The following is a 56,113-nucleotide window of genomic DNA, read 5'->3' on the forward strand; positions in this document are numbered from 1 at the left end:
GCCCAGGCGCGGGAGGGGTGAGGCGCAGGGGCGGTGAGGGGGGCTCCGGTGAGGGGGTGGGCTCCGGTGAGGGGGTGTCGGGGCGAGAGAGAAGGGTGGGCTCTGAGGTGTGCGGGGTAGTGGGGGTGCGCTGGCGTAGTAGGGGTGCTGGGGGTTCCAGGACACAAGTGCGCCCGTCCTCGCCGGTTCGGGGCGTAGGACGGGCGGGGGTGGCGGAACGCGTCAGGGTTGGCGGCTGCGAGGACCGTGTCAGGGGGTGGTGGCTACGAGGAGGTCGACGTCGTAGGTCTCTTCGATGATTCCGTCGGGGAAGGCATTGAGGAGGAGCTGCCTTTCTTCTGCGAGGAAGGCTGTGCTCGCCTCGGTGCCGTGGACGAGGAAGATCGAGTGGCTGCCGATGTTGGCCAGATGGGTGTCGACGGGAACCCGGCGGCTCCAGCGGACCTTGCGGCGGATGAAGTCGAGCTTGCCGGTCGGGTCGCCCAGGATGGCTCGGGCGCCGCTGCCGTTCTGTTCGACGGCGGGGTGGAGGCCGAAGCGGCGTTCGATGCGCTGCGCCTGCGCGGCGTGCCAGGCGATGTCGAGCGGGGTGGTGTTCCACCACAGGGCCAGCGCACCGCCGGGGCGCAGTACCCGCAGGGCCTCCGGCACCGAATGGGCCGGGTCGGTCCAGTGCCAGGCCTGGGCGTAGGTGAGGAAGTCGGCGGAGGCAGTGGCCAGGGGGAGGTTGTTGCCGTTGCCGCGGACGATCGGTATGTCCGGGTGGGCGCGGCGGAACTGGGTGGCCATGCCGTCGCCGGGTTCCACGGCCAGTACTTCGGCGCCGCGTCGGCGGAGGAGAGTGGTGGCGATGCCGGTGCCCGCACCGATGTCGATGACGCGCGCGCCGGTGAGGGGGCGGCCGGAGAGTTCCTCGATCGCGTCGAAGAGGGTGGGCGGGTAGGAGGGGCGGTTCGCGGCGTACTGGGCTGCGGCGGCGTTGAAGGACCCGGCGCGGTCGGCGTGGGAAGGGGCGGTCATAAGGCCATGGTGGCCCCGGTTGGTGTGAGGTGCACCGAGTTTTGTGGGCACGGTTCGGGGGCCGTCCGGTGGGCGCGGTTCGGGGGCGCCGTCCCGTGGGCGCCAATGAGTGGGCGCCGATCGGTGGGCGCCGATCGGTGGGCGCCGATCGGTGGGCGCCGATCGGTGGGCGCCGATCGCTGAGGGGGATTCGGTGAAGGGTGTTCGGAGGCATCGGCGCCGACCGCGAGTCTGGGCGGTGCGGCCCTACGTCTGTGTGTGCGGTCCGCCCCTACGTCACGTCATTCTGCGCCGCACGTCCGTCCAGCCCTCCACGGAGCGCGCCTCGCGGAGGGGCCGACCGTCGGCCATGGCATCACCACCGGCCGCACCCCACGCACCCCACACACCGCCCGCGCACCACACCCCACACATCCCGCCCGCGCACCGCACCCCCGCACCCACCCTGCGCACCGCGCCCCACCTCCCCCATGCCCAGGGGCGGCGCCTAGTTGCGGCGGCGCTTTTTCGATGGGTTGCCCGTGCGGCGGGTGGTGCGGGATTCGTGTTGTTTGCGGGCCGTCTCGTATTCCTCGCGGTGGAGTTTTTCGCCGGGGGCCTCGATGAGGGAGCGGAAGAAGTAGGCGAGGAGGGAGCCGACGAAGCCGATGGTGAGCAGGCCGCGCAGGGAGGCGTGCCGGTCGGGGTCGGGGCGCTTGGTGAATGCTTCCCAGGTGTGGCGGAAGGCGAGCGCGCTGCAGATCGCGAACATCGCGACGACCAGGACGGTCACGAAGCTGCCGGGGCCGGCGATCGCGATGCCCTCGTAGGCGAAGCGCAGCACCAGGCAGGAGACGGCCGCGGCGAGGAGGGACCCGGCGCTGACCCCGATACGGCGGGCGGTGTAGCCGTGGTCGTGGTCGACCCAGGTCGTGCCGAAGAAGCGCAGCGGCTCGGGACGTGGGCCCGAGGAGCCCGCGGGGGTGGCCGGGGTGCCGTTCTTCTCGCTCTTCTCGCTCACGAGTCGATTATGGCTCCGGCCGGCCGCGGGCTCCGTGTGGGTCCCGGCGAACCGGGATCGGCTGGGCTCAGGAGCAGCGCGGGCGGACGTAGCCGTCGCTGCCCGTCTGGACGTAGGTGTCCGAGACGAACAGGCCGTCGTCGATGTTGTCCCAGATGTTCGACGTGCCGTAGGGACCGGTCACGGTCATGCCGGGCGTCTGGCAGAAGATCGGTACCTTCGCGCCCTCGGGCAGCACCTGGCGGACGGGATACTGGGTGCCCGGGCCAGTGCGGACGTTGATCCGGTAGCCGGGGGCGGTGTCGTAATAGCGCAGGGCGGCGGCATCCGCGGTGGCGGCCGAACCGACCACCATGAGGAGCGCTCCTGCGGCCGCGGCGAACAGTACGGATCCGCGTCTTCGGGATGTCATGCGTTCTCCAGAGATTCGATCAAGAAGAGCAGCGCGGGCGGATGTAGCCGTCACTGCCTGTCTTCACGTAGGCGTCCGAGACGTACTCGCCACTGGCGATGCTGTCCCAGATGTTCGATGTGCCATAGGGACCCGTCACCCATGTGCCAGGCGTCTGGCAGTAGATCGCCACCCGCGATCCCTCGGGCAGAACCTTGACGATGGGATAGGTCGTGCCGGGGCCGCTACGAACGTTGAGGCGCACACCGGGTGCGACCGGGTAGTAGGGCACGGACGCTGTCGCGGCCGCCATGGTGACGGCCTCGTCTTCTTCGACTCTGTCGGCACGGTCAACAGACATGCGGAACTCCCCCCGTTGAACCCCACGACTGTCGTGGGGCCCCAGTGATTCCCCCAGAACACGCCATCAAACAGGCGTACTCGATTCGAACACGGAGACTAGCAAGCCGCCTCTGTCTCGTACGAGTCATCGACTAGGCTCCGTGCGTCGCGCGCGCGGACGAACAGCACGGGGGTGGTCCCATGGCGCCACAGCAGAACGCCGGAGCGGGCGCGGAAGCGGAACTTCCCGAATACGCCGGTCACTACCGTCTGGAGTCTCACCTGGGGTCCGGCGGCATGGGCGTCGTGCATCTTGCCCGGAGCACCTCGGGCATGCAGCTCGCGGTGAAGGTCGTGCATGCCGAGTTCGCCAGGGATCCCGAGTTCAGGGGACGGTTCCGCCAGGAGGTGGGCGCGGCCCGCAGGGTCAGCGGAGCCTTCACCGCGCCCGTTGTGGACGCAGATCCGGAGGCCGAAAGACCATGGATGGCCACCCTGTTCATCCCTGGACCGACACTCTCCGACCATGTGAAGCGGAACGGACCCATGGAGCCGGCGCAGCTGCGGCGGCTGATGGCGGGGCTGGCCGAGGCGCTGCGCGACATACACCGGGTCGGCGTGGTGCACCGGGACCTGAAGCCGAGCAACGTGCTGCTCGCCGAGGACGGGCCGAAGGTCATCGACTTCGGCATTTCTCGGCCAAAGGACAGTGAACTGCGGACCGAGACAGGGAAGTTGATCGGAACCCCGCCCTTCATGGCGCCGGAACAGTTCCGGCGGCCTCGTGAGGTCGGCCCGGCTGCCGACATCTTCGCGCTGGGTTCCGTGATGGTGCACGCGGCGACCGGCCGCGGACCGTTCGACTCCGACAGCCCGTACGTAGTGGCCTACCAGGTCGTCCACGACGAGCCGGATTTGAAGGACGTACCGGAGAATCTGGCGCCGCTCGTGCTGCGGTGCCTCGCCAAGGAGCCCGAGGACCGGCCCACTCCCGACGAGTTGATGCGGGAGTTGCGGTCGGTGGCGGCGTCGTACGACACACAGGCGTTCATACCGGCGCAGCGCGCGACCGAACCACGAGATCCGGAGCGGCCCCACGCGGAGCCACAGCCGAAGCCTGCGCCGATGCCGAAGAAGGCACGCCTTCTCAAACGCGGCGCGCTGGCGGCTGCGACCTTGGCCCTGGTCGCCGGAGGAGGTGCCGGCGTGTGGCTGATGAAGGACGGCGCCGAAGCACAGCCCAGACCGAGCGATGGAGCATCCACCGCGGCGGCCGGGTTCAGCCCCTGGGCAGTCAAGCCGACGCCGAAGGTCACCGGTTTGCCCAGGTGTTCGTACGAAAGGCAACGGCTGCTGTGTACACAAGCGGGGCTGGTCAGTGCCCTGGATCCGGCGGACGGCCGCGTGCTGTGGCGATATGCGCTCGCCAAGGGCGACGTCCCGGGGCAGGCGCCGGCCCTCTCGGGTGGGCTGGCGCACGTGCTGACGAACGCGGGCAGGCGCCTGGAGGCACTCGATCCGGCATCCGGTGAGGCCCGGTGGAAGCTGGACGTCTCGTCCTACCGCGGGTTCCGGTACGCGGGCGGCATGCTGGTGCTGATCAGTGCGGACGGCAGGGCGACCGGCATCGACAGCGCGTCGGGGAAGACGACATGGGAGCGGCGGATCCCGGGCCTGAGCGAGGCGTACGTCGTCTCGTTCCCCGGCAGCCCATGGGTGCTCGTGGCGAGCACGGCAGCTGACGGGACCCGGACACGCGTCATGGCACTGGATCCGAATACAGGGGTGGTGCGCTGGGACGCAAGGCTCGACGGCGCTCTGACACCCGTCGGTGCCTCCCAGAGCGAGGTGTTCTTGCTCTCGGCAGGCGGAGACTACGGCGAAGCCAAGGCGGTGGTGCGCTACACGCCGGGATCGGGAGCCACACGGCGCGTGCCCTTGCCTGTCCCGGTCGCGCAGGCGCAGGCCTCCGTGCACCAGGGAGTGGTCTACCTCCTGGGGACCGGCGGTTCCCTCGTGGCGGTCGACACGCGCGCGGGCAGGCAGCTGTGGTCCCTGGAAACGGCAGTGAGCCAGGGCTCGGCCCCGGTCTGTGACGGTCGGCGCGTCTACTTCAGCGCCGCCGATGGACGGCTGCTCGCCGTCGACGCGGCCAAGGGACGGATGCTCGGCCAGACACGACCACGGCTCAGCGAGAATTCCACGCAAGCCACGACCGCTCTGCCGACGCCCGGCACGCTCGACGGCCGTGTCTTCGCCACCGCCCCCGACGGCACCGTGTTCTCCGTTGCCGGCCGCGCTCCATCGACTTGGTGACCGGGCCGCCGCCCTGCTGACTCGCGCCCGCCCTGCGGTACGACACAGGGGCCGCTCCCGAGGAAGCGGCCCCTGAAAAACGGGCGTCAGCCCAGCTTCGTCACGTCCCGCACGGCGCCCTTGTCCGCGCTGGTCGCCATCGCGGCGTACGCCCGCAGGGCCGCCGAGACCTTGCGCTCGCGGTTCTTCGGGGCGTACGCCCCGTTCAACGCCTGCTCACGGCGGGAGAGTTCCGCGTCCTCGACCAGCAACTCGATCGAGCGGTTCGGGATGTCGATGCGGATGCGGTCGCCGTCCTCGACGAGGGCGATGGTGCCGCCGGACGCGGCCTCCGGGGAGGCGTGGCCGATGGACAGGCCGGAGGTGCCGCCGGAGAAGCGGCCATCGGTGATCAGGGCGCAGGTCTTGCCGAGGCCGCGGCCCTTGAGGAAGGACGTCGGGTAGAGCATCTCCTGCATGCCGGGGCCGCCCTTGGGGCCCTCGTACCGGATGACGACGACGTCGCCGTCCGTCACCTGCTTGTTGAGGATCTTCTCGACGGCCTCTTCCTGCGACTCGCAGACGACCGCGGGGCCCTCGAAGGTCCAGATGGACTCATCCACGCCCGCGGTCTTCACCACGCAGCCATCCACCGCGAGGTTGCCCTTGAGGACCGCGAGGCCGCCGTCCTTGGAGTAGGCGTGCTCGGCACTGCGGATGCAGCCGCCCTCGGCGTCCTCGTCGAGCGCCGCCCAGCGCTCGGACTGGGAGAAGGCCTCGGCGGAGCGGACACAGCCGGGGGCGGCGTGCCACAGCTCGACGGCCTTCGGCGAGGGGGATCCGCCGCGCACGTCCCAGGTCTTCAGCCAGTCCGCCAGGGACGGGCTGTGGACGGCGTGCACGTCCTCGTTGAGCTGTCCGGCCCGGTGCAGCTCGCCCAGCAGGGCGGGGATGCCGCCGGCGCGGTGCACGTCCTCCATGTAGTAGGTGCGGTCCTTGGCCACGTTGGGCGCGACCTTCGCCAGGCAGGGGACCCTGCGGCTGACGGCGTCGATCTGCTCCAGGCCGAACGGGACGCCGGCCTCCTGGGCGGCGGCCAGCAGGTGCAGGATCGTGTTGGTGGAGCCGCCCATGGCGATGTCGAGCGCCATGGCGTTCTCGAACGCCGCGAAGGTGGCGACGTTGCGCGGCAGGACCGTGTCGTCGTCCTGCTCGTAGTAGCGGCGGGTGATGTCCATGACCGTGCGGGCCGCGTCCTCGTACAGGGCCTTGCGGGCCGTGTGCGTGGCGAGGACCGAGCCGTTGCCGGGCAGGGACAGGCCGATGGCCTCGGTCAGGCAGTTCATCGAGTTGGCGGTGAACATGCCGGAACAGGAGCCGCAGGTCGGACAGGCGTTCTCCTCGATACGGAGGATGTCCTCGTCCGAGATCTTGTCGTTCACGGCGTCGGAGATCGCGTCGACCAGGTCGAGGGTGCGGACCGTGCCGTCGACCAGGGTGGCGCGGCCGGACTCCATCGGGCCGCCGGAGACGAAGACCGTGGGGATGTTGAGCCGCAGGGCGGCGTTCAGCATGCCCGGGGTGATCTTGTCGCAGTTGGAGATGCAGATCAGGGCGTCGGCGCAGTGCGCCTCGACCATGTACTCCACGCTGTCCGCGATGAGGTCGCGGGACGGCAGGGAGTACAGCATGCCGCCGTGCCCCATCGCGATGCCGTCGTCGACCGCGATGGTGTTGAACTCGCGCGGGATGCCACCGGCCTCGACGATCGCCTCGCTGACGATCCGGCCCACGGGCTGCAGATGCGTGTGTCCGGGCACGAACTCGGTGAAGGAGTTCGCCACCGCGATGATCGGCTTCCGGCCGATGTCCGCACCGGGTACACCGGAGGCGCGCATAAGGGCGCGGGCGCCCGCCATGTTGCGGCCGTGGGTGACTGTGCGGGACCTCAGCTCGGGCATCGTCGCTCGCTCCTTCAGGACTGCTGGGACAGCGATCAGAGACTTCTGACTGCTAACGAGCGTACGCCGGTCATCCAGAGGGCGGGACAAGGTGTCCGGAATACGGGACGTATGTCTCGCGGAATCGGTGCCGTACAGCTGGACGCAACTCGCCGACCGGGCGTCACGGGCCGGTCAGGTGCCCCTGCACGACGGGCGCCACGCGCGCGATGATCTGCTCCGGGTCCGCGGAGGCGATCGGCTCAATCTTGATGACGTAGCGCATCATCGCGACCCCGACCAGCTGCGCGGCCGCCAGCTCGGCGCGCAGTTCCGCGTCCGGGGCGTCGATCTCACCGGCGACGCGGCGCAGCAGCTGGGCCGAGACCAGGCGCCGGAAGACGGTGGCGGCCGCTTCGTTGTTGACCGCCGAGCGGACGATCGCGAGCAGCGGCTTGCGGGTCACGGGGTTCTCCCAGAGCCCGAAGAGGAAGCGGGTCAGGCGCTCGCCGACGTCGTCGAGGGGCGCTTCGAGCACCTTGTCCCGCACCGCGAGGGCGGGCACCAGGGCGACCTCCACGGCCGCCTCGAAGACCTGCTCCTTGGTGCCGAAGTAGTGGTGCACGAGCGCGGAGTCCACGCCGGCCGCCTTGGCGATGCCCCGTACCGAGGTCTTCTCGTAGCCGCGCTCGGCGAACTCCTCACGGGCGGCGTCCAGGATGCGGTCGCGGGTGTCGGCGGACTCGGCGCGCGGAGGCCGGCCCCGGCGTCGCGAGCCCACCCCGCCCCGCCCGTCGGCCGTGTCGGTCATGGCCGAGGCACCTTCACCGCGGAGGCCAGGTGCAGCCGTGTGAAGGCGAGGGCCTCGGCGAGATCGGCCTCGCGCTCGGCGCCGGACATCGCACGGCGGGTGTTGACCTCGATGACGACGTGACCGTCGAAGCCGGTCAGGGCGAGACGTTCCAGCACCTCGGCGCAGGGCTGGTTGCCGCGGCCGGGAACGAGGTGCTCGTCCTTGGCGGACCCGCGCCCGTCCGCGAGGTGCACATGCCCCAGCCGGTCGCCCATCCGGTCGATCATCTGCAACGCGTCCGTCCGGGCGGTCGCCGCATGGCTGAGATCGATCGTGAAGTGACGGTAGTCGTCCTTCGTGACGTCCCAGTCGGGCGCGTAGGCGAGCATCTCGCGGTCGCGGTAGCGCCAGGGGTACATGTTCTCGACGGCGAACCGTACGTCCGTCTCGTTCGCCATACGCCAGATGCCGGCGACGAAGTCCCGGGCGTACTGGCGCTGCCAGCGGAACGGCGGGTGCACCACGACCGTGCCCGCCCCGAGCTTCTCGGCGGCGGCCTGGGCGCGCTGGAGCTTGGTCCACGGATCCGTAGACCAGACGCGCTGGGTGATCAGTAGACAGGGCGCGTGGACGGCGAGGATCGGGATCCGGTGGTAGTCGCTGAGCCGGCGCAGCGCCTCGATGTCCTGGCTGACGGGGTCGGTCCACACCATGACCTCGACACCGTCGTACCCGAGGCGCGCGGCGATCTCGAAGGCCGTCGCCGTCGACTCCGGATAGACGGAGGCCGTCGACAGAGCGACCTTCGCATCCGGGATGCGCACCACAGGTTCTGCCACGAGGGACAGAGTACGGGGCGGCATGGACGCCGGGGGAACCGTCGACCGTACGGCTGCCCGAAGGGCTCGGTATCGGCCAGATCTGCGAGCTGGGGATGTGGCGGGGTTCACGCAGGGCCCGCTCACGCACCTGCGGCCGCGTACGGCGCAAGAAAGGCACCAGGGGGAGGCGCAGCACCCGCGCACAGCGGCAACGGGACGCACCGGGGGTAGGCACAGCACCCGCGCACAGCGGCAAGGGGACGCACCGGGGGTAGGCACAGCACCCGCGCACAGCGGCAAGGGGCCGTGCCGGGGGGTGTCCGCCCGCAGCGGCGGGCGTCAAGAAACGTCACCTCGCTGCCCGACGGCAACCGCCCGACCGAGGACGGACACCCCCCGGCACGGCCCCGACCCACCAAACCACCGCAGGCGCTACACGCACCCCCACCCAGACAGGCGGGCCGCCGCAGGCATCGCCCCGCTACCCCACGGCCAGCTGATCCAGCTTCCGCAGAATCACACCCTCGCGCAGCGCCCACGGGCAGATCTCCAGCGTCTCCACGCCGAACAGATCCATCGCCCCCTCGGCCACCAGCGCCCCGGCGAGCAACTGCCCCGCGCGCCCCTCGGAGACACCCGGCAGTTCCGCGCGCTGGGCCACGGTCATCCCGGCCAGCCGCGGCACCCACGCCTCCAGGGACTCCCGCTTCAGCTCGCGCTGGGTGTACAGGCCCTCCGCGGAGCGTGCGGCACCGGCGATACGGGCCAGCTGCTTGAAGGTCTTGGACGTCGCGACCACGTGGTCGGGCGCACCGAAGCGGCTGAATTCGCCCACCGTGCGAGCGATCTGTGCGCGTGCGTGCCGCCGCAGGGCCCGTATGTCCTCGGGGTCCGGCGGATCCCCCGGCAGCCAGCCGGCGGTCAGCCGCCCCGCGCCCAGCGGCAGCGACACCGCCGCGTCCGGCTCCTCGTCGATGCCGTACGCGATCTCCAGGGACCCGCCCCCGATGTCCAGCACGAGCAGCTTTCCGGCCGACCAGCCGAACCAGCGCCGGGCGGCGAGGAAGGTCAGCCGGGCCTCCTCCGCGCCGGTGAGGACCTGGAGCCGGACTCCGGTCTCGTCCATCACCCGGGCGAGTACGTCATCGGCGTTGCTCGCCTCGCGCACCGCGGACGTGGCGAACGGCAGGACTTCCTCGACACCCTTGTCCTCGGCGGCCTGGAGCGCCTCGTGGACGACGCCGATCAGCCGGTCGACCCCGTCGGGGCCGATGGCACCGCTGCCGTCGAGGAGTTGGGCCAGGCGCAGATCCGCCTTGTGCGAGTGCGCGGGCAGCGGGCGCGCGCCCGGGTGCGCATCCACCACCAGCAGATGCACCGTGTTAGATCCCACGTCGAGGACACCGAGTCTCATGTACGGAACGCTACTGCCACCCGGTCGATCCTCCGTCCCCTCCGTCCTCGAAGTCGCAGGTGCGGACGCCGTACCCTGGTCCCGTGCCAAAGACGAAAAAGGCGAAGGGCGACAAGCCGTCCAAATCCGACAAGGGTTCTTCGCAGGCGAAGGCGGCCACGAAGTCGAAGAAGCCGGGGAAGGGCTCCCAGGAGCCGGACGAGAAGGGCCTCGACTTCGCACGCGCATGGGTGGAATTCCCTGATCCGGCGGACGACGAACAGGTCTTCCGCTGCGATCTGACATGGCTGACCTCCCGTTGGAACTGCATCTTCGGCAGCGGCTGCCAGGGCATCCAGGCGGGCCGCGCGGACGACGGCTGCTGCACGCTGGGGGCCCATTTCTCGGACGAGGACGACGAGAAACGCGTCGCGGAGCATGTGGCGAGGCTCACGCCGGAGATCTGGCAGCACCATGACGAGGGCATGGAGCACGGCTGGATCTCGGAGGACGAGGACGGCGACCGCCAGACCCGCCCCTTCAACGGCTCGTGCATCTTCCAGAACCGCCCCGGCTTCCCGGGCGGCGCGGGCTGCTCGCTGCACATCCTCGCCCTGAAGGAGGGCCGCGAGCCGCTGGAGACCAAGCCGGACGTGTGCTGGCAGCTGCCGGTGAGGCGGACGTACGAGTGGATCGACCGGCCCGACGACACCCGGGTGCTCCAGGTGTCGATCGGCGAGTACGACCGCCGCGGCTGGGGTCCGGGCGGCCATGACCTGCACTGGTGGTGCACCTCGGCGACCTCGGCGCACGGCGCGGGCGACCCGGTGTACGTGTCCTACCGGCCGGAGCTGATCGAGCTGATGGGCAAGGCGGGCTACGACCGTCTGGTCGAGCTGTGCGAGGAGCGGCTGGCCTCGCAGCTGCCGCTGCTGGCCCCGCACCCGGCGGACCCGACCGGCTGACCGACGCCCCCCGCCACACACCCGGACCCAACGACACCCCCCCGCCACACACCCGGATCCGACGACGACCCCCCGCCACACACCCGGACCCGACGTCCTGTGACCTACGGCCCCGACGGGCCGGGCTCCCCGCTGCCGCCGGGCGGCGGTGTCGAGCTCGTCGGGTCCGACGGGCTGGAGGGGTCGGACGGGTCGGACGGTGTCGGGTCGGACGACGAGGGCGGCGGCTCGCTGGAGGGCGGGTCGCTCGGCGTCGGGTCGGACGGCGTCGGGTCCGGCGGGTCCGGGGTCGTCGGTGTCGGGTCGGGCTCGGAGGACGAGGGCGGCGGCTCGCTGGGCGTCCCGGGATCGGTCGGGTCGCTCGGGAAGGGGTCGGGTCCGGGGCCCTGTCCCGGGTCGGAGGGGCTCGGAGCGGGTCCGTAGCCCTCGATGGCGACGACGGCCCCGGCGGGTGAGATCGCCACCCGCGCGCTCCAGAACCCGGACGGCTCGCGCAGTTGGTCGACGTACACCTTGATCGTCAACGACTCGCCCGGCGCCAGCGTTCCCGACGACCGGCTCAGATACAGCCAGTGCGCTCCGGTGCTCGCCGACCAGCGCACCGGCGTGCGCCCCGTCGCCGTGAGGGTGACGAGCGTGGTGTCGCCGCTGTTGTCGGCGCTCACGTCCAGATCCCCGGCGCTCGCGCCGCTGACGCCGACGACCTCGACGAGGACGTCCGGGCCGGGGTGCTCGCCGAAGCGGCCGCCGGGGGTGGTGCCGGCGTTGCCGGCGTTCTCGAAGCCGCCGCCCGCGCTCTCTCCGTCGAGGGCGCCGGGGCCGTGCGCCTCGCTCGCGCTGGCCGTGCCGCCGTCGACGGCGTCCACGGTCGGGGTGCCGCGGTAGGCGGCCCACAGGGCGAGGACCGGGGCGGCGATCACGGTGGCGACGACGGTTGTGGTGACGGCACGCGCGCGTAGCCGGTCCCTGCGGGCGGCGTGGTCCTTCGGGTCCATCGGAAAGCCGCGCCGGTCGAAGCGCGGCACGGCGCCGCCCCGCGCGCGCGGGTGGTGTGCGAGGGCCATGTGCAGGGCCGCGCGGGGCGCCTGGAGGACGGGCAGCTCGGCGGGGGTGACGGCCGCGCCGGGCCACCGGCCGGGGATCGCGCGCTCGGCGGTGCGGCGGCAGCGCGGGCAGTCGTCGACGTGCCGGACGAGTTCGCGGCGCAGGGCCGTGCCGAGCACGACCTGGTTGTCGCCGGTCAGCCGGGCGACGCTCGGACAGGCGCCTCTCTCGACGACGGCGAGGGCCGCGCGGGTGCGCTCCACCTCGCAGGCGGCGGAGGCGAGCAGCTCGCGCGCGGCGGCCAGGTCCAGGCCGAGGACGGCGGCGACCTCGCCCGCGGCGAGGTGGTGGCGCACGGCGAGTTCGAGGGCCTCGCGCTGCTCGGGGGTGGTGCCGGCGGCCTCCGGCCAAGCGAGCAGGGCGAGTTCGCGGCGCCGCTGCTCCTGGACCTCCTCGGCGACGGGCGGCCCGGCGGGCTGCGCTCCGGTCGGCCGATGCGCGCCGTGCCGGGCCGCCGCATGGCTGCCCTGACGTTTCTGCTTGGCCTCGGCCAGCTTGCGCAGACACGCCCAGCGGGCCAGCGCGTACAGCCAGGGGCGCCGGTCGGCGGCGGTCTCGGGCCCGCGCTGACCGCGGCGCTCGGCGAGCGCGAGGACGTCGCCAAGGGCGGCGGTCGCGGTGTCGTGGTCGCACAGGACGGACAGGCAGTAGGTGAACAGCCCGTCCAGATAAGGCTCGTAGCGCGCGGGCGGCCGCTGCGCCAACGTGCGCGCCGCCGCACGATCACGCGCTTCCCGGTGCGCCCGATGCGCGCCGGTGGTGCGGGTCGAGGTTTCCGGAGTGCTGCTCATCATTGATGGACCGTAGGCGGCTCGAGGTGGCGCCTTCTGCCCGCTTGAGCGCTTTTAATCCATACGGGTGAAACGATCCCTCAAAGGGGTACAGGAACCCAGGATTCCATGGCCTGTGCATGACGAGTGGGCCTCCGGCGGCACCCCGAAGAGGCGCCGCGCACACGGCCGTACGGCGTTGTCAGTGGGCTCGGCTACGGTTCATCGCATGGCTGCCCGTACCAAGTCCACCAAGGACCGACCGTCCTACCGCTGCACCGAATGCGGCTGGCAGACGGCCAAGTGGCTCGGCCGCTGCCCCGAGTGCCAGGCATGGGGGACGGTCGAGGAGTACGGCGCGCCCGCGGTCCGTACGACGGCGCCGGGCCGGGTGACGTCGTCCGCGCTGCCGATCGGGCAGATCGACGGGCGGCAGGCGACCGCGCGCACCACCGGCGTGCCCGAGCTGGACCGCGTCCTCGGCGGCGGGCTGGTGCCCGGGGCCGTCGTCCTGCTCGCGGGCGAGCCCGGTGTGGGCAAGTCCACGCTGCTGCTGGACGTGGCGGCCAAGTCGGCGAGCGACGAGCACCGCACGCTGTACGTCACGGGTGAGGAATCGGCGAGCCAGGTGCGGCTGCGCGCCGACCGCATCGGCGCCCTCGACGACCATCTGTATCTCGCGGCCGAGACCGACCTGTCCGCCGTGCTGGGCCACTTGGACGCGGTGAAGCCGTCGCTGCTCATCCTCGACTCGGTGCAGACCGTGGCCTCCCCCGAGATCGACGGCGCGCCCGGCGGCATGGCCCAGGTCCGGGAGGTGGCCGGTGCGCTGATCCGCGCCTCCAAGGAGCGCGGGATGTCCACCCTCCTCGTGGGGCACGTCACCAAGGACGGCGCCATCGCCGGCCCCCGTCTCCTGGAGCACCTCGTGGACGTGGTGCTCCATTTCGAGGGCGACCGGCACGCGCGCCTGCGGCTCGTGCGCGGCGTCAAGAACCGCTACGGCGCGACGGACGAGGTCGGCTGCTTCGAACTGCACGATGAGGGCATCACAGGCCTTGCGGACCCGAGCGGACTTTTCCTGACCCGTCGTGACGAACCGGTCCCGGGCACCTGCCTGACGGTCACCCTGGAGGGCCGCCGCCCTCTGGTCGCCGAGGTGCAGGCGCTCACCGTCGACTCCCAGATCCCCTCGCCGCGCCGTACGACGTCCGGTCTGGAGACCTCGCGCGTGTCGATGATGCTGGCCGTGCTGGAGCAGCGCGGCCGGATCAGCGCGCTCGGCAAGCGGGACATCTACTCGGCGACGGTCGGCGGGGTGAAGCTCTCCGAGCCCGCCGCGGACCTCGCCGTCGCCCTCGCGCTGGCCTCCGCCGCCAGTGACACACCTCTCCCCAAGAACCTGGTCGCGATCGGTGAGGTCGGCCTCGCGGGCGAGGTCAGACGGGTCACGGGCGTGCAGCGCAGGCTCGCCGAGGCGCACCGTCTGGGCTTCACGCACGCCCTCGTTCCGGGCGACCCGGGCAAGATCCCCACGGGCATGAAGGTGCTGGAAGTGGCCGACATAGGGGACGCGCTCCGGGTCCTTCCGCGCTCGCGTCGGCGAGAGGCCCCACGGGAGGCGGAGGACCGCCGGTAGACTTTGCCCTGGTCTCGCCCGTCCGTACGAACCGAATGTGCGAAACGGGAGCGCCAGTAACCTGCGACCGGAGGAGTGCAGTGGCAGCCAACGACCGGGCAGCAGCTCCCGGAAAGTCCGGCGGGAGTTCCGGTGCCGATGGCCTGATGCGCGCCTCACTGAGCGCGGTGGCTCCCGGCACCGCCTTGCGCGACGGGCTCGAACGCGTCCTGAGGGGCAACACCGGCGGGCTCATCGTGCTCGGCTTCGACAAGACCGTCGAGACGATGTGCACGGGTGGATTCGTCCTGGATGTCGAGTTCGCGGCGACGCGGCTGCGGGAGCTGTGCAAGCTCGACGGCGGCATCGTGCTGTCGTCCGACCTGTCGAAGATCCTTCGCGCGGGTGTCCAGTTCGTGCCGGACGCGACGATCCCCACGGAGGAGACCGGCACCCGGCACCGCACGGCGGACCGGGTCAGCAAACAGGTCGGCTTCCCCGTCGTCTCGGTCTCCCAGTCGATGCGGCTGATCGCGCTCTACGTCGACGGCCAGCGTCGTGTCCTGGAGGACTCGGCGGCGATCCTCTCCCGCGCCAACCAGGCCCTGGCGACCCTGGAGCGCTACAAGCTCCGCCTGGACGAGGTCGCGGGAACGTTGTCAGCGCTGGAGATCGAGGACCTGGTGACGGTTCGCGACGTCTCGGCGGTGGCCCAGCGTCTGGAGATGGTCCGGCGCATCGCGACCGAGATCGCCGAGTACGTGGTGGAGCTGGGCACCGACGGCCGTCTTCTCGCCCTCCAGCTGGACGAGTTGATCGCGGGCGTGGAGCCCGAGCGGGAGCTCGTGGTGCGCGACTACGTCCCCGAGCCGACGGCCAAGCGCTCCCGCACGGTCGACGAGGCGCTGTACGAACTGGACGCCCTCACCCACGCCGAGCTCCTGGAACTGTCCACGGTGGCACGGGCGTTGGGCTACACCGGCTCCCCGGAGGCCCTGGACTCGGCGGTCTCGCCGCGCGGCTTCCGGCTGCTGGCCAAGGTGCCCAGACTTCCCGGCGCCATCATCGACCGTCTGGTGGAGCACTTCGGCGGCCTCCAGAAGCTGCTCGCCGCCAGCGTGGACGACCTGCAGACGGTGGACGGCGTCGGCGAGGCCCGGGCACGCAGCGTGCGCGAGGGCCTGTCACGGCTGGCGGAGAGCTCAATTCTCGAACGGTACGTCTGACCCGCGCCCCAAAGGGGCGCGGGGAACTGCGCGACCAGCCACGACGGTGCCGCAGACAACCGACGACCCATCACGGCCCCACCCTCGGAGCGCTCAGTCGTTCTCCAGCACGAACGACGTCTGAGCCGTCCCAAATCCCGGCGTCGTCGCCTCCACCAAGTACGTGCCGGCCTCGGCCGCCCCCGCGGCGGGCGTCGCGCACTGCGGGGCGCTCGCCCTGCGGTCCCACTTCACGGTGTAGGTGATGCTCGAACCGGCGGGCACCCGGAACCGCAGGCTGCCGGCGACCTTGGGGCAGTCGGCGGAGGACCAGAAGCCGGCCTCGGACCCCGCCTGAGTGACCGTCACCACCGCGTTCTTCGGGCCGAGATCGACCTTGCAGTCGTAGGTGGAGGAGTTCGTCGCGGTCAGCAGCAGGGCCGGGGTCTCGCCGGGCTCGTAGGCGTTGTGCAGGCTGCGCACCGTCAGCTTCATCTGGCCCGAGACACAGTTGGGCAGCGAGGAGCCCTCGGCCACCGTGTCGTCCTCCCCGACACCGCCGCCCGAGCCGCCGCCCGCGACACCGCTGCCGGAGCCTCCCGCCCCGTCGGAGTCCCCGCCGGTCGTACCGTCCCCGGAGCCGCTTCCGTCGTCGGAGCCCGAACCGCCGGAGTCCCCGCCGGCCGTCGACTCGTCGCGTCCGCCCGGCGCCTGACTGATCGCCGGCCCGGAGCCGGAAGGGCCCGGGGTGATCGTCGAGGGGGCCGGATTCTTGCCGTCGGATCCGCCCGCGTCGTTCTTGCCGCCTCCGCCGCCCGAGGTGAGCACCCAGGTGATCAGTAGCGCCAACAGGGCGCACACCGACAGCAGTACGGCCCTCCGTCGCCAGTAGATGGTGGAGGGAAGCGGCCCGACCGGATTGCGCAGAGATCCCACGGCGCAAACTGTACGAGAGATCGGCGCGTTAGCTTGCCCCACATGCCGCCCCGGGCGGCATCTTTTCCGGATCATCATCCCGGAAACCACTCCGGACGGCCGTACCTCCCACCTGTCCGTCGCAGAGCGTGACAGCTCCCCTTCAGCCGGTCCGGCGTTGACGACGAGGCCTGTTCAGGGCCGAAGCGGCGGGCCGGGGGCCGCAGGCCCACGGAAAACGCAGCCCCCGGGTCCGAGACCGCCAACGCACCGGCACCCGCCGCCTACCCACCCCGCCGCCCCCGACATGGCAGGATCGGAAAGCCATGACTGCGCCCACGAAGCCCCCGCACACCCACACCGACGCCGACCCCGACGGCCCGGCTGGTCAGCCGCTGCACAGCAGTGTCATCGGCTGGTTCGACGAGAACGCCCGTGACCTGCCCTGGCGGCGCCCCGAGGCCGGCCCCTGGGGTGTGATGGTCAGTGAGTTCATGCTCCAGCAGACGCCGGTGAACCGCGTCCTGCCCGTCTACGAGCAGTGGCTGTCCCGCTGGCCCCGCCCCGCCGACCTGGCCAAGGAGGCGCCCGGCGAGGCCGTCCGCGCCTGGGGCCGGCTCGGCTATCCGCGCCGCGCGCTGCGGCTGCACGGCGCCGCGGTCGCCATAGCGGAACGGCACGGCGGGGACGTGCCCACCGACCACGCCCAGCTCCTCGCGCTGCCCGGCATCGGCGAGTACACGGCCGCCGCCGTGGCGTCCTTCGCGTACGGCCAGCGGCACCCCGTCCTGGACACCAACGTCCGCCGGGTCTTCGCCCGGGCCGTCACCGGTGTGCAGTACCCGCCGAACGCCACCACGGCCGCCGAACGCAAGCTCGCCCGCGCCCTGCTCCCCGACGACGAGCGCACGGCGTCCCGCTGGGCCGCCGCCTCCATGGAGCTCGGCGCGCTGGTGTGCACCGCGAAGAACGAGTCGTGCCAGCGCTGCCCGATCGCCGCGCAGTGCGCCTGGCGGCTCGCGGGCAAGCCGGAGCACGACGGCCCGCCGCGCCGCGGTCAGACGTACGCCGGGACGGACCGTCAGGTGCGCGGCAAGCTGCTCGCCGTGCTGCGCGACGCCCGCACTCCCGTTCCGCAGGTGGCGCTGGACCGTGTGTGGCACGAACCGGTGCAGCGCGCGCGTGCCCTGGACGGCCTCGTCTCCGACGGACTGGTGGAGCCGTTGCCGGGCGGGATGTACCGGCTGCCGATGAGCTGACGCACAGTCAGATCACAGACGTACGGGCTCTGCGACACACGATGCACAGCCTCCGCACGGCCGTTGCGCCGTTGACACGCCTACAAATCACCCCATAGCCACCCCAACCACCCGACCGTTATGTCCGTTTCCTGATTCCGTTACACAACCGACGCACAGCCGAGCGCTGGCCGCAGGCTGCTTCGGACAGCGCCGTGACAACGCCTCCGTAGCTTCATTTCCGTACCCGGCAGACCGGGACGACAACGAAGCAGAAGCAGTGGACCGACGGCCGGCAGGCCGGCCGGGAACGGGGAATCGGGAGGCGGTCAACATGGCGCAGGGCGAGGTGCTCGAGTTCGAGGAGTACGTCCGCACTCGGCAGGACGCGCTGCTGCGCAGCGCCCGCCGGCTGGTTCCGGACCCGGTCGACGCGCAGGACCTGCTGCAGACCGCACTGGTGCGGACGTACCACCGCTGGGACGGCATCGCGGACAAGCGGCTCGCCGACGCCTACCTGCGCCGCGTGATGATCAACACGCGGACCGAGTGGTGGCGTGCGCGCAAGCTGGAGGAGGTCCCCACCGAGCAGCTCCCGGACGCCTCGGTCGACGACTCCACCGAGCAGCACGCGGACCGCGCCCTGCTGATGGACATCATGAAGGTTCTGGCTCCCAAGCAACGCAGCGTCGTGGTCCTGCGACACTGGGAGCAGATGTCCACGGAGGAGACGGCCGCCGCCCTCGGTATGTCGGCCGGAACGGTCAAGAGCACGCTGCACCGGGCGCTCGCCCGGCTCCGCGAGGAGCTGGAGAGCCGCGATCTGGACGCACGCGCGCTGGAGCGTGAGGAGCGGGAGCGTTGCGCGGCCTAGGCACGACCACGGGCGGCACCGGGCACACGGAATCGGGTGACAGTCCCGGATCCGGGCCCGTGCGGGGGACCATGCAGGCGGCGTTCACGGCGATGGCCGTGGTCGTCGCCCTCGCCCTTTTCGCCTCCGCCTGCGCCACCGGCGGCACCGGCGCCCGTGACGAGGGGCCAGCGCACGCCGACGTGGCGGCCGGCTCGGCCGTCTCACCGTCGGCCGTGGCCTCGGCCTCCGCGGTCCCGGACCGCACGCAGGCCGTCCGGCTGGTCAAGGCGGACCCCGTGGTCTCGACGGAGGTCAAGCGCGAACTGACACCGTGCGTCTCCGACGACTACCCCATCGACGTGTCGTACGGCGACCTGACCGGCGGCCCCACGGACGACATCGTGGTCAACGTCCTGTCCTGCTCGGACGGCGTCGGCGTGGCCTCGTACGTGTATCGCGAGCAGAGCGGCGCGTACCGCAATGTGTTCAAGTCGGAGGAGCCTCCGGTCTACGCCGAGATCGACCGCGGCTACCTTGTGGTGACCCAGCAGGTGTATGCCAAGGACGACGCGCTGTCGAACCCGTCCAGCGAGGACGTGATCTCGTACCGGTGGAAGTCCGACCGCTTCGTCCGCAAGTTCAGCACCCGCACCGACTACGGCTCGCTCGGCGGCGACGAATCGCCGGCGCCGGACGGCTGAGACCCGTCCGACGCACCACCGGAAACACACGAGGACTGAGAGCACCGGGATGGCAGACCAGACCCATGTCCTGTTCGTCGAGGACGACGACGTCATCCGCGAGGCCACCCAGCTCGCCCTGGAGCGGGACGGCTTCGCGGTGACCGCCATGCCCGACGGGCTGTCGGGTCTGGAGGCGTTCCGGACGGACCGGCCCGACATCGCGTTGCTGGACGTGATGGTCCCGGGTCTGGACGGGGTCAGTCTGTGCCGCCGTATCCGCGACGAGTCCACCGTGCCGGTGATCATGCTGTCGGCGCGTGCCGACTCGATCGACGTGGTGCTGGGCCTGGAGGCGGGCGCCGACGACTACGTCACCAAGCCGTTCGACGGTGCCGTGCTGGTCGCCCGGATCCGGGCGGTGCTGCGCCGGTTCGGGCACGCGGGCGGTGCGGACCGGGTGGACGGGAGCGACCCGGCGGCCACCGGCGGTCTGCTGACCTTCGGCGATCTGGAGGTCGACACCGAGGGCATGGAGGTGCGCCGGGACGGGCAGCCCGTCGCGCTCACGCCGACCGAGATGCGGCTGCTGCTGGAGTTCTCCTCGGCGCCGGGCACGGTGCTGTCGCGGGACAAGCTGCTGGAGCGGGTGTGGGACTACGGCTGGGGCGGCGACACGCGGGTGGTCGACGTCCATGTGCAGCGGCTGCGGCAGAAGATCGGCCAGGACCGTATCGAGACGGTCCGTGGCTTCGGCTACAAGCTGAAGGCCTGAGCGGGGCGGCATGCGGGGGATGTTCAGACGGCCGGCCGCGTCCGGCGCGGCGAGTGTCGGCCTCACCGATCCGGCGGAGATCGCGGGACAGGGGGTGGAGGTCCGTGCAAGCGGTCGTACGGGATCACCGGCGGGTGGTCGCGGGCGCATGCGCGTGAGAGGGATGGGCGGCGGCCGGATCGCCATACGTACGGGGCTGCGGTGGAAGCTGAGCGCGGCGATCGCGCTGGTCGGCGCCCTGGTGGCGGTCGTCCTGAGCCTGGTCGTGCACAACCAGGCCCGGGTTTCGATGCTGGACAGCGCGCGCGACCTCGCGGACGAGCGCATCCAGATCGCCCAGCGCGGCTACGAGCAGTCCAAGCGGCTGAACTTCCCCAACCTCACGATCGACGACCCGGAGCTGCCCGCGGCGCTGCGGGAGAAGGTCGAGGAGGGCCGGCGGGCGACCTATGTCACCGACACGCCGAGCGGCTCGCCCGACATCTGGGCGGCCGTGCCGCTGACCAACGGGCACGTGCTGTCGCTGCGCACCGGGTTCACCGATCGCAGCGACCGGATCCTCAACCGCCTCGACCAGGCCATGATCATCGGCTCGATCGCGGTGGTGCTGGGCGGCAGCGCGCTCGGTGTGCTCATCGGCGGGCAGCTGTCGCGGCGGCTGCGCAAGGCGGCGGCCGCGGCGAACCAGGTCGCGAGCGGTGAGCCGGACGTCAGGGTGCGGGACGCCATCGGGGGTGTCGTACGGGACGAGACCGACGACCTCGCGAGCGCGGTGGACGCCATGGCGGACGCGCTCCAGCAGCGGCTGGAGGCGGAGCGCCGGGTCACCGCGGACATCGCGCACGAGCTGCGCACGCCGGTGACCGGACTGCTGACGGCGGCCGAGCTGCTGCCGCCCGGCCGGCCCACCGAGCTGGTCCTGGACCGGGCGAAGGCCATGCGCACGCTGGTCGAGGACGTCCTGGAGGTGGCCCGGCTGGACAGTGCCTCGGAGCGGGCCGAGTTGCAGGACATCCTGCTGGGCGAGTTCGTCAGTCGGCGGGTCGCGGCCAAGGATCCCGCCATCGAGGTGCGGGTCGTCCATGAGTCGGAGGTCACCACCGACCCGCGGCGCCTGGAGCGGGTGCTGTTCAATCTGCTGGCCAACGCGGCACGGCACGGCAGGCCGCCGATCCAGGTCACGGTCGAGGGCCGGGTCATCCGGGTCCGCGACCACGGCCCCGGGTTCCCCGAGCATCTGCTCGCCGACGGCCCCAGCCGCTTCCGCACCGGCAGCAGCGACCGCGCGGGCCATGGCCATGGCCTCGGCCTGACGATCGCCGCGGGTCAGGCGCGGGTGCTCGGTGCCCGGCTGACCTTCCGCAACATTCGTCCGCCGGGCGCCCCGGACCCTGTCCCGGCGGAGGGCGCGGTGGCCGTGCTCTGGCTTCCGGAGCACGCGCCGACGAACACGGGCAGCCACCCGATGCTGCCGTAGCGCTCCGCTGGGTGCCGCGATGGGTGGTTTCTGCGGCTGCGGCTGCGTCGTGGCTGGTCGCGCAGTTCCCCGCGCCCCTTGAGGCGCTGCCGAACCGCGGCCTGTTCAGAACTGCTTGCTGAAGTCCAGCTCCTCGCTGCGCTCGGTCAGCGAGTACCAGTTGCCGTTGTCGTCGCGGAAGATCGCCTCGATGCCGTACGGCCGCTCCTGCGGCTCCTGGAGGAACTCGACCCCGCGTGCCTTGAAGGTCTCGTAGTCCCCCCGGCAGTCGTCGGTGTGGAAGGCCCCGGCGCCGATGACCCCCTTGCCGACGAGCGTCTTCAGCGCGGCGGAGGACTCCGGGTCGAGGCCGGGCCCGTCCAGGCTCATCAGCGCGAGCTCGACGTCCGGCTGGTCCTTGGCGCCCACGGTGACCCACCTCATGTCGCCCATGGACAGGTCGTTGCGCACCTCGAAGCCGATCTTCTCGGTGAAGAACGCCTTGGTGCGCTGCTGGTCGAACGTCCATACGGTGGTGATGCCCAGGCCCTTGATCATGAGACTGCTCTCCCGTGCTGCGGTGTGTGCCGACTGCCGTCACGTTAGGCAGCGGCGGCGTCACCGCGCTTCTTCAGAATTGCCGTCCTCGCGCTGCCGGAAGCCGCCGGCCCACAGCATCGCGTAGCACCCCGGTATCAGCGCGGTCCCGCGTCCGACGTGCTTCTTGCGGTACTCGCTCGGTGACAGGCCGGTCCGGGTCCGGAACTTCGCCGAGAACGTGCCGAGGCTGCTGAATCCGACCAGATGGCAGATCTCCGTGACGGTCAGATTGGCCACCCGCAGATACTCCTCGGCCCGCTCGATCCGCCGGTGGGTCAGATACTGGCCGGGTGTCTCGCCGTACACCGCCTTGAACGCCCGCACGAAGTGATACCGCGAGTACCCGGCGTGTGCGGCGACCGCGTCCAGGTCGAGCCCCGGATCGGCCCAGTCCCGGTCCATGGCGTCCTTGGCCAGCCGCAGCTGCCGCACCTTGTCCATGCCGTCGATGGTGGCACGCCCCACTGACGAGGAGCGTGGCTCGGGGCCGGCCTAGACGCCGTCCGCCGCGACCTCCGCCTTCGGCCCGTCCCCCTTGAGCGGGACCTCCTTGACGAACAGGGCCGCGACCAGGGACAGCACGGCGATCACCGCTCCCAGCAGGAACGCCGAGTGGGTGCCGGCCGACACCGCGTGCTGGTACGCCTCGCGCACCGCGTCCGGCAGCTTGGCCAGGCTCGCCGCGTCCAGCTGCGCCGACTGCTCGGTCACCTTGGAGCCCAGCGACCCGGCCCGCTCGGCCATGACGTCCTGCACCCGGTTGTTGAACAGGGCGCCCATGATCGCGACGCCGAACGAGGAGCCGAGCGTACGGAAGAGCGTGGTGGAGGAGGACGCGACGCCCATGTCCTTCATTTCGACGCTGTTCTGCGCGACCAGCATGGTGATCTGCATCAGACAGCCCATGCCGAGTCCGACCACGGCCATGAACACCCCGGACATGAAGCGCGAGGTGCCCGTGTCCATGGTCGACAGCAGGTACAGCCCGCCGACCATCGCGACGCTGCCGACGATCGGGAAGACCTTGTAGCGCCCGGTGTTCGTGGTCACCCGGCCGGCGACCATCGAGGTGACCAGCATCGCCCCGAGCATCGGCAGCAGCAGGAGGCCGGAGTTGGTGGCGGAGGCGCCCTGCACCGACTGCTGGTACAGCGGCAGGAACAGCGTCGCGCCGAACATCACGAACCCGGTGATGAAGCCGATCAGGGACATCAGCGTGAAGTTCCGGCTGCGGAAGATGTGCAGCGGGACGATCGGCTCGGCCGCCCTGGTCTGCCAGAACACGAACCCGACCAGCGCGGCGACGCCGATGCCGATGAGCTCCATGATCCGGGTGGACGTCCAGGCGTACTCCGTGCCGCCCCACGTGGTGACCAGCACGATCGAGGTGATGCCCACGGTCAGCAGACCGGCGCCCAGGTAGTCGATGCGCGCCTGCGACCGCTTCTTCGGCAGGTGGAGCACGGCACTGATCGCGGCGAGCGCCACGACGCCGAGCGGCAGGTTGATGTAGAAGGCCCAGCGCCAGCCCCAGTGGTCGGTGATGGTGCCGCCGACCAGCGGTCCGCCGATCATCGCCAGCGCCATGACGCCGGCCATCATGCCCTGGTACTTGCCCCGCTCCCGCGGCGGGATCAGGTCGCCGATGATCGCCATGACGCCGACCATCAGACCGCCGGCGCCGAGTCCCTGCACGGCCCGGAACCCGATGAGCTGGCCCATGTCCTGGGCCATGCCGCTGAGCGCCGATCCGATGAGGAAGAGCACGATCGACGACATGAAGACGCCCTTGCGGCCGTACATGTCGCCGAGCTTGCCCCACAGCGGGGTGGAGGCCGCGGTCGCCAGGGTGTACGCCGTCACGACCCACGACAGATGTTCCAGGCCGCCCAGCTCACCCACGATCGTCGGCATCGCGGTGCCGATGATCATGTTGTCGAGCATCGCCAGCATCATCGTGATCATCAGCGCGAGCAGGACGACCCGTACGCTCCTCGGCTGCTTGTCGGCCTGATCGGCTTGTGCCGCCCGATCCGCCGGCCCTGTGTCCACTGCCACCGTGTCCGCCATGGTTCCCTCTCCCCCAGCTACTTACTTGCCGCCCGGCTAGTTGCCTACACTGCAGGAAGGTAGGCGCGTAACTAGCCGGGCGTCAAGTAAGTTTTCTGGAAAGCCGAGGAGTACGAGGATGGGTGGCACCATGGACGGCACCAAGCAGCGGCGCCGCGGGGACACCCGCCAGCGCATCCAGGACGTGGCACTCGAACTCTTCGCCGAGCAGGGCTACGAGAAGACCTCACTGCGTGAGATCGCCGAGCGCCTGGGGGTCACGAAAGCGGCCCTCTACTACCACTTCAAGACCAAGGAAGAGATCATCGTCAGTCTCTTCGAGGACCTGACGAAACCGATCGAGGAACTGATCGAGTGGGGCAGGCGGCAGCCGCACACCCTGGAGACCAAGCAGGAGATCGTCCGCCGTTACAGCGAGGCGCTGGCCGGCGCGTCCCCCCTGTTCCGCTTCATGCAGGAGAACCAGGCGACCGTCCGTGAGCTGAGCATCGGCGAGACGTTCAAGGACCGCATGCTCGGCATGCGGGACATCGTCATCGACCCGGACGCCGACCTGGTGGACCAGGTGCGCTGCATCAGCGCCCTGTTCACGATGCACGCCGGGATGTTCGTGCTGAAAGACCTCGAAGGCGACCCCGAGGAGAAGCGCAAGGCCATCCTCGAGGTCGCCACGGATCTGATCACTCAGGCGCACAAGGGCGCCTGAACGGTCAGGTACCTCAGAGCGAGAGACCCTTGGCCCGAAGGAAGGCCACGGGGTCGACCGCGGAGCCGTAGCTGGCGGTCTTGCGGATCTCGAAGTGCAGGTGCGGACCGCTGGAGTTACCGGTGTTGCCGGACTTGGCTATGTTCTGGCCGGTCTTGACGACCTGGCCGATCTTCACGTCGATGCGCGACAGGTGGGCGTACTGGGAGAAGGTCCCGTTGCCGTGCTTGATGACGATGGCGTTGCCGTACGCCGGACCGTCGCCGGCGCCGTTGCCGCCGGCCTTGACGACGGTGCCGCCGTGCGCGGCCACGACCTGGGTGCCGCTCGGCACAGCGAAGTCCTGACCGCTGTGGGTGGACTGCCACATGCCGCCGGCCTGCGCGAAGCTGGCGGACTTCGTGTACTTCTTGACCGGCTTGACCCAGGAGACGGCGGCCTTCTTGGCCGGGGCCTTCTTCGCGGCCGCCTTCTTCACGGCAACGGTCTGGGCCTGGACGGCGGCGGGAGCACCGGTGGCGGAGGTCATCTCAGCGGCGACCGCGCCTCCGGCGCCCAGCACGACCGATGCTCCCAGTCCGGCGGCCAGCACAGCAGCACGGGTGCGGAACGCGGACGTACGGGGCGAACGGAACGAGAAGCGCTGGGACATTCGAAACCTCACGGGTACGACGACAGGGAAAACCACCCGACACATCAGGTCGCCGGATGGCCATCCCTTGGTAACCCCGCCGGAGCCGAACCCCAAAACCCCTCAACTACGACGAGAGCTAGTACTCCCCAGCAAAATTCCCTGCATCTTGACAGAACACCTAATACGGACGAACCAGCGTCAACGCCAGAACCGTCCGTCGGTTTTCGCAATGAACGTCCCTTTTGCCCGCTGACCCGCTTTCCACTATTCCCGCTAGTAACGGACAAATCGCCTGTGCGGCATGTCACCGCCCAGCGCAATCGGAAGACCCCGGAATGTGACGGGCACTACCCTCGACCCATGGTCGACGCCGCTTTACTCGGGGCCCGTGTCGCGTCCGGCGCGGTCACACCGCTCATCCGGAAGCTCTTCGTGAAGCACGAACCGGGAGCCGGCCTGGTGGACAGGCCGGTGCGGATCTCGGCGCTGGTGTCGTTCGGACGCCAGAAGCAGAGCGTCACACCGAAGGACGTCGACAGGATCGCGGGCGAGCTGGTGAGCCGGGCGCTGAAGGCGGCGGGACCGCAGGAGCGGCCGGTGGATACCTCGGAGGCGCCGGCCGTAAAGGAGGCGCTGGCCCGCACCCTCGCGCTGCTGGGCGAGATCACCATCGAGGACTACGAGGCCGTGGGGCTCGGCCCCGACGGATTCGCCCGTCTGCTGCGCACGCGCGTCACGCTGTCCCGGTACGGCCTCAGCGAGGCCGGAGAGCTCCTCTACGAGCGGCTGCTGTACACCGCCTCACTGCACATCCTGAACTTCTTCACCCAGCGCTCCACCTATGTCGCCCGGCAGCAGACCCTCCAGACCCAGCAGCTGGCCCGGCTGGTCCAGGCCGTGGACGTGCTGCTGGAGCGGCTGCCGGCCCAGCATCCGTCGGACGCCGGATTCGAGGCCCGGTACGCCGACCACATCGCCGCCCGGTACGGCACGCTGACCATCTACGGACTCGACGCCGGAACCCGCGAATGGCCCCTGGACGCGGCGTATCTCAGTCTGGAGGCGACGCGGCAGCCCACCCGGCGGGACGGCCACCCCCCACAGGACCCTCTGCACGTGCCCGCCGAACAGGTCCTCGCCCGGCACGACCAGGTCCTGCTGCGCGGCGTCGCCGGGTCCGGCAAGACGACCCTGGTGCAGTGGCTCGCGGTGACGACGGCGAGCCGCACCTACGACCACGGGCTGTCCCACCTCCTCGGGCGAGTGCCGTTCGTGCTGCCGATGCGCCGGATCGTGCGACCAGAGGCAGAATTTCCCTTTCCCGGCGACTTCCTCAGGGCCGTCGGCTGCCCCGTCGCCGGTGAGCAGCCGACCGGCTGGGTGGAGCGCGTGCTGCGGGCCCGCCGCGCGGTGCTGCTCGTCGACGGCATCGACGAGATCGCCGGGGACCGCCGCGAGGCCGCCCGGCGGTGGCTGCGCGACCTGGTGCGGGCCTACCCCGGGAACCTGTGGCTGGTCACCTCCCGACCCTCGGCCGTCCCGGAGGACTGGCTGGGCGCGGAGGGCTTCGACGAGGTTGGCCTCGCCGCCATGACCCGCGACGACGTCGCCACCTTCGTACGGCGCTGGCACCGCGCGGCCGGAGCGGACGGGGCCGTCGGGGAATCGCTCCTGCGGTCGGTGCGGACCACGTCCGAGCTGAACCGGCTGGCCACCAACCCCCTGATGTGCGGGATGCTGTGCGCCCTGCACCGCGACCGGCGCGGCTTCCTGCCCCAGGACCGCAAATCCCTGTACGAGGCCGCGCTGACGATGCTTCTGGAGCGCCGGGACCGGGAACGGGAGCTGCGCGACCCCGACGGGGTCCGCATCGGGTACGCCACCCAGGTCCAGCTGCTCCAGAAGCTGGCGTGGTGGCTGATCCGCAACAGCCGGGCGGAGATGGACCGTTCCGACGCGGTGCACATCATCGGACGGGCGTTACCCGCGCTGAGCCTCGGGGACACCGGGGCGGAGGACGTCTACCGGTCACTGCTGCTGCGGTCCGGGTTGCTGCGGGAGCCCGCGGACGGGCGGGTGGACTTTCTGCACCGGACCTTTCAGGACTACCTGGGCGCGCGGCTCGCCGTACAGGAGCTCGACTTCGATCTGCTCGTGAACAACGCCGAGTTGGACGAGTGGGAGGACGTGATCCTGCTGGCGCTGGCGCATGCCCGGCCGAGGGAGGCGGAGGCGATGCTGCGGCGGCTGGCGGAGCGGGGGACGGCGCGCGAGGCGTTGCTGGCGGCGGCGGGACTGCGGTACGTGGCCGAGGTCGACCCGGAGGTACGGGAGCTGGTGGAGGAAAGGCTGCGGACCCTCGTCCCGCCGCCCCATCCCGCGGCGGCCAAGGCGGTCGCACAAGCCGGCGGCGAGCTGGTGCTGGGGCTGCTGCCGGGACCGGAGGAACTCGACACCGAGAGGGCACTGCGGGTGATCGACGTCGCCGCCGAGCTGGGCAGCGAGGCCGCGCTGCACTTCCTGGCCCGCTTCCGGGATCATCCCGATGACAACGTCCAGTTCGGCCTGGCCGGCTACTGGCAGAACTTCGACCGCGAGCTGTACGCACGCGAGATCCTGGCGTACCTGCCCCGCAGGTGCAGCGTCGGGGCGCGCACCGCTGAGGACCTGCGCGTACTGCGCTCCTTGGGAGGCTGGCAGCGCATGGCGATCTCCGGCGCCTACCGGGTCGACGACCTGACAGAGCTCATCGATGCCGAGCCCCTCACCCATCTGGCGTTGGAGGCGCCTCATCCCGTCGAGGGACTGTCCTGGCTCGCGGCCTTCCCGAATCTCACACACGTGCTCCTGGCCACGGAGGTGGACGAGACCGTGGCGCGGCAGGTGCCGGCGGGTGTCCGGCTCGCAAGCCTCGATTCGCACGCCCACCGGGGGTAACAACCTTCCATGGAGCCCGCCGTCCGCACGCCCTCCGCCCAAGCCACCCTCCTCGTCCAACGCCTCTTCCGGACCCCGCCGCAACCCCCCACCGCCCCCGCGCCCCTCCCCACCCTCACCACCTGGCACGGCCCCGGCGCCCCCGCCGCCCCGGACGACGTCCACCGCATCGCCGCCGAGTTCGTGCAGCTCGCCGCCGAGCGGTACGCCACCCCGACCGCCGAACTGCCCGCCGTGGTCGATGTGCTGGCCCGCACCCTGCTCGCGATCGCCGAGGCCGGCCTGACCGACGCCGAGGCCGTGCAGCTCGGCCCGCGGGACTACGCGCGCTGGCTGCGCGGGGCGGTGCAGGGCGCGGACCGCGGGCTGACCCCGGAAGCCGCCTGGTTCCACGACGCGTTGCTCGTCTCCGCCTGTCTGCACGTCCTGCACCACCTCGTGCGGCGCTCCCCGTACATCCAGCGCCGGTTACCCGAACGCGCCAGCCACATCGCCCAGTTGGTCGATCTCGAGGACACCGAGGCGGCCGCGAGGCAGCCCGAACGGTCGCGGGAGGACGCGGAGTTCGAGGCCCGGTACGCGCAATGGGTGGTGGACCGGCACGGCTGGCTGACGATCGTCGGCGTGGACTTCCCCAATGCCCCGGACCGGTGGCCGCTGGAGGAGACCTACCTCAGTCTGGAGGCCGAGGAGCGCAGCGGCGGCGGGGTGCGCGGCGACGCGGACGGACAGCGCACCGTACTGCTCGCGGACCGGGCGCTGGAGGATCACGAGCGGGTGCTGCTGCGCGGGGTCGCCGGCTCGGGGAAGACGACCCTGGTCCAGTGGCTGGCCGTGGCCACCGCCCGTTCGGGCTCCCGCGTCCCCTTCGTGCTTCCCGTACGACGGTTCGCCCGCGAGGGCTTCCCGGCGCCGGACGATCTGCTGCACGCGATCCGGCATCCGCTCGCCGACCGGGCACCGGAGGGATGGGTGGTGCGGACCCTGCTCGCGGGCCGTGCCCTGCTGCTGGTCGACGGGATCGACGAGGCCCCGGAGAAGGCGCGCGGCGAACTGCGCGACCGGCTCCGCCGTTTGCTGCGCATCTTCTCCGGCAACGGCTGTCTGGTCACCTCCCGGCCGTCCGCGGTGGAGGACGGCTGGCTCGCCGAGGAGGGGCTGGCCGACGAGGGGTTCGTGGAGCTGTCGCTCGCCCCGATGTCGCGGGACCGGGTGACGCGGTTCATCCGGGACTGGCACTCGGCGGCGAGCCGCGACGAGCTGAGCCAGGGGCAGCGGGACAAGCGGGAGGAGCTGGAGCAGTACGAGCAGCGCCTGCTGCATTCCGTACGGATCTACCGCGAGCTGCGCCAGCTCGCCACCAACCCCCTGATGTGCGGCCTGATCTGCGCGCTCAACCGCGACCGGGCCGGATCCCTCCCGCACGGCCGCAAGGAGCTCTACGACGCCGCCCTGGAGATGCTGCTGCAACGGCGCGATCCGGAACGGGACGTGCTGTACGCCGACGATGTGCGGCTTCAGCAGGGCACCCGGGAGCGGCTGTTGCAGAAACTCGCCCACGCCATGCTGGAGGAGAGCGCCTCGGAGCTGCCGCGCCGACGGGCGGTCGGCATCCTGGACGCGACGCTGCCCGCCATGCCGGCCGCCCGCGCCCAGGGGGACGGCGAGGAGATCTTCCGCCATCTGCTGCACCGCACGGGGCTGTTGCGCGAGCGTTCGGGCGACTCGGTGGACTTCATTCACCGCACCTTCCAGGACTATCTCGCCGCCAAGGAGATCGTGGCGCGCGGCCGGCTGCACACCCTGGTCGACCATGCCCACCGGGCCGAGTGGGAGGAGGTGGTCCGGATGGCCGTCGCCCATGCCCGCCCGGAGGAGTGCGCCCGCTTCCTGGAGGAGCTGCTGGCGCCCGCGCCCGCCCTGCGCCGCCCCCAGGTCAACCACCGTCGCCTGATGGCCGCGGCCTGTCTGGAGCATGTCGCCGAACTCGACCCGGCCGTCCAGCGGTTGGTCCACGACCGCACGAAGAACCTGGTGCGGCCGACGACCGAGCTCGCCGCCCGTGGCCTGGGCTGGGTCGGGCCCATCGTCCTGGAGCTGCTGCCCGAGCCGGAGCAGGTCCCCGACGACCGGCAGGCGCTGCTGCTCGCCGTCACCGCGACGGGTGTCCAGGACGACGCCGCCATCGACTACCTTGTCCGGCTGCGCACCCGCTCGGCGCTTCCGATCCGCGCGGAACTCGCCCGGGGCTGGCGGCACTTCGACACGGAACGGTACGCACAGGAGATCATCGCCCACCTGGACCCGGAGGGTCTGTACTTCCCCGTCTCCGACACCGCCGAACTGGCGGCCCTACGGGACCTCGGCGGGCGCCCGCGCGTCCAGGTGGCCGGGGTGATGCGCACCGAGGAGCTGCTGGCGGGCCTGGATCCGGGGCAGTTGACGCATCTGTGGCTCAACGCCGAGCTCACCGACACGGACGTCTCCTGGCTGTCCCGCTTCCCCGGGCTGCGCGTCCTGCGGGTCAACCCCCGTCTGCCGCGCGTGCGGAACGTGCCGGAAGGGGTCGAGATCACGGCACGAGAGGCACTGTGACGCTCGTCACGAAGCCGCACCAAGCTATGTGAGCCGCGTCTCAACGTGAGCTACCGTCCGGTAACCCGCTGGTTCCTTGCAAGCCATCCCCACCCACGAGCATGCCCACGACCAAGGCAGCGCACGGATGCGAGAGGACCCCCACATGAGCAGAGGCACCTGGACGCGCCGCATAGGCATGACCGCCGCCGCGACGATCGCCGTCACGGCGATGGCGGTCCCCGTCGGCGCCCAGGCCGCGACGGCCACCGGCACCTCGACCGTCGCCACCGCGACGACAGCCGCAGCCGCCGAGGACGTCGACTACGACACCTGGCAGAAGGACTGCCGTGCCGTCATGAACCAGGCGCTGCCCTATCTGAAGCAGCGGATCGCCAACACCGAGCCGGGTGAGAAGCAGGCGATCGTCTTCGACATCGACAACACCACCCTGGAGACGGACTTCGGCTTCAGCTACCCGCAGCCGGCCAACAAGCCGGCCCTGGAGGTGGCCAAGTACGCCCAGGAGCACGGCGTCTCGGTGTTCTTCGTGACCGCCCGCCCCGGCATCATCTACTCGGTGACCGACTACAACCTCAAGCACGTCGGCTACAAGGTCTCCGGCCTGTACGTGCGCGGCTTCTTCGACCTGTTCAAGAATGTCGCCGACTACAAGACGGCCCAGCGCGTCGACATCGAGAACAAGGGCTACACGATCATCGCGAACATCGGTAACAGCGCCACCGACCTGTCGGGCGGCCACGCCGAGAAGACGTACAAGCTGCCGGACTACAACGGGCAGCTTTCCTGATACGAGGCACACGAAGGGGCTGCCCCGGGACCAGGTCCCGGGGCAGCCCCTTCGTTCAAGCCCAGCGCGGCGGCTAGGCCTCCTTGCTCAGGTTCGGCCCGGCTCCGCCGGCCGCCTGCTCGATCGGCGGGACGTCCGGCAGCGCCGACTTCTCCTCACCGCGGAAGGTGAAGGTGGCGGAGTCGCCCTCGCCCTCGGTGTCCACGACCACGATGTGACCGGGACGCAGCTCGCCGAAGAGGATCTTCTCCGACAGCGAGTCCTCGATCTCGCGCTGGATCGTGCGACGCAGCGGACGCGCGCCCAGCACCGGGTCGTAACCCTTCTTGGACAGCAGCTCCTTGGCGGACTGGGAGAGCTCGATGCCCATGTCCCGGTCCTTCAGTCGCTCGTCCACCTTGCCGATCATCAGGTCGACGATCGCGAGGATGTCGCTCTGGGTCAGCTGCGGGAAGACGACCACGTCGTCGACGCGGTTGAGGAACTCGGGCCGGAAGTGCTGCTTGAGCTCGTCCTGGACCTTGTTCTTCATGCGCTCGTAGTTGGTCTTCGTGTCACCCGAGGCCGCGAAGCCCAGGTTGAAGCCCTTGGAGATGTCCCGGGTGCCGAGGTTGGTCGTCATGATGATGACCGTGTTCTTGAAGTCCACGACCCGGCCCTGGGAGTCGGTCAGACGACCGTCCTCCAGGATCTGCAGCAGCGAGTTGAAGATGTCCGGGTGGGCCTTCTCGACCTCGTCGAAGAGAACCACCGAGAACGGCTTGCGCCGCACCTTCTCCGTCAGCTGGCCGCCCTCTTCGTAGCCCACGTAGCCGGGGGGCGAACCGAAGAGCCGCGAGACCGTGTGCTTCTCGCTGAACTCCGACATGTCGAGGGAGATCAGCGCGTCCTCGTCACCGAAGAGGAACTCGGCGAGCGCCTTGGACAGCTCGGTCTTACCGACACCGGACGGACCGGCGAAGATGAACGAGCCACCGGGACGCTTCGGGTCCTTCAGACCGGCACGCGTACGGCGGATCGCCTTGGACAGCGCCTTGACGGCGTCGACCTGGCCGATGACCCGCTTGTGGAGCTCGTCCTCCATGCGCAGCAGACGCGAGGACTCCTCCTCGGTCAGCTTGAAGACCGGGATGCCGGTGGCGGTCGCGAGGACCTCGGCGATCAGCTCGCCGTCGACCTCGGCGACGACGTCCATGTCGCCGGCCTTCCACTCCTTCTCGCGCTTGGCCTTGGCGGCGAGGAGCTGCTTCTCCTTGTCGCGCAGGGACGCGGCCTTCTCGAAGTCCTGCGAGTCGATCGCGGACTCCTTGTCGCGGCGCACGCCCGCGATCTTCTCGTCGAACTCACGCAGGTCCGGCGGCGCGGTCATCCGGCGGATACGCATCCGGGAACCGGCCTCGTCGATCAGGTCGATCGCCTTGTCCGGCAGGAAGCGGTCCGAGATGTACCGGTCGGCCAGGGTGGCGGCCTGGACCAGCGCCTCGTCGGTGATGGAGACCCGGTGGTGGGCCTCGTACCGGTCGCGCAGACCCTTGAGGATCTCGATCGTGTGCGGCAGGGACGGCTCGGCGACCTGGATGGGCTGGAAGCGGCGCTCCAGGGCCGCGTCCTTCTCCAGGTGCTTGCGGTACTCGTCCAGCGTGGTGGCACCGATGGTCTGCAGCTCACCGCGGGCCAGCATCGGCTTCAGGATCGAAGCGGCGTCGATGGCGCCCTCGGCGGCACCCGCACCGACCAGCGTGTGCAGCTCGTCGATGAACAGGATGATGTCGCCGCGGGTGCGGATCTCCTTGAGGACCTTCTTCAGGCGCTCCTCGAAGTCACCGCGGTAGCGGGAGCCGGCGACCAGCGCGCCGAGGTCCAGGGTGTAGAGGTGCTTGTCCTTGAGGGTCTCGGGCACCTCGCCCTTGACGATGGCCTGGGCGAGACCCTCGACGACGGCGGTCTTGCCGACGCCGGGCTCACCGATCAGGACCGGGTTGTTCTTGGTACGGCGGGACAGCACCTGCATGACCCGCTCGATCTCCTTCTCGCGCCCGATGACCGGGTCGAGCTTGGACTCACGAGCGGCCTGGGTGAGGTTCCGGCCGAACTGGTCGAGGACCAGGGACGTCGAGGGGGTGCCCTCGGCAGGCCCGCCTGCGGTGGCGGTCTCCTTGCCCTGGTAGCCGGAGAGCAGCTGGATGACCTGCTGCCGCACCCGGTTGAGATCGGCGCCCAGCTTGACCAGGACCTGGGCGGCGACGCCCTCACCCTCACGGATCAGGCCGAGCAGGATGTGCTCCGTGCCGATGTAGTTGTGGCCGAGCTGAAGGGCCTCGCGGAGCGACAGCTCCAGGACCTTCTTGGCACGGGGGGTGAAGGGGATGTGCCCGGACGGGGCCTGCTGGCCCTGGCCGATGATCTCCTCCACCTGCTGGCGGACCGCCTCGAGCGAAATCCCGAGGCTCTCAAGGGCCTTGGCGGCGACACCCTCACCCTCGTGGATCAGGCCCAGGAGGATGTGCTCGGTGCCGATGTAGTTGTGGTTGAGCATCCGGGCTTCTTCCTGAGCCAGGACGACAACCCGCCGCGCGCGGTCGGTGAACCTCTCGAACATCGTTAATCGCTCCTCAGAGCGGTCAGGCAGTGGGGGGAACTTCCCCTCCCTGTCCTTCCGCAGCTTAGTCCCGCAAGCGGGGACCGCTCATTCCAACTGCCGACACCGTCGATGGCCTCCTGACCCCGAACGCCGACATCTGCTCCAACCCGATGGTGCGAGACGATGTTCCCGCAGGCCAGGCAGTTACCCTCTCCATCAGTACGCCGATGGCGAACGTGAGACTCACTGTCCTGCGTGTCGCCCCCTCCCACTAGGGATGTCTTACCCGCTGGGACTGACACTCCATGCCGCGCCCCCCGGTTCCCTCCGCTACGGGCGAACAACCTTGCGCCACCCCACACCCCCGCACGCCCCCCATTTCGACACGCTGCGCATCTGTCAGCACACCCAGCGTAACCCGCACGTCCATTCGGCGGTTGCTCTTGGCATGGTCGGCACCCGTCCCTCGATCACCACGGACATCGCTGCGATCCCCTTCCCCCGTCGGCCGCTCGATCCGAGCGATCAGGTCCGGCGGTGGTACGAGAACGAACTGGGCTGGCCGGTGGTGCCCACGGCCCCCGGATCCGCGCCGGCCCTGCGTGTGGGCCTGCGCTTCGACGTCCTGGACGTCCCGGCCGAGGCGGGCCGTGCGGCACTGCGCCATCTCGGGCCGAGTTCCCCGGTGGCTGTCCGGGGCGACCGCATGTGGCTGCTCGTCGCCGCGGGCGGCGCGGAGGAGGTGCCGGGGGTGCTGGCCTGGCTGGAGTGGGGCGCGCTGCCCCTGGACCTGACGGTGCTCGGCGAGGGCGGACTCATGGAGGCGCCGCTGCCCGCGCGGGCGATCCCGGCGTCCGGGGCCGCACGGCATTCCGCCTGGTGTTCGGCCTGGAATGCGGCCTGGCATCGCACCGGGGACGTGCGGCCGTCGGAGTGCGTGGCGTCGGAGTGCGTGCCGTCGGGGTGCGTACGGCACCGTGCCGACGAGCCGGGGCCGGTCGGGGCGGCCGTACGGCGTCCCGGCGATGCCGGACCGGTCGATGCCGGACCGGTCGATGCCGGACCGAGGGGGGCCGTACGTCGTGCCCGGCCGTCGGGGCCCGGTGGAGTGCGGCCGCTCCCCCTGGGCCGCTCCGGCGCCGTGCAGGGGGCCGCCGTGTGGCTGCGACCCCCCGAGCCTGGGGGCGAGGTCGAGGCCTCGCTGCCGACCTTGTCGGCCCTCGGGGGCGGTGGGGGCGCCCCCGACCTCGTGCGGATTCTGGACACGGTGGCAACGCAGTGCCACCGCCTGCGGCTGAGGCGCGGGTGCGCCCGGCCGTCGGCCCGTCCATAGACCTGTTCCGTGGATCAGGCTTTGCCCTGGATCAGGCGTTGGCCTTCTCGTATGCCTCGCGAATGGACGCGGGAACACGGCCGCGGTCGTTGACCTCGTAGCCGTTCTCCTTGGCCCACGCGCGGATCTGCGCGGTGTCCTGGCTGCCACCGGAAGCGGCGCGCGCCTTTCCGCGACCACCCGAAGCGCGGCCTCCGGTACGACGACCACCCTTCACGTAAGGGTCGAGAAGGCCACGGAGCTTGTCCGCATTGGCAGTCGTGAGATCGATCTCGTACGTCTTGCCGTCCAGCGCGAACGTCACGGTCTCGTCCGCCTCGCCGCCGTCGAGGTCGTCGACAAGAAGGACCTGAACCTTCTGTGCCACCGGATTTCCTTTCATCGATAACTTGAGGGCCTGGGGTCTGCGGCGTCCGCCGTTTCGCCGCCCCCTGTTATATGCAGTACTGCAGTACGTCGGAAAGCAAACCGCTTTTGCTGGAAAAACACAAACCCCCGGGAGAGACTCACGGTCCGGGCACCGTCCGGAAACATGCGCGTTTCGGACATAGGGCACCTGGGCACGGCCTGTCGGACGGAATACACCTTGCGGATCCATGGAGGATCCTTGGCGATCACAGATGCAGAAGCATCCGGCTGTTGCCCAAGGTGTTCGGTTTCACTCGTTCGAGACCGAGGAACTCCGCCACGCCCTCGTCATAGGAACGCAGCAGCTCCGCGTAGACGTCGGTGTCGACCGGCGTCTCCCCGATCTCGACGAAGCCGTGCTTGCCGAAGAAGTCCGCTTCGAAGGTCAGACAGAAAACGCGTCGAACGCCGAGCCAGCGTGCGGTGTGCAGCAACTTCTCCAGCAACTGGTGACCGACGCCGACGCCCTTCAGACCGGGCTTCACCGCGAGAGTGCGGACTTCCGCCAGGTCTTCCCACATCACGTGCAGCGCGCCGCAGCCGACGACCTCGCCGTTGTCGTCACGTTCCGCGACCCAGAACTCCTGGATGTCCTCGTAAAGCGTCACCGTGGCTTTGTCGAGCAGGATGCGCCGGCGGACGTACTCGTCAAGGAGACGACGCACCGACGGGACATCGCTGGTACGGGCCCGTCGTACGGTGATGGCTTTTGAGCTGACTTCTGGGCTCTCGGCCGAGGGAGTCCCGGTCGAGTGGCTCTCTGCTGACATGAGCGGACGCTATCGCCCGTCGGGCTCCGGTGCGGAGCCGGGGTTTTGGTGGCCTCGGGTTTGCGGCCGCCGGGTTTGGCCGCGGGCGGTATCGGAACCGCCAGTATCGGCGTTGTCGCTATCGGTGCTGGTATCGGCGCTGCCGGTATCAGCGCTGCTCGTATCGCCGCTGCCGGTATCGGCATCCGTTACGGCACGTGTATCGGGTGCGGCCGGCGTCGTGGGTTCGAGGGTTTCCGGACCCTGGACGATGCGTACGGCGTCCCGCAGGGCCTGGCGCTGTTCCTCGCTCATCATGCCGAAGAAGGCGACGAGTGCGGCGGCGGGGTTGTCGCTCTGCGACCAGGCGTCGTTCATCAGGGCGGCGGAGTAGGCGGCTCGTGTGGAGACCGCCTCATATCGATAGGCCCGGCCTTCCGCTTCGCGGCGTACCCAGCCCTTCTGATGGAGATTGTCCAAAACGGTCATCACGGTGGTGTACGCGATGGACCGTTCCTGCTGGAGATCTTCCAGGACTTCTCGAACGGTCACCGGGCGGTTCCACTTCCACACCCGCGTCATGACCGCGTCTTCGAGTTCTCCCAATGGGCGAGGCACAGCTCAGCACAATAGTGGGAGTTCTGGTTGTTGGCGTGCCGGACGTGCACTTTCTCTGGCAAATGGGAACAAAAAGGGCGTACGACTCGGAAAGTGGCGGGCTTTGAGTCGTACGCCGTTGTGCGTGCCGCCGATCGGGGTGCGGCGGCGGACGCTGTCAGGCGTCGCTGTTCGCGGAGGCCTGACGCGTGCCGTCCACGCGCGCGAGTGCGGCGTCCACGGCCGCGTCCTCCTTGGCCTTGTTGGCTCCGCCCTGGGTCTTCACGATCACTCGGATCACACCGATGAAGAAGACGGCCATGACGGCCGGGGGGAGGAGTGCGGAGACGTAGTCCATGCGTCCAGGGTAGCCAGGGGGGTGGGGGGTTCTGGCGCTTGGGGGCGGGTTTGGGTGGGGGTGCGGGCGGGTGCGGCACGGGTGGTGCCGCCCTGGTGTGGCGCGGGTGGGGCGCGGAGTTCGGGCCGCCCGGGTAGCGGGCCGCCCGGGTGCAGGAGGCGGTCAGCCTGCGGCCAGGTGTTGGCTCGGGTTGGCGGGTGGGGTCGGTTTGCGGCGGGGGAAGACCTCGCCGGGAGTGGGGATGGGGCGGGACGGCTTCGGGGCGGCGGGGGTGGGCTCCGGGCCGGGGTCGGGTTTCGGGGCGGCCGGCTTTTCGGCGGGCTTCTTCCGGGGCTGTTTGGCGGGTTCCCGGGCGGCGGCCTGGGCGGGGAGGTCGAGGGGTGTGCCGGGTGCCGCGGTCGCGGAGTCTTCGGGCGTGCCGGTGGAAGGGGCTGCGGAAAGGCCTCCAGGGAGGGCCTGGAGGTGGCTACGGGACGCCGGGATGGTGGACGTGGTACGTGCGGCCGTCGGGTGGGCGGCGTCGCGCCCCAGGGGGCGGCAGCGGGCCAGAAGGGTGGCTGCGGTGGGGTTGCCGCGCAGGGCCCGTAGGGCGGCGAGATCCTCGGGGATCGGGGTGTAGCCGGCGCCGAGGGCCTCTTCGAGGAGGGTGAGGTAGCCGGCCGCGGTGCCGGGGAGGGCGGCGCGGTAGCGGGCGAGGTCGGCCACCAGGAAGGCACGCATCCGGGCGCCCTCGCGCATCGCCTCGTCGAGATGCTCGGCGAGACGGAGACAGTCCTCGACGTCTTGGGCCGGGGCGGGGCAGGGAGTGAGGGCAAGGTCGAGGGCGCGGCGGAGCACACGCAGCTCCTCCACGCCGAACGCCATGCCGCCGCGGGATCCGTATGGCGTGGGCATGCGCCGACGATACGCGCTAATCAGACAAACGCGGCATATGGGGGCGGGTGTGGCGTGGGTTGACACTCGGGTGGGGGGTGTGGGTGTGGGTGTGGGTGTGGATGCCTGCGGCGCCTGTGCGGGTGCGGTGGGGTGCGCCCAGCGCCTGCGGGTGCGTTGTGGGTCGGGGCCGCGCCGGGGGGTGTCCGTCCTCGGTCCGGCGGTTGCTGTAGCTCAGACAGTGCTGCTTCTTGACGCCGGCCGCTGCGGGCGGACACCCCCCGGCACGGCCCCTTGCCGCCGTGGGGCGGGTGCCGGCGCGTGGGGGTGCGCCCGAGGGGCTGCGGCTCTCTCCCCCGGCCCGCGACGACTCAGCCCGTCCGGCGTTTGAGGATGAGGCCCGTTCAGGGCCGAAGCGGCAGCCCCAGGGGGCGCAGGAGCACCGGGGGCTTTCGAGGCGCGGCGTTTTGAGGGCCGTCGGCTCGGGTGACGTCACATGCGGGAGACGTTGCGTTCGTAGACCAGGCGGAGGCCGATCAGGGTCAGCCACGGTTCGTGTTCGTCGATCACCGAGGATTCGCCCAGGACCATGGGGGCCAGGCCGCCCGTTGCGATGACGGTGACGTCGTCGGGGTCGTCCGCCAGTTCGCGGGCCATGCGGTGCACCACGCCGTCGACCTGGCCCGCGAAGCCGTAGATGATGCCGGACTGCATGGCCTCGACGGTGTTCTTGCCGATCACGCTGCGCGGGCGGGCCACCTCGATCTTGCGGAGCTGGGCGCCGCGGACGCCGAGGGCCTCGACCGAGATCTCGATGCCGGGGGCGATGACGCCGCCGATGTACTCGCCGCGCGCGCTCACCGCGTCGAAGGTCGTCGCCGTACCGAAGTCGACGACGATCGCCGGACCGCCGTAGAGGTCGACCGCCGCCACCGCGTTGATGATGCGGTCGGCGCCGACCTCCTTGGGGTTGTCGGTGAGGATCGGTACGCCCGTCTTCACGCCCGGTTCGACCAGGACGGCGGGGACGTCGCCGTAGTAGCGGCGGGTCACCTCGCGCAGCTCGTGCAGGACCGAGGGGACCGTCGCGCAGATGGCGATGCCGTCGATGCCGTCGCCCAGTTCGTCGCCGAGGAGCGGGTGCATGCCCATCAGGCCCTGGAGCAGGACCGCGAGCTCGTCGGCCGTGCGGCGGGCGTCCGTGGAGATGCGCCAGTGTTCGACGATGTCGTCGCCGTCGAACAGGCCGAGGACGGTGTGCGTGTTGCCTACGTCGATGGTGAGCAGCATGCCGGTTCCTACTCCGCCGCTCGCAGGTCCAGGCCGATGTCCAGGATCGGCGAGGAGTGGGTGAGGGCCCCGACGGCGAGGTAGTCGACGCCGGTGGTCGCGTATGCCCGGGCGTTGTCGAGGGTCAGACGGCCCGAGGCTTCCAGGGCTGCCCGGCCGGCCACGATCGCCACCGCCTCCTCGCACTCGCCCGGGGTGAAGTTGTCCAGGAGGATCAGGTCCGCGCCCGCGTCCACGACCTCGCGGAGCTGGTGCAGGGTGTCCACCTCGACCTCGATGGCGAGGTCGGGGAAGGCTTCTCGGACCGCCTTGAAGGCCTGGGCGACCCCTCCCGCGGCCACTACGTGGTTGTCCTTCACCAGGGCCGCGTCCGAGAGGGACATGCGGTGGTTGACGCCGCCGCCGCAGCGCACCGCGTACTTCTCCAGGGCGCGCAGGCCCGGCGTCGTCTTGCGGGTGTCGCGGACCTTCGCCCTGGTGCCGTCGAGTACGTCCGCCCACGCGCGCGTGGCCGTCGCGATGCCGGAGAGGCGGCAGAGGATGTTCAGCGCGCTGCGTTCGGCCGTCAGGAGGTCGCGGGTGCGGGTGGTGATGGACAGGAGCTTGTCGCCCGCCTCCACCCGTTCGCCGTCCTCGATGTGCCGCTCTACCTCGAACTCGTCCTCGCAGACGATCGAGACGACCGCTTCGGCGACCCTGAGGCCGGCCACGACGCCCGCCTCGCGCGCGACGAAGTCGGCGGTGGCGACGGCCTCTTCGGGGATGGTCGCGACCGTCGTCACGTCCACGCCGTGCGCCAGGTCCTCCTGGATGGCGACGTTCGCGATGTCCTCGACCTCGACGGGGTCCAGGCCCGCCTCGGCGAGGAGCTCGGCGAGTGCGGGGTCGAGGCCGCACTCCAGGTACTCCTCGCCGGCACCGCAGGCGCAGTCGTCGCCGCAGCCGCCGTTCGGGGCGAGGGGAAGGTCGGGGGTGCTCACTGCTGTCACTGCTCCTGGGGACGGGTCGGGGGGAAGTCTGCGGTGTCGGTGGTGTGCACGGCCAGTGTGCGGTCCGGGTTCAGGCGTACGACGATGTGGCGGCGCCATGCCGTGTCGTCGCGGTCGGGCTCGTCCTCGCGCCAGTGGCAGCCTCGCGTCTCGTCGCGCAGTTGTGCCGCGGCGACCAGGACCCGGGCCACGCACAGCAGGTTCGTGGCCTCCCAGGTGTCGACGCCGGGCTCGGCGGTCTTGCCGTTCTCGGTGAGGGCGTCACGGGCCTCGGTGCGCAACTGCTGGAGCTGGTCGGCGGCCCTGGCGAGGGAGTCCGCCGAGCGCAGGACGCCCGCGCCGTCCGTCATGATCCGCTGGATCGTGAAACGGGCCTCGGGCGTGAGCAGGGGGTGCTCGGGGGTCTCGGGGTACGGGACCGGGTTCGGCACGCGTGCGTGCAGGCCGTCGGCCGCGCGGGCCGCCGCGATGTCCTCCGCGATGCGCTCGGCGTAGACCAGACCTTCGAGGAGTGAGTTGGAGGCCAGCCGGTTGGCGCCGTGCACGCCCGTGCAGGCGACCTCGCCGCACGCGTACAGGCCGGGGACCGTCGTACGGCCCTGGGAGTCGGTGCGTACACCGCCGGAGGCGTGGTGGGCGGCCGGGGCGATCGGGATGGGGGTGGTGACCGGGTCGATGCCGTTGGCTCGGCAGGCGGCGAGGATCGTCGGGAAGCGGTGCTCCCACATGTCGGCGCCGAAGTGACGGGCGTCGAGGAACATGTGCTCGGCGTCCCGCTCCTGCATCCGCCGGAGGATGCCCTTGGCCACGATGTCCCGGGGGGCCAGTTCGGCGAGTTCGTGCTGTCCCACCATGAAGCGCACGCCGTCGGCGTCGACCAGGTGGGCGCCCTCGCCGCGCACGGCCTCGGAGACCAGGGGCTGCTGGCCCTCCGCGTCCGCGCCGAGGAAGAGCACGGTGGGGTGGAACTGGACGAACTCCAGGTCGCTGACCTCGGCGCCCGCGCGCAGGGCGAGGGCCACGCCGTCGCCCGTCGACACGGGCGGGTTGGTCGTCGCGGAGAAGACCTGGCCCATGCCCCCGGTCGCCAGGACCACCGCGGGGGCGTGGACCGCGCCCACGCCGTCGTGCTGGCCCTCGCCCATGACGTGCAGGGTCACGCCCGCGGTACGGCCGTCCGCGTCCGTCAGGAGGTCGAGCACGAGCGCGTTCTCGACCGTGCGCACGCCACGCGCGCGTACCGCCTCGACCAGGGCACGGGAGATCTCCGCGCCGGTCGCGTCGCCGCCCGCGTGGGCGATACGGCGGCGGTGGTGGCCGCCCTCGCGGGTGAGCGCGAGTTCCCCTTCGGAGGACTCGTCGAAGTGGGCGCCGGTCTCGATGAGGCGGCGTACGGCGTCGGGGCCCTCGGTGACGAGCATGCGGACCGCTTCCTCGTCGCACAGGCCCGCGCCCGCGACCAGGGTGTCGTCCAGGTGCTGCTCGGGGGTGTCGCCCTCGCCGAGGGCCGCGGCGACGCCGCCCTGGGCCCAGCGTGTGGAGCCGTCGTCCAGGCGGGCCTTGGTGACGACGACCGTCTTCAGGCCCGCGGCCTCGCACCGCAGGGCCGCGGTGAGTCCGGCGACGCCGGAGCCGACGACCACGACGTCCGCGTCGATGGACCAACCAGGGGCGGGGGCGTGCAGTCGTATGCCTGTGCTGCTCACGAGGCGGCTCCGAAGGTGAGGGGGACGTTGTCGATCAGCCGGGTCGTCCCGACCCGGGCGGCGACGGCGAGTACGGCCTCGCCGGTGTAGTCGTCCTCGTGATCGGTGATCTCCGTGAAGTCGGACGGGTCGACGAGGGCGAGGTAGTCCAGTTCGAGCGGCGGGTCGAGGCGGGCGGCCTCGTCCAGGACCAGCCGGGCGGCGGCGCGGACGGCGGCCGCGGCGCCGGGGACGGCCTTGGCGACGGCGTGCGCGTCGGCCGCGGCACGGGATTCGCCTATGGCGCTGAGCGCCTCGGCACGCGCACGCGTGGCGGGCACTTCGCGCGCGCGTGCGCGCAGCGCCTCCTGCGCGGCGTGCCGGTCGCTGCCGGCGAACAGGGCCTGGGACAGCGCGAGCGCCGTGCGGCGTTCCTTGGGCGAGAGGTAGCGGTTGCGGCTGGAGAGGGCGAGGCCGTCCTCCTCGCGCACGGTCGGGACGCCGACGATCTCGATGCCGAAGTTCAGGTCGCGGACCATGCGGCGGATCAGCGCGAGCTGCTGGGCGTCCTTCTGGCCGAACAGGGCGACGTCGGGCCGGGTGAGGTGCAGCAGCTTGGCGACGACGGTGAGCATGCCGTCGAAGTGACCGGGGCGCGAGCTGCCCTCCAGGCGTTCGCCCATGGGGCCGGCGCTGATGCGGACCTGGGGCTCGCCACCGGGGTAGACCTCGTCGACGGCGGGCGCGAACACGACGTCCGCTCCGGCCTGTTCGGCGATCTTGACGTCGGCGTCCAGGGTGCGCGGGTAGCGGTCGAGGTCCTCGCCCTGCCCGAACTGCAAGGGGTTCACGAAGACGGTGACGACGACCTCGCCGTCCGGTCCGGCGATCGCGCGCGCGGCGCGGATCAGGGTGGCATGGCCCTCGTGCAGGGCGCCCATGGTCATCACTACGGCGCGGCGGCCGGCACGCGTGCGTGCGTGCAGTTCGGCGGCGGTGCGCAGGGTGGTGGTCATCGGGCGTCTCCCTCTGCGCCGTCGGTCCCGTTGCTGCCGTTCGTCCCGTTCGCGAGTACCCCGAGGAGGTCCTCGGCGAGCTCCGGCTTGAGCAGGCCGTGGGCGAGGGCGCGGTCGGCGGTCGCGCGCGCCATGGCGAGATAGCCGGCGACGGTCTGCGGGGCGTGCCGGCGCAGCTCGCTGACGTGCGCGGCGACGGTGCCGGCGTCCCCGCGCGCGACGGGGCCGGTCAGGGCGGCGTCGCCGGAGCGCAGCGCGTTGTCCAGGGCGGCGCCGAGCAGTGGGCCGAGCATGCGGTCGGGGGCGGCGACGCCCGCCTCGCGCAGCAGCTCCATGGACTGGGCGACAAGGGTCACCAGGTGGTTCGCGCCCAGCGCGAGCGCCGCGTGGTACAGCGGGCGCCTCTCCTCGGCGATCCACTCCGGCTCGCCGCCCATCTCGATGACGAGGGCCTCCGCGGCCAGCCGCAGCTCTTCGGGAGCGGTGACGCCGAAGGAGCAGCCGGCGAGGCGCTGGACGTCCACGGGCGTCCCGGTGAAGGTCATCGCCGGGTGCAGGGCCAGCGGCAGGGCGCCCGCGCGCAGGGCGGGGTCAAGGACCTTCGCGCCGTACCGCCCGGAGGTGTGCACCAGCAGCTGGCCGGGCTTGACGGCGCCGGTCTCGGCGAGGCCCTCGACCAGGCCGGGCAGGACGTCGTCCGGGACGGTCAGCAGCACCAGTTCGGCGCGCGCGAGCACTTCGGCGGGCGGCACCATCGGCACGTCGGGGAGCATCCGCTCGGCCCGTCGTCGGGAGGCGTCGGAGACCCCGGAGACGGCCACCGGGCGGTGTCCGGCGAGCTGGAGGGACGCGGCGAGCGCCGGGCCCACGCGCCCGGCGCCGACGACACCGACGGAGAGCCGCGCGGGGCGGTCCCTGGGATCTGGCTGTTGGCTTGTACTCACGCGACGGCGGCCTTCCCGTTCCAGTCCGCTCGGGGTACCGGACGATTTCTCGTCATGTTAACGCGATTGGTTCGAGAGGCGTTCGGTTGTCCACAGGCTGTGGGTTTCGCCACGCCTTCGCGCGGGGCGCACCGGGCGGGGCAGGCGTACGAACCGGGCGGGGCAGGCGTACGAACCGGGCGGGGCAGGCGTACGAAAGGGGCGGGGCAGGCGTACGAAAGGGGCGTGGCAGGCGTACGAAAGGGGCGTGCGGGTGGGGCCGCCCGCAGCAGGCGTGCGGGGCCCGGCGGCCGGGCCGAAGCAGGAAATGACGGCCGGGCCGCGGCGGGAAATGCGGGTGCTCGCGCAGGTGGGGGCGCGGGATGATCCGGGGCATGAGCGATACGGCGGAGCGGGGCGACGGGCAGCGAGGGGCGCGGGGCGGACAAGGGTCGGGGACAGGGGATGGGACAGCGGCAGGGGTCGGGGCAGGTGACCGGGTCGGGGCAGCGGCGGATCCGAGCGGGGAGGCGCCCGCGCAGCAGTCGCTGAGCGGGGAATCGCCCGCCCAGCAGCCGCGGAATGAGCAGTCGCTGAGCGGGCCGTCGCTGAACGAGCAGCCGTTGCACAAGCAGTCGCCCGGCGAGCAATTGTCGGACGCGCCGGTGTCGGACGACGAGCGGCGCAAGCGGCGCCGTGAGCGGCGCATCGCCGCCTACCGCAGCGCGCGGCGTGCGCTCGCGCGCCCCGGCTTTCTGGGCACCCTCCGCGAGCGCCTGGCGCTGCTGGACGACGCGCGTGCCCTGGATCTGCACGACCTGGACGCGCCGTCGGACCTCTATGGCGACGGCATCGTCGAGGCCCTGGAGGAGAGGACGGCCGGGCTGCTCGGCAAGGAGTCCGCCGCGTTCTTCCCGACGGGCACGATGGCCCAGCAGGTGGCCCTGCGCTGCTGGGCGGGCCGTACCGGGAACCCGACCGTCGCACTGCATGCGCTGGCCCACCCCGAGATGCATGAGCGCGATGCGTTCAGCCAGGTCAGCGGCTTGCGCCCGGTCCGTGTGACGAGCGAGCCACGGCTGCCGACAGCCGCCGAGGTACGGGACTTCGACGAGCCCTTCGGGGCGCTGATGCTCGAACTGCCCCTCCGGGACGCCGGTTTCGTGCTGCCCACGTGGGACGAGCTCACGGCGGTGGTGGAGGCGGCGCGGGAGCGCGAAGCGGTGGTGCACTTCGACGGCGCCCGCCTGTGGGAGTCCACGGTCCACTTCGGCCGCTCCCTGGAGGAGATCGCGGACCTGGCGGACAGCGTGTACGTGTCGTTCTACAAGTCCCTCGACGGCTTCGGCGGCGCGGCGCTCGCCGGTCCGAAGACGCTCGTGGACGAGGCGAAGGCCTGGCGGCACCGCTACGGCGGCACGGTCTTCCAGCAGTTCCCGACCGCGCTGTCGGCCCTTGCCGGGCTGGAGCGGGAGCTGCCCCGCCTGCCCGAGTACGTCGCCCACGCACGCGTGGTGGCCGCCGCGCTGCGCGAGGGGTTCGCGGCGGCCGGGGTGCCGTGGATACGGGTCCACCCCGAGCCGCCGCACACGAACGAGTTCCAGGTGTGGCTGCCGTACGACGCCGATGTCCTCGCCGAGGCCGCGATCCGGCACGCCGAGGAGACGAAGACCGTCCTGTTCGCGGGCGGCTGGGAGGCCAAGGGCCCCGGCCTTGCCTTCACCGAGGTCTACGTCCGGGCCGCCGGCCTGGAGTGGACGGCCGACGATGTACGCAGGGCCGTCGCCGGGTTCGTGGACCGGCTGGCCGAGGAGGTCGGCAGGTCGGGCGTCACCAGGTAGAGCGCGGCCGCCGGAGCCACCGGCCAAGGGTCCGCCGTATCCGCCCATGAGCCGGGCGCCCGGCGACCACGGCCCTGAACTGCCAGTGGTCGCGGAACTCGCGCACGACCTGCCAGTCGTGGCTGCCGGGCGCCGGAGGGGCGGCCTCGCCGCGCTGACGGGCACGGTAGGTGTCGAGGAGGTACTGCTGCGTGATGCTCATGGCTGACCGCCTTGTGGTGACCTGAGAGACATGGAGACGTGACGAGAGGGTGATCGGGCTTCCGCGGCTGCCCCGGTGATCCCAGGCTGCGCGGGGTGCGGCGGTCCTGTCGCGTCGATTGACGGTCGCCGTCAATCGACGGCCGCGTTGTCAGTGGCGGGGTGCACCATGGGGACCATGAGCGTGACCATCGACATCGCGGGGCTGCGGCCGGAGAGGCTCGTCGTCGTGCCCTCCCCCCTGGCCGAGCTCGGCATGGCGCTGCACGCGCTGTCGGAGCCCGGGCACCACCCGGGCCTCCAGGGCTGGTCCACGGGTGTGGCGGCCCGGTTGGACTCCCACCTGGCCGACCGCATGTGCGAGGCCGACTTCCTGTGGCGGACGACGTTCTCCGACCTGTTCATGCCCTTCGCCGGCATCCCGGACCGCGGCACCCTCCCGGGCGCCACTCTCGCGGAGGAGCTCGACCAGCTGGACAAGCTCACGGACGAGCAGTTCGTGGACGCGGCCCTTGAGTTCACCTGCGCCCTGCCCAACACCCCGCAGGCGCCTGCCCTGCTGGCCGACGCGGAGCTGCGCCGACGTGCCCTGGACCTGGCTGCCGCGCGGGGGCCACAGCAGTTGCGTTTCAGCCGGCGGCTGGTCGAGGATCCGCCGCGTATCCGGGCCTGGCTGCGGCAGTTCCTCCAGGACTGCGACGAGGCGTTCTTCGCGGACACCTGGTCACGCGTGCGCCACCAACTCGCGGCGGACGCCCGCCACAAGACCGACCTTCTGCGCCACAAAGGGCTGGCCGACGCGCTGACCGCCGTGTCTCCGGCGATCGACGTCGACGAGGCCGCCGGCCGGATCACCATCGACAAGCTGCGCCAGAGCCACATCGTCATCGACGACAAGAACCTGCTGCTCGTGCCGACGAGCCTTGGCTGGCCCCATCTCAGCGTGCTCGACCGGGAGGGCTGGCAGCCGGTGCTGCACTACCCGGTCGGCTCCCCCGGACTCGCCGCGCCGCCGTCGGTCGACCAGCTGACCCTGAGGATGACGGCCCTGTCCCACCCGGTGCGGATGCAGATCTGCCGCAACCTCGCCCGCAGCACCTACACCACGAGCGAACTCGTGCAGATCCACGGCATGACCGCGCCCGAGCTGTCCCGGCATCTGAGCGCCCTGAAGAAGGCGGGCCTGGTCACCACCCGGCGTCGGGGGAGGTACGTTCTGCACCAGCTGGACGTCACTTCGGTGGCTCGGCTCGGCAGTGACCTGCTCGAAGCGCTCCTGAGATGACCGTCAGTCGAACCGGATGTGCCTGATCCCGACCCCCGCCTGCCGCAGCCGCGTCCGCAGCGCACCCTCGTTGTTGGGGCGCAGCCGCAGTCCGGCCAGGACGGCGATGCGGTCGGCCGTCTTGGGCACGGTCGAGTGGTCCGTCCACAGATGCTCGGCGAACTCCGGCTCACGCAACCGCTCCAGACAGTGGTCCAGCCGCCGTACGGCCCAGCTCTCCCGGCGAAGCCCGGCGTTCTTCCCGGCGACGTACTGGAGCAGGTGACCGAAGCCGCGCTCGCGCAGCCGCTTCAGGACGGTCTCCCGCTGGGCGAGGAGACTGAAGTGCCGTACGTCGTGGCCGAGTTCACCCAGCCGGCCGACGGTCTCGGCGTAGTAGTCGGAGTTCGTGACCGTCATGGGGGCGATGACCACACCGTCGTGCCGGGTGAGGGCGAGGTCGAGGACCTCGACGACGCCCTGCCGCCACGACGTCAAGTCCTGGAAGTCCCCCCGCAGTTCGGGCGGGAGTGTGCGGCGCAGCCCGAACCCGGCGTGCTCCGGGTCGCAGATGACGCTGCCGGGCAGACGGCGCCGGATCTCGTGTGCGGTCTGTGTCTTGCCGCCCCCGAAGGGGCCGTTGATCCACAGGAGCATGCGCAGACCCTAGTGGGCACCGGTCACGCCGGGGTCACATCCTCGTGCCGCGCCACTGGCGTCAACCGTGCCCGCCGGCCCGCACCAGCCCCGTCTCGTAGGCCAGGACCACCACCTGCACCCGGTCGCGCAGCCCCAGCTTGGTCAGGATGCGGCCGACGTGGGTCTTCACCGTCGCCTCGGACAGCACCAGCCGGGCGGCGATCTCGCCGTTGGACAACCCCTGCGCGACCAGCACCATGACCTCGCGCTCGCGGTCGGTGAGCCGCTCCAGCTCCTTGTGCTGCGGCTCCTTGCCGGCGGACGGCAGCATCGGCGCGAACCGGTCCAGCAGGCGCCGGGTTGTGGACGGGGCGACCACCGCGTCGCCGCTGTGCACCGAGCGGATGGCGGCGAGGAGTTCGCCGGGCGGCACGTCCTTGAGCATGAAGCCGGAGGCGCCCGCCTTCAGCCCGGAGAAGGCGTACTCGTCGAGGTCGAAGGTGGTCAGGATCAGCACCTTGGGCGGCTCGGCCTCCGCGCAGATGCGGCGCGTGGTCTCCACGCCGTCCAGCTTCGGCATGCGCACGTCCATCAGCACCACGTCGACGGCGGTCGAGCGCAGCACCTGGAGGGCCTCGACGCCGTCGCCCGCCTCCGCGACGACCTCCATGTCCGGCTGGGCGGCCAGCACCATCCGGAACCCGGTGCGCAGCAGCACCTGGTCGTCGACGAGCATCACGCGGATCGCCATCGGGGTCCTCTTCCGTGTTTTCCGTGCCCGTCCACCGGGCCGTTGTCCGTCGACCGGGTGTGTCCGTCTACCGGGCTGTTATCCGTCTACAGGGCCGTTACAGGTGTCAACAGGGGGCATCGCTCAGGGGTCAGTGCGCTGGTTTGAGCGGCAGCAGCGCACTGATGCGGAATCCTCCGCCCGGGCGCGGTCCCGCGTCCAGGGTGCCGCCGACCATGCCGACCCGCTCGCGCATCCCGATCAGGCCGTGCCCGCTGCCGTCGGCGCCGCCGTCCTCGTACAGCTCGTGCGGGGCGCCCTTGCCGTCGTCCTCGACGAGCAGGCCGAGGCCGTCGTCGAAGTAGACCAGGCGCACGCTGGCGCCCGCGTTCGGCCCGCCGTGCTTGCGGGTGTTGGTGAGCGCCTCCTGCACGATGCGGTACGCCGTGAGCTCGACGCCGCTGGGCAGCGGGCGCGGGGTGCCCTCGACCTTGAAGTCGACCGGCAGACCGGAGGTGCGGCACTGCTGGATGAGCTCGTCGATCTGCTCGACGTCGGGCTGCGGGACGTACTCCCCGCTCTCCTGGTGCTCGCCGGTGCGCAGCACGCCGAGCAGGCGGCGCATCTCGGCGAGGGCCTGGCGGCCGGTGGAGGAGATGGTCTCCAGGGCCTTCTTGGCCTGGTCGGGTGCGGAGTCGAGGACGTATGCGGCGCCGTCGGCCTGCACCACCATCACGGAGACGTTGTGCGCGACGACGTCGTGCAGCTCGCGTGCGATCCGGGCGCGTTCGGCGGCAACCGCGACCTTGGACTGCGCCTCGCGCTCCTTTTCGAGCCGGGTCGCGCGCTCCTCCAGCTGCTCGTAGTAGGCGCGTCGGGTGCGGATCGAGTCGCCGAGCACCCAGGCGAGCGCGAACGGCACCGTCAGGAAGATGATCAGGGCGATGTTGCCCAGGACGCTGGAGTCCTGTTCCGGCCAGCGCAGCTGGGCGAGGGGTGCGGCGCACAGGCCCACGCCGAGCGCGACCCGGGAGGCCCAGCGGGCGCCGGTCGCGGCCACGGTGTAGACGATCACCAGGAAGGCGAAGTTCGCGGGTGTCGTCGCCACGTCAAGGACCAGCTGTCCCAGCCCGACGCCGATGGCCAGCAGCAGCATTTTCTCCGGCATCCGCCGGCGCAGCGCGATGACCAGGCACAGCAGCAGGACCATCACGATGATGGCCGCCTCTGAGTCCGTGCCCGGAGGGTTCTGTCCGCCCTCGTCGCGGACGGCCACGGTGACCACAGAGATCCCGAGCAGGAAGACGGCCCAGAAGCTGTCGACCCATGTCGGGTGCCTGCGGATGAAGTCGTAGAGGCGCTGCACGTAACCCAGCGTAGGGAAGCGAGATGCGTGCAGGGGTCAACCGGAGGGCCGATCCGCACCCCGCGCGCGTACTCCCCAAGGTGGAGGCTGCGTTCTTCCGTGCGCTTAGCCTGGGCCGGTGACTGCAGAGGCGACGGACGAGTGGCACGGGTGGCGCACGGCAGCGGAAGCCGCTCTTTACGGGCCGGACGGCTTCTATCGCCGTCCTGAGGGCCCGGCCGGGCACTTCCGTACGTCCGTGCACGCCTCGCCGCTCTTCGCCGGCGCCGTGGCCCGGCTGCTGTGCCGCGTCGACGAGGCCCTCGGCCGCCCCGAGCGCCTCGACGTGGTCGACATGGCAGCCGGCCGCGGCGAGCTGATCACCGGCGTCCTGGCCGCCCTGCCCACCGAGGTGGCGGCACGCACGCGTGCGTACGCCGTCGAGATCGCCGGCCGCCCGCCGTCCCTGGATCACCGCATCGAGTGGCTGCCGGAGCCGCCGCCGCGGATCACGGGCCTGCTGTTCGCCAACGAGTGGCTCGACAACGTCCCCGTGGAGGTCGCCGAGGTCGACTCCGCGGGCGTACCGCGCCGGATCCTCGTACGGCGGGACGGCACCGAGCGCCTCGGGGAGCCGGTCGCCGGGGCGGCGGCGAAGTGGCTGGAGCGGTGGTGGCCGCTGGAGGGCGTGGAGGGGGCGCGGGCCGAGATCGGCCTGCCGAGGGACGAGGCCTGGGCCGCCGCGGTCGCGACGCTGGACCGGGGCCTGGCGGTCGCCGTGGACTACGCGCACACGGCGCCGGGACGGCCGCCCTTCGGCACCCTGACCGGCTTCCGTGAGGGGCGCGAGACGGCGCCCGTGCCGGACGGTTCGTGCGACATCACCGCCCACGTGGCGCTGGACGCGTGCGCGCTGCCCGGAGCGGCCCTGCTGACCCAGCGCGCCGCCCTGCACGCCCTGGGCATCACGGGCGCGCGTCCCCCGCTGGAGCTGGCCTCGACCAGCCCGGCGGAGTACGTGCGAGCCCTCGCGAGCGCGGGCGAGGCCGCCGAGCTGACGGCGACGGGCGGCCTCGGCGACTTCGGCTGGCTCATACAGCCGGTTGGCATTCCGAACGTACTGGCGCAGGGGCAGGGCACCCCGGCGCACTGACGGCCCCTACTTGTCGATGTCCCCCACCACGAAGAACATCGACCCCAGGATCGCCACCATGTCCGCGACCAGCGTCCCCGGCAGCAGTTCGACCAGTGCCTGGATGTTGTTGTACGAGGCGGAGCGCAGCTTCAGCCGGTACGGGGTCTTCTCGCCCTTGCTGACGAGGTAGTAGCCGTTGATGCCGAGCGGGTTCTCGGTCCACGCGTACGTGTGGCCCTCGGGCGCCTTCAGCACCTTGGGCAGCCGCTGGTTGATCGGCCCCGGCGACAGCTCCGCGAGCCGGTCCAGGCAGGCGTCCGCGAGGTCGAGGGCGTTGTGGGTCTGCTCCAGCAGGCACTCGAAGCGCGCGAGGCAGTCGCCCTCGTCCCGGGTCACCACGCGCAGGACGTCCCCCAGCTCGCCGTAGGCGAGGTAGGGCTCGTCGCGGCGCAGGTCGAAGTCCACGCCCGCGGCGCGCGCGATCGGCCCGCTCACGCCGTACGCGTGCACGACCTCCGGCGTGAGCGCGCCCACGCCCCGCGTGCGCCCCCGGAAGATCTCGTTGCCGAGGACCAGGTCGTCGAACCGGTCCATGCGGGAGCGCACATCGGCGACGGCGGTACGCGCACGCGTGGTCCACCCGGCCGGCAGGTCCTCCTTCAGGCCGCCGACCCGGTTGAACATGTAGTGCATGCGCCCGCCGGAGACCTCCTCCATCACGTGCTGGAGCTCCTCGCGCTCCGTGAAGGCGTAGAAGATCGGCGTGATCCCGCCCAGCTCCAGCGGATACGACCCCAGGAACATCAGGTGGTTGAGCACCCGGTTGAGTTCCGCGAGCAAGGTCCGAGTCCACACGGCCCGCTCGGGCACCTCCATCCCCAGCATGCGCTCCACCGCCAGGACGACGCCCAGCTCGTTGGAGAACGCCGACAGCCAGTCGTGACGGTTGGCGAGCATGATGATCTGGCGGTAGTCGCGGGCCTCGAAGAGCTTCTCGGCGCCGCGGTGCATGTACCCGATCACCGGTTCCGCGCTGATGATGCGCTCGCCGTCCAGCACGAGCTTCAGGCGCAGCACCCCGTGCGTGGACGGGTGCTGGGGCCCGATGTTGAGCACCATGTCGGTGCTCTCCGCGGCGCCGCCGATCCCGACCATGGTCTCCGTCGTAGGAGTCATGGACACAGTCTCTCCTACGTACGCTGGCCCCATGGAGACGGGGAGCCCACAGAACACGGGAACGGCGGGGGACGAGCGGGCGGGGGGCGAGCCGGGGTGGACCGGCCTGCCGCCGGGCCTGCTCCGGATGCGCCGACTGCTGCTGGTGGTGTGGCTGGGACTGCTGACGATCGGCCTGGGCCTGCTGCTCGGCCTGCTCGCCGGGCCCGGCTGGGCGGCGTTCGCGGTGCTGCCGCTCGCGCTGATGGCGTGGGGCTGGATGATGCTGGGCCGCAACTGGCGTTCCTGGCGCTACGCCGAGCGCGCCGACGACCTGCTGATCAGCCGGGGCGTGCTGTGGCGCGAGGAGACGGTCGTGCCGTACGGCCGTATGCAACTGGTCGAGGTCACCTCGGGGCCCGTGGAGCGGCACTTCGGGCTGGCCAGCGTGCAGCTGCACACGGCGGCCGCCGCGACCGACGCCACGATCCCCGGCCTCGATCCGGCGGAGGCGGAACGGCTGCGCGACCGGCTCACCGAGCTGGGCGAGGCCCGATCGGCGGGCCTGTGACGACGCCCGGCGTCGGCGACGCCGTACGCGCACAACGGCCCGTGTCCGAGCGACGACTGCACCCGGTGACGCCGCTCAGGCGCGCGTGGGCTCCCGTGGCCGTGCTGATCGGCTGGGCGGTGCACGACCCGGACCAGGCACAGCGCCACCTCACCGGACTGACCACGACCACCCTGCTGATCGCACTCGCCGTGCTGCTCCCCGCGGCCGCCCTGTACGGCTTCCTCACCTGGTGGTTCACGCACTTCGCGGTGACGGACGCGGAGCTGCGCATCCGCACCGGGCTGCTGTTCCGGCGCACCGCGCACATCCGGCTGGAACGCATCCAGGCGATCGACGTCACCCAGCCGCTCCTCGCGCGCGTGGCGGGCGTGGCGAAGCTGAAGCTGGACGTCATAGGCACCGACAAGAAGGACGAACTCGCCTTTCTGGGCGCGGAGGAGGCGCGCGCCCTGCGTGCGGAACTCCTCGCGCGCGCCGCCGGTTTCGCCCCCGAGACGGCGCACGAGATAGGCGAGGCGCCGTCCCAGCAGCTCCTGCGGGTCCCGCCGGCGGTCCTCGCCACCTCGCTCGTCCTGACCGGCGCGACCTGGGCGACGCTGGCCGCCGCGCTGGTCGTACCGACCGTCCTGTGGCTGGTCACCGAGAACGTGTGGACGGTGCTGGCGACCGCTATTCCGCTGTTCGGCGCGGCGGGGGCGAGCAGCGTGGGGCGGTTCGTCACCGAGTACGACTGGACGGTGGGCGAGTCGCAGGACGGTCTGCGCATCGACCACGGCCTGCTCGACCGCGCCCACGAGACGGTGCCGCCGGGCCGCGTGCAGACGGTACGGATCGTCGAGCCGCTGCTGTGGCGACGACGCGGCTGGGTGCGGGTGGAGCTGGACGTGGCCGGCTCCGCCAATTCCCTCCTGCTCCCGGTGGCGCCGCGCGAGGTCGCCGAGTCGGTCGTGGCACGCGTCCTGCCCGGGGTGACGGTCCCGGGCCGCGCCTCCCTGTCCGGGCCGCCACGGCGCGCCGCCAGGTGCGTGCCGCTGTGGTGGCGCGGCTACGGCCTCGCCGTCACGGACGCGGTGTTCGCCGCCCGCACGGGCCTGCTCCGCCGCAGCCTCGCCCTGGTGCCGCACGCCAAGGTCCAGAGCGTGCGGCTCGCCCAGGGCCCCTGGGAGCGCCTGTGGGGCGTCGCGGACGTCCATGTGGACACGGGGGCCGGCAAGACGGTCACGGCCCGTCTGAGGGACGCCGAGGAGGCGGCAGAGCTGCTACGGGGCCAGGCGGAGCGCTCCCGCACGGGCCGCCGGGACGCCCGGCCGGACCGCTGGATGGCCTGACCGGCGGAGAAGGTGCGGGCGGGCGCGGAGACCGGCGGAGACCACGGAAGTGGTCCGCAGACCGCCTGCCCTGAACGTCGTCGGCCGCCCCGACAAGTCTCGGGGCGGCCGCAAAGTGGTGCGCCGAAAGCCGCAAAGTGGTGCACCGAAAAGCGCGCGGGCCTCGCCGAAGCGAGCCTCGGAAGGCTCGCCCCTCACGTCAGGAAACCGCGCTCCGCAGGCCCTGTACGTCGATCTGTTCCGTCTCGTCGTGCGCCGTCAGGTCGATGACCTGGCCGATGCCCCGGGACTCCTCGTCGGCGGGCTTGAACTCGGCCTCGGCCTCGGCCTTGTGCAGGGCGAGGGCCTCCTGGCCGACGACGTCGGCGAGGTCCTCGTTCTGGACGGACTCCAGGGTGGACGACTCGGCGCCCTGCTTCGTGCCGAAGAAGTCGAACCCGCCCTCGACGGACGGACGCCGCACGGGCGCGGCCGGCGCGACGGCCACCGCGGTCGGCTCGATGAAGTGCCCGGCCGGGCGTCGAGCCGCTGGCAGCGTCGGCCTTGTCGTGGCGGCCGCGCCTGCCGGGGTGACGGCGGCCGCGTGCTCATGCCCGTCGACCGCCCCGGACTTCCCCTGCGGGTCGTCCTCCGGCACGGGGTCCGTCTCGGACCCGCCGGCCCCCTCCACCTCGGCGTCACCGGAGGCGTCCTTCAGCGGCCTGCCGCCGGACGGGCCGTCGCCCTTCGGGGGGTCGTTCTTCGGGGACTCGTCCTTCGCGGGCTCCTGGGAGGGCTTGCCCTTCGCAGAGCCGTCCTGGTCGCCGACCGCCTCGTCGACGGACGCCTGCGACTCGTCCTCAAAGGACTCCGCGGACTCAAAGGACTCCGCGGACTCAGCGAGCTCGGCAGACTCGGCGGCTTCGGTGGTCCCGACGCCTTCCGCGACCTCGGCGAACGTCTCCTCGGCGAACGTCTCCTCGGCGGACGTCTCCTCGGCCGGGCCCTCGTCGGACGCCTCGCCCTTCGCCGGCTCCCCGTCCTCGTCGAACCGCGCCAACGCGGCCTTGGCCCGCAGGAACAGCCGCGAACCCTCCGGCGAGAAGACCTGCGCGTCCGCCGACGTCTCCGCCGCCGTCTCCGCCGCCGCGTCGTCCTCGACCGTCTCGACGGCCTCGTCGTCCGCCACGCTCTCCGCGCCTTCCGCGCCC

General features: G+C 71.3%; 50 protein-coding genes (1 of these 50 cut by a window edge). 19 read left to right on the forward strand and 31 right to left on the reverse strand.

All coding sequences use genetic code 11. The features are described 5' to 3' along the window. Positions 1–249: 249 nt before the first annotated feature. From ACFPQ9_RS10180 to ACFPQ9_RS10195, 4 genes are all read right to left on the reverse strand, one after another. Complete coding sequence (locus ACFPQ9_RS10180; RefSeq protein WP_380850095.1) at positions 250–1,020, reverse strand: class I SAM-dependent methyltransferase; 771 nt, start codon at positions 1,018–1,020, stop codon at positions 250–252. Between the two features lie 487 nt (positions 1,021–1,507). Next, positions 1,508–2,020, reverse strand: a complete 513-nt coding sequence (locus tag ACFPQ9_RS10185) for an EamA/RhaT family transporter (RefSeq protein WP_380850098.1) — start codon at positions 2,018–2,020, stop codon at positions 1,508–1,510. Between the two features lie 67 nt (positions 2,021–2,087). Next, positions 2,088–2,432, reverse strand: coding sequence for a hypothetical protein (locus ACFPQ9_RS10190; RefSeq protein WP_380850101.1), 345 nt, complete (start codon positions 2,430–2,432; stop codon positions 2,088–2,090). Between the two features lie 19 nt (positions 2,433–2,451). After that, positions 2,452–2,772, reverse strand: coding sequence for an SH3 domain-containing protein (locus tag ACFPQ9_RS10195; RefSeq protein WP_380850104.1), 321 nt, complete (start codon positions 2,770–2,772; stop codon positions 2,452–2,454). Between the two features lie 182 nt (positions 2,773–2,954). Between ACFPQ9_RS10195 and ACFPQ9_RS10200 the strand changes: the two genes are divergently transcribed. After that, positions 2,955–5,069, forward strand: coding sequence for a serine/threonine-protein kinase (locus ACFPQ9_RS10200; protein ID WP_380850107.1), 2,115 nt, complete (start codon positions 2,955–2,957; stop codon positions 5,067–5,069). A gap of 86 nt (positions 5,070–5,155) precedes the next feature. Here ACFPQ9_RS10200 and ilvD read toward each other — a convergent pair whose 3' ends face one another. The 4 genes from ilvD to ACFPQ9_RS10220 all read right to left on the reverse strand — a co-directional run bounded on the left by ilvD (position 5,156) and on the right by ACFPQ9_RS10220 (position 10,016). Further along, positions 5,156–7,009 carry a dihydroxy-acid dehydratase gene (gene ilvD, locus ACFPQ9_RS10205; RefSeq protein WP_380850110.1) on the reverse strand — a complete coding sequence of 618 codons (1,854 nt, stop codon included), beginning with the start codon at positions 7,007–7,009 and terminating at the stop codon, positions 5,156–5,158. A gap of 163 nt (positions 7,010–7,172) precedes the next feature. Next, complete coding sequence (locus ACFPQ9_RS10210; RefSeq protein WP_380850113.1) at positions 7,173–7,799, reverse strand: TetR/AcrR family transcriptional regulator; 627 nt, start codon at positions 7,797–7,799, stop codon at positions 7,173–7,175. After that, complete coding sequence (locus ACFPQ9_RS10215) at positions 7,796–8,620, reverse strand: sugar phosphate isomerase/epimerase family protein (protein WP_380850116.1); 825 nt, start codon at positions 8,618–8,620, stop codon at positions 7,796–7,798. The genes ACFPQ9_RS10210 and ACFPQ9_RS10215 overlap by 4 nt, the downstream gene beginning before the upstream one ends. A 463-nt stretch (positions 8,621–9,083) precedes the next feature. Then, complete coding sequence (locus ACFPQ9_RS10220) at positions 9,084–10,016, reverse strand: Ppx/GppA family phosphatase (RefSeq protein ID WP_380850119.1); 933 nt, start codon at positions 10,014–10,016, stop codon at positions 9,084–9,086. A gap of 83 nt (positions 10,017–10,099) precedes the next feature. Here ACFPQ9_RS10220 and ACFPQ9_RS10225 point away from each other — a divergent pair, with 83 nt between their 5' ends. Further along, complete coding sequence (locus ACFPQ9_RS10225; protein ID WP_380850121.1) at positions 10,100–10,960, forward strand: DUF3109 family protein; 861 nt, start codon at positions 10,100–10,102, stop codon at positions 10,958–10,960. A gap of 104 nt (positions 10,961–11,064) precedes the next feature. Here ACFPQ9_RS10225 and ACFPQ9_RS10230 read toward each other — a convergent pair whose 3' ends face one another. Beyond that, positions 11,065–12,858 (reverse strand): BACON domain-containing protein, encoded by a 1,794-nt coding sequence (locus ACFPQ9_RS10230; RefSeq protein WP_380850123.1) that lies wholly within the window; start codon positions 12,856–12,858, stop codon positions 11,065–11,067. Between the two features lie 205 nt (positions 12,859–13,063). Between ACFPQ9_RS10230 and radA the strand changes: the two genes are divergently transcribed. Both radA and disA read left to right on the forward strand, forming a co-directional pair. After that, positions 13,064–14,473 carry a DNA repair protein RadA gene (radA, locus tag ACFPQ9_RS10235; protein ID WP_380850126.1) on the forward strand — a complete coding sequence of 470 codons (1,410 nt, stop codon included), beginning with the start codon at positions 13,064–13,066 and terminating at the stop codon, positions 14,471–14,473. A gap of 80 nt (positions 14,474–14,553) precedes the next feature. Then, on the forward strand, positions 14,554–15,678 hold the full coding sequence (gene disA / locus ACFPQ9_RS10240; RefSeq protein ID WP_380850129.1) for a DNA integrity scanning diadenylate cyclase DisA: 1,125 nt from the start codon (positions 14,554–14,556) through the stop codon (positions 15,676–15,678). Between the two features lie 93 nt (positions 15,679–15,771). Here the strand turns inward: disA and ACFPQ9_RS10245 are convergent, their stop codons facing one another. Further along, the gene (locus ACFPQ9_RS10245; protein WP_380850132.1) at positions 15,772–16,593 is read right to left on the reverse strand and encodes a hypothetical protein; all 822 of its coding nucleotides are present in this window, start codon (positions 16,591–16,593) and stop codon (positions 15,772–15,774) included. 305 nt (positions 16,594–16,898) lie between these two features. On the opposite strand from ACFPQ9_RS10245, the gene ACFPQ9_RS10250 reads away from it, so the two are divergent. From ACFPQ9_RS10250 to cseC, 5 genes are all read left to right on the forward strand, one after another. Next, entirely contained in the window at positions 16,899–17,831 is a 933-nt protein-coding gene (locus ACFPQ9_RS10250; RefSeq protein WP_380850135.1) for an HhH-GPD family protein, read from the forward strand. Between the two features lie 313 nt (positions 17,832–18,144). Continuing rightward, positions 18,145–18,684 carry a SigE family RNA polymerase sigma factor gene (locus tag ACFPQ9_RS10255; protein WP_003999062.1) on the forward strand — a complete coding sequence of 180 codons (540 nt, stop codon included), beginning with the start codon at positions 18,145–18,147 and terminating at the stop codon, positions 18,682–18,684. Further along, positions 18,672–19,367: a hypothetical protein gene (locus ACFPQ9_RS10260; protein WP_380850138.1), complete on the forward strand. Its 696-nt coding sequence runs from the start codon at positions 18,672–18,674 to the stop codon at positions 19,365–19,367. The genes ACFPQ9_RS10255 and ACFPQ9_RS10260 overlap by 13 nt, the downstream gene beginning before the upstream one ends. A 49-nt stretch (positions 19,368–19,416) precedes the next feature. Next, complete coding sequence (gene cseB / locus ACFPQ9_RS10265) at positions 19,417–20,121, forward strand: two-component system response regulator CseB (protein ID WP_380850141.1); 705 nt, start codon at positions 19,417–19,419, stop codon at positions 20,119–20,121. 10 nt (positions 20,122–20,131) lie between these two features. Beyond that, positions 20,132–21,598: a two-component system sensor histidine kinase CseC gene (gene cseC / locus ACFPQ9_RS10270; protein WP_380850144.1), complete on the forward strand. Its 1,467-nt coding sequence runs from the start codon at positions 20,132–20,134 to the stop codon at positions 21,596–21,598. Positions 21,599–21,703: 105 nt separating this feature from the next. On the opposite strand, the gene ACFPQ9_RS10275 is transcribed toward cseC, so the two are convergent. From ACFPQ9_RS10275 to ACFPQ9_RS10285, 3 genes are read right to left on the reverse strand one after another with little or no spacing between them, the layout of a single operon-like run. Then, the gene (locus ACFPQ9_RS10275; RefSeq protein ID WP_380850147.1) at positions 21,704–22,135 is read right to left on the reverse strand and encodes a VOC family protein; all 432 of its coding nucleotides are present in this window, start codon (positions 22,133–22,135) and stop codon (positions 21,704–21,706) included. Between the two features lie 60 nt (positions 22,136–22,195). After that, the gene (locus ACFPQ9_RS10280) at positions 22,196–22,618 is read right to left on the reverse strand and encodes a helix-turn-helix transcriptional regulator (RefSeq protein WP_380850991.1); all 423 of its coding nucleotides are present in this window, start codon (positions 22,616–22,618) and stop codon (positions 22,196–22,198) included. A 51-nt stretch (positions 22,619–22,669) separates the two neighbouring features. Then, positions 22,670–24,247: an MDR family MFS transporter gene (locus tag ACFPQ9_RS10285; protein WP_380850150.1), complete on the reverse strand. Its 1,578-nt coding sequence runs from the start codon at positions 24,245–24,247 to the stop codon at positions 22,670–22,672. 118 nt (positions 24,248–24,365) lie between these two features. Between ACFPQ9_RS10285 and ACFPQ9_RS10290 the strand changes: the two genes are divergently transcribed. Beyond that, positions 24,366–24,953 carry a TetR/AcrR family transcriptional regulator gene (locus tag ACFPQ9_RS10290; RefSeq protein WP_380850153.1) on the forward strand — a complete coding sequence of 196 codons (588 nt, stop codon included), beginning with the start codon at positions 24,366–24,368 and terminating at the stop codon, positions 24,951–24,953. Positions 24,954–24,966: 13 nt separating this feature from the next. On the opposite strand, the gene ACFPQ9_RS10295 is transcribed toward ACFPQ9_RS10290, so the two are convergent. Continuing rightward, entirely contained in the window at positions 24,967–25,605 is a 639-nt protein-coding gene (locus tag ACFPQ9_RS10295; RefSeq protein ID WP_380850156.1) for a M23 family metallopeptidase, read from the reverse strand. A 342-nt stretch (positions 25,606–25,947) separates the two neighbouring features. Here ACFPQ9_RS10295 and ACFPQ9_RS10300 point away from each other — a divergent pair, with 342 nt between their 5' ends. The 3 genes from ACFPQ9_RS10300 (at position 25,948) to ACFPQ9_RS10310 (ending at position 31,909) form a co-directional block, all read left to right on the forward strand. Continuing rightward, positions 25,948–28,524 carry an NACHT domain-containing protein gene (locus ACFPQ9_RS10300; RefSeq protein WP_380850159.1) on the forward strand — a complete coding sequence of 859 codons (2,577 nt, stop codon included), beginning with the start codon at positions 25,948–25,950 and terminating at the stop codon, positions 28,522–28,524. A 9-nt stretch (positions 28,525–28,533) separates the two neighbouring features. Then, on the forward strand, positions 28,534–31,119 hold the full coding sequence (locus ACFPQ9_RS10305) for an NACHT domain-containing protein (RefSeq protein ID WP_380850162.1): 2,586 nt from the start codon (positions 28,534–28,536) through the stop codon (positions 31,117–31,119). A gap of 145 nt (positions 31,120–31,264) precedes the next feature. Then, entirely contained in the window at positions 31,265–31,909 is a 645-nt protein-coding gene (locus ACFPQ9_RS10310; RefSeq protein WP_380850165.1) for an HAD family acid phosphatase, read from the forward strand. A 73-nt stretch (positions 31,910–31,982) separates the two neighbouring features. On the opposite strand, the gene ACFPQ9_RS10315 is transcribed toward ACFPQ9_RS10310, so the two are convergent. After that, the gene (locus ACFPQ9_RS10315) at positions 31,983–34,508 is read right to left on the reverse strand and encodes an ATP-dependent Clp protease ATP-binding subunit (RefSeq protein WP_380850168.1); all 2,526 of its coding nucleotides are present in this window, start codon (positions 34,506–34,508) and stop codon (positions 31,983–31,985) included. Positions 34,509–34,938: 430 nt separating this feature from the next. Here ACFPQ9_RS10315 and ACFPQ9_RS10320 point away from each other — a divergent pair, with 430 nt between their 5' ends. Beyond that, positions 34,939–35,823, forward strand: a complete 885-nt coding sequence (locus ACFPQ9_RS10320) for an SCO3374 family protein (protein WP_380850171.1) — start codon at positions 34,939–34,941, stop codon at positions 35,821–35,823. A gap of 31 nt (positions 35,824–35,854) precedes the next feature. On the opposite strand, the gene ACFPQ9_RS10325 is transcribed toward ACFPQ9_RS10320, so the two are convergent. From ACFPQ9_RS10325 to ACFPQ9_RS10370, 10 genes are all read right to left on the reverse strand, one after another. Further along, complete coding sequence (locus tag ACFPQ9_RS10325; protein ID WP_030959275.1) at positions 35,855–36,190, reverse strand: histone-like nucleoid-structuring protein Lsr2; 336 nt, start codon at positions 36,188–36,190, stop codon at positions 35,855–35,857. 247 nt (positions 36,191–36,437) lie between these two features. Continuing rightward, a complete protein-coding gene (locus ACFPQ9_RS10330) occupies positions 36,438–37,001 on the reverse strand; it encodes an amino-acid N-acetyltransferase (RefSeq protein WP_380850174.1) in 564 nt (187 codons plus the stop codon). 9 nt (positions 37,002–37,010) lie between these two features. Then, complete coding sequence (locus ACFPQ9_RS10335; protein ID WP_380850994.1) at positions 37,011–37,562, reverse strand: BlaI/MecI/CopY family transcriptional regulator; 552 nt, start codon at positions 37,560–37,562, stop codon at positions 37,011–37,013. A 193-nt stretch (positions 37,563–37,755) separates the two neighbouring features. Further along, positions 37,756–37,935: a hypothetical protein gene (locus ACFPQ9_RS10340; protein ID WP_380850177.1), complete on the reverse strand. Its 180-nt coding sequence runs from the start codon at positions 37,933–37,935 to the stop codon at positions 37,756–37,758. 162 nt (positions 37,936–38,097) lie between these two features. Continuing rightward, positions 38,098–38,799 carry a hypothetical protein gene (locus ACFPQ9_RS10345; RefSeq protein ID WP_380850997.1) on the reverse strand — a complete coding sequence of 234 codons (702 nt, stop codon included), beginning with the start codon at positions 38,797–38,799 and terminating at the stop codon, positions 38,098–38,100. A gap of 501 nt (positions 38,800–39,300) precedes the next feature. Continuing rightward, the gene (locus ACFPQ9_RS10350) at positions 39,301–40,098 is read right to left on the reverse strand and encodes a type III pantothenate kinase (protein WP_380850180.1); all 798 of its coding nucleotides are present in this window, start codon (positions 40,096–40,098) and stop codon (positions 39,301–39,303) included. Between the two features lie 8 nt (positions 40,099–40,106). Further along, positions 40,107–41,078, reverse strand: a complete 972-nt coding sequence (nadC, locus tag ACFPQ9_RS10355; protein WP_380850182.1) for a carboxylating nicotinate-nucleotide diphosphorylase — start codon at positions 41,076–41,078, stop codon at positions 40,107–40,109. Between the two features lie 5 nt (positions 41,079–41,083). Next, positions 41,084–42,793 carry an L-aspartate oxidase gene (locus ACFPQ9_RS10360; protein WP_380850185.1) on the reverse strand — a complete coding sequence of 570 codons (1,710 nt, stop codon included), beginning with the start codon at positions 42,791–42,793 and terminating at the stop codon, positions 41,084–41,086. After that, a complete protein-coding gene (gene panC, locus ACFPQ9_RS10365; RefSeq protein WP_380850188.1) occupies positions 42,790–43,788 on the reverse strand; it encodes a pantoate--beta-alanine ligase in 999 nt (332 codons plus the stop codon). Before panC ends, ACFPQ9_RS10360 begins: the two co-directional genes overlap by 4 nt. Then, complete coding sequence (locus ACFPQ9_RS10370; RefSeq protein WP_380850191.1) at positions 43,785–44,732, reverse strand: Rossmann-like and DUF2520 domain-containing protein; 948 nt, start codon at positions 44,730–44,732, stop codon at positions 43,785–43,787. The genes panC and ACFPQ9_RS10370 overlap by 4 nt, the downstream gene beginning before the upstream one ends. Before the next feature lie 374 nt (positions 44,733–45,106). Here ACFPQ9_RS10370 and ACFPQ9_RS10375 point away from each other — a divergent pair, with 374 nt between their 5' ends. After that, positions 45,107–46,552: a threonine aldolase family protein gene (locus ACFPQ9_RS10375; RefSeq protein ID WP_380850194.1), complete on the forward strand. Its 1,446-nt coding sequence runs from the start codon at positions 45,107–45,109 to the stop codon at positions 46,550–46,552. Here ACFPQ9_RS10375 and ACFPQ9_RS10380 read toward each other — a convergent pair. Next, entirely contained in the window at positions 46,542–46,754 is a 213-nt protein-coding gene (locus ACFPQ9_RS10380) for a hypothetical protein (RefSeq protein WP_380850197.1), read from the reverse strand. The two genes, ACFPQ9_RS10375 and ACFPQ9_RS10380, sit on opposite strands and share 11 nt — an antisense overlap. 177 nt (positions 46,755–46,931) lie before the next feature. Between ACFPQ9_RS10380 and ACFPQ9_RS10385 the strand changes: the two genes are divergently transcribed. Continuing rightward, complete coding sequence (locus ACFPQ9_RS10385; protein ID WP_380850200.1) at positions 46,932–48,038, forward strand: DUF5937 family protein; 1,107 nt, start codon at positions 46,932–46,934, stop codon at positions 48,036–48,038. A 3-nt stretch (positions 48,039–48,041) separates the two neighbouring features. Here ACFPQ9_RS10385 and ACFPQ9_RS10390 read toward each other — a convergent pair whose 3' ends face one another. The 3 genes from ACFPQ9_RS10390 to ACFPQ9_RS10400 all read right to left on the reverse strand — a co-directional run bounded on the left by ACFPQ9_RS10390 (position 48,042) and on the right by ACFPQ9_RS10400 (position 50,752). Further along, positions 48,042–48,674 carry an AAA family ATPase gene (locus tag ACFPQ9_RS10390; RefSeq protein WP_380850203.1) on the reverse strand — a complete coding sequence of 211 codons (633 nt, stop codon included), beginning with the start codon at positions 48,672–48,674 and terminating at the stop codon, positions 48,042–48,044. Positions 48,675–48,735: 61 nt separating this feature from the next. After that, positions 48,736–49,407, reverse strand: coding sequence for a response regulator (locus ACFPQ9_RS10395; protein WP_030967559.1), 672 nt, complete (start codon positions 49,405–49,407; stop codon positions 48,736–48,738). Between the two features lie 130 nt (positions 49,408–49,537). Continuing rightward, complete coding sequence (locus ACFPQ9_RS10400; RefSeq protein WP_380850206.1) at positions 49,538–50,752, reverse strand: sensor histidine kinase; 1,215 nt, start codon at positions 50,750–50,752, stop codon at positions 49,538–49,540. Between the two features lie 118 nt (positions 50,753–50,870). On the opposite strand from ACFPQ9_RS10400, the gene ACFPQ9_RS10405 reads away from it, so the two are divergent. Then, positions 50,871–51,884 carry an SAM-dependent methyltransferase gene (locus tag ACFPQ9_RS10405; RefSeq protein WP_380850209.1) on the forward strand — a complete coding sequence of 338 codons (1,014 nt, stop codon included), beginning with the start codon at positions 50,871–50,873 and terminating at the stop codon, positions 51,882–51,884. A 6-nt stretch (positions 51,885–51,890) separates the two neighbouring features. Here ACFPQ9_RS10405 and ACFPQ9_RS10410 read toward each other — a convergent pair whose 3' ends face one another. Continuing rightward, positions 51,891–53,042 carry an NADH-quinone oxidoreductase subunit D gene (locus ACFPQ9_RS10410; RefSeq protein WP_380850212.1) on the reverse strand — a complete coding sequence of 384 codons (1,152 nt, stop codon included), beginning with the start codon at positions 53,040–53,042 and terminating at the stop codon, positions 51,891–51,893. 31 nt (positions 53,043–53,073) lie between these two features. Here ACFPQ9_RS10410 and ACFPQ9_RS10415 point away from each other — a divergent pair, with 31 nt between their 5' ends. Further along, entirely contained in the window at positions 53,074–53,592 is a 519-nt protein-coding gene (locus tag ACFPQ9_RS10415; protein ID WP_380850215.1) for a PH domain-containing protein, read from the forward strand. Further along, positions 53,589–54,923: a PH domain-containing protein gene (locus tag ACFPQ9_RS10420; RefSeq protein WP_380850218.1), complete on the forward strand. Its 1,335-nt coding sequence runs from the start codon at positions 53,589–53,591 to the stop codon at positions 54,921–54,923. The genes ACFPQ9_RS10415 and ACFPQ9_RS10420 overlap by 4 nt, the downstream gene beginning before the upstream one ends. Before the next feature lie 199 nt (positions 54,924–55,122). Here ACFPQ9_RS10420 and ACFPQ9_RS10425 read toward each other — a convergent pair whose 3' ends face one another. Continuing rightward, on the reverse strand, positions 55,123–56,113 hold the 3' portion of the coding sequence (locus ACFPQ9_RS10425; protein ID WP_380850221.1) for a hypothetical protein. Its footprint extends 584 nt past the window's final position; the window shows 991 of its 1,575 coding nt (coding positions 585–1,575); its start codon lies beyond the right edge, outside the window; the stop codon is at positions 55,123–55,125.

Origin of the sequence: Streptomyces coerulescens (genome assembly GCF_042657965.1) — a bacterium.
Lineage (GTDB): Bacteria > Actinomycetota > Actinomycetes > Streptomycetales > Streptomycetaceae > Streptomyces > Streptomyces coerulescens.

What these genes read in the sequence shown, in the direction of transcription:
- ACFPQ9_RS10180 (WP_380850095.1), bottom strand. Translation starts at nt 1,020, where the DNA reads ATGACCGCCCCTTCCCACGCCGACCGCGCCGGGTCCTTCAACGCCGCC.
- ACFPQ9_RS10190 (WP_380850101.1), bottom strand. Translation starts at nt 2,432, where the DNA reads ATGACATCCCGAAGACGCGGATCCGTACTGTTCGCCGCGGCCGCAGGA.
- ACFPQ9_RS10195 (WP_380850104.1), bottom strand. Translation starts at nt 2,772, where the DNA reads ATGTCTGTTGACCGTGCCGACAGAGTCGAAGAAGACGAGGCCGTCACC.
- ACFPQ9_RS10200 (WP_380850107.1), top strand. Translation starts at nt 2,955, where the DNA reads ATGGCGCCACAGCAGAACGCCGGAGCGGGCGCGGAAGCGGAACTTCCC.
- ilvD (WP_380850110.1), bottom strand. Translation starts at nt 7,009, where the DNA reads ATGCCCGAGCTGAGGTCCCGCACAGTCACCCACGGCCGCAACATGGCG.
- ACFPQ9_RS10210 (WP_380850113.1), bottom strand. Translation starts at nt 7,799, where the DNA reads ATGACCGACACGGCCGACGGGCGGGGCGGGGTGGGCTCGCGACGCCGG.
- ACFPQ9_RS10220 (WP_380850119.1), bottom strand. Translation starts at nt 10,016, where the DNA reads ATGAGACTCGGTGTCCTCGACGTGGGATCTAACACGGTGCATCTGCTG.
- ACFPQ9_RS10230 (WP_380850123.1), bottom strand. Translation starts at nt 12,858, where the DNA reads ATGATGAGCAGCACTCCGGAAACCTCGACCCGCACCACCGGCGCGCAT.
- radA (WP_380850126.1), top strand. Translation starts at nt 13,064, where the DNA reads ATGGCTGCCCGTACCAAGTCCACCAAGGACCGACCGTCCTACCGCTGC.
- ACFPQ9_RS10250 (WP_380850135.1), top strand. Translation starts at nt 16,899, where the DNA reads ATGACTGCGCCCACGAAGCCCCCGCACACCCACACCGACGCCGACCCC.
- ACFPQ9_RS10255 (WP_003999062.1), top strand. Translation starts at nt 18,145, where the DNA reads ATGGCGCAGGGCGAGGTGCTCGAGTTCGAGGAGTACGTCCGCACTCGG.
- cseB (WP_380850141.1), top strand. Translation starts at nt 19,417, where the DNA reads ATGGCAGACCAGACCCATGTCCTGTTCGTCGAGGACGACGACGTCATC.
- cseC (WP_380850144.1), top strand. Translation starts at nt 20,132, where the DNA reads ATGCGGGGGATGTTCAGACGGCCGGCCGCGTCCGGCGCGGCGAGTGTC.
- ACFPQ9_RS10275 (WP_380850147.1), bottom strand. Translation starts at nt 22,135, where the DNA reads ATGATCAAGGGCCTGGGCATCACCACCGTATGGACGTTCGACCAGCAG.
- ACFPQ9_RS10280 (WP_380850991.1), bottom strand. Translation starts at nt 22,618, where the DNA reads ATGGACAAGGTGCGGCAGCTGCGGCTGGCCAAGGACGCCATGGACCGG.
- ACFPQ9_RS10285 (WP_380850150.1), bottom strand. Translation starts at nt 24,247, where the DNA reads ATGGCGGACACGGTGGCAGTGGACACAGGGCCGGCGGATCGGGCGGCA.
- ACFPQ9_RS10290 (WP_380850153.1), top strand. Translation starts at nt 24,366, where the DNA reads ATGGGTGGCACCATGGACGGCACCAAGCAGCGGCGCCGCGGGGACACC.
- ACFPQ9_RS10295 (WP_380850156.1), bottom strand. Translation starts at nt 25,605, where the DNA reads ATGTCCCAGCGCTTCTCGTTCCGTTCGCCCCGTACGTCCGCGTTCCGC.
- ACFPQ9_RS10300 (WP_380850159.1), top strand. Translation starts at nt 25,948, where the DNA reads ATGGTCGACGCCGCTTTACTCGGGGCCCGTGTCGCGTCCGGCGCGGTC.
- ACFPQ9_RS10305 (WP_380850162.1), top strand. Translation starts at nt 28,534, where the DNA reads ATGGAGCCCGCCGTCCGCACGCCCTCCGCCCAAGCCACCCTCCTCGTC.
- ACFPQ9_RS10310 (WP_380850165.1), top strand. Translation starts at nt 31,265, where the DNA reads ATGAGCAGAGGCACCTGGACGCGCCGCATAGGCATGACCGCCGCCGCG.
- ACFPQ9_RS10315 (WP_380850168.1), bottom strand. Translation starts at nt 34,508, where the DNA reads ATGTTCGAGAGGTTCACCGACCGCGCGCGGCGGGTTGTCGTCCTGGCT.
- ACFPQ9_RS10320 (WP_380850171.1), top strand. Translation starts at nt 34,939, where the DNA reads ATGGTCGGCACCCGTCCCTCGATCACCACGGACATCGCTGCGATCCCC.
- ACFPQ9_RS10330 (WP_380850174.1), bottom strand. Translation starts at nt 37,001, where the DNA reads ATGTCAGCAGAGAGCCACTCGACCGGGACTCCCTCGGCCGAGAGCCCA.
- ACFPQ9_RS10335 (WP_380850994.1), bottom strand. Translation starts at nt 37,562, where the DNA reads ATGACGCGGGTGTGGAAGTGGAACCGCCCGGTGACCGTTCGAGAAGTC.
- ACFPQ9_RS10340 (WP_380850177.1), bottom strand. Translation starts at nt 37,935, where the DNA reads ATGGACTACGTCTCCGCACTCCTCCCCCCGGCCGTCATGGCCGTCTTC.
- ACFPQ9_RS10345 (WP_380850997.1), bottom strand. Translation starts at nt 38,799, where the DNA reads ATGGCGTTCGGCGTGGAGGAGCTGCGTGTGCTCCGCCGCGCCCTCGAC.
- ACFPQ9_RS10350 (WP_380850180.1), bottom strand. Translation starts at nt 40,098, where the DNA reads ATGCTGCTCACCATCGACGTAGGCAACACGCACACCGTCCTCGGCCTG.
- panC (WP_380850188.1), bottom strand. Translation starts at nt 43,788, where the DNA reads ATGACCACCACCCTGCGCACCGCCGCCGAACTGCACGCACGCACGCGT.
- ACFPQ9_RS10375 (WP_380850194.1), top strand. Translation starts at nt 45,107, where the DNA reads ATGAGCGATACGGCGGAGCGGGGCGACGGGCAGCGAGGGGCGCGGGGC.
- ACFPQ9_RS10380 (WP_380850197.1), bottom strand. Translation starts at nt 46,754, where the DNA reads ATGAGCATCACGCAGCAGTACCTCCTCGACACCTACCGTGCCCGTCAG.
- ACFPQ9_RS10385 (WP_380850200.1), top strand. Translation starts at nt 46,932, where the DNA reads ATGAGCGTGACCATCGACATCGCGGGGCTGCGGCCGGAGAGGCTCGTC.
- ACFPQ9_RS10390 (WP_380850203.1), bottom strand. Translation starts at nt 48,674, where the DNA reads ATGCTCCTGTGGATCAACGGCCCCTTCGGGGGCGGCAAGACACAGACC.
- ACFPQ9_RS10395 (WP_030967559.1), bottom strand. Translation starts at nt 49,407, where the DNA reads ATGGCGATCCGCGTGATGCTCGTCGACGACCAGGTGCTGCTGCGCACC.
- ACFPQ9_RS10410 (WP_380850212.1), bottom strand. Translation starts at nt 53,042, where the DNA reads ATGACTCCTACGACGGAGACCATGGTCGGGATCGGCGGCGCCGCGGAG.
- ACFPQ9_RS10415 (WP_380850215.1), top strand. Translation starts at nt 53,074, where the DNA reads ATGGAGACGGGGAGCCCACAGAACACGGGAACGGCGGGGGACGAGCGG.